The sequence below is a fragment of the Rossellomorea sp. GCM10028870 genome (assembly GCF_042666755.1).
Classification (GTDB): Bacteria; Bacillota; Bacilli; order Bacillales; family Bacillaceae_B; genus Rossellomorea.
In genome coordinates this window covers 1-57671 of sequence record NZ_JBHTGN010000003.1, presented here as the reverse complement: position 1 = coordinate 57671, position 57671 = coordinate 1, and the positions used below count along the sequence as shown (strand labels likewise).

The window sequence follows — 57671 nt, the reverse complement described above, 5'->3', positions numbered from 1 at the left end:
TTATCGGATATGCAATTAAAGCTCGCCATTTTGATCTTGTTAATGGTTGCTTTTTTTATGGTGTTTGCTGCCTTGAAGCTGATAGCGGAGACGATCAATGGTGTATCCATGCTGTTTTTCTCCATGGATTCGAATGGTTTATTGTATAACCGCGTTCGAACAGGCTCGATGATTTACTTTATCGGTGGCCTCGTATCTGTTTTGAGTCTGAAATCCTTCCTGGGACTTTTGATCATATTTACTTTAAGCTCCATCGTGTATTTTATTTATTTTGTTTATAAAATAAGTCCATCCCTCTCGAAAATGGGAATCATCGGAGTCGTCAGTTTACAGGTGTTCTCTTGGTCATCCTTATTCTTAACGATATTCTTTGTTTTTTTGAAATTATACAACGGGGTGATGGCGAGTTTGCCAGTGATGTCGAAGGTGAAATTTTAGTAACAAAAGAGTCTTCGGCACATGCTGAAGACTCTTTTGTTATTCCATGATTCTTTTCCAAATCTTATGACTTGGCCGCTGTTGCTCGATCTGACTCATGTTCCGGGGGATGTCGTGCCCGACCCATACTCCAGTAGTGAAGGTGTCTGTTAATCCCATCACCCAGTAGTCATGATAGTTATTGGTGGTTCCGGTTTTGATTCCCACATAAGGTTTTGAAACGTAAGCTGTCCTTCCGGTTCCCGAAGTAGCTGCTTCGCCCAGCATTTTTCTTATTTTGGATGTTGTATCTGCGGACCATACCTTCTTCTGATCATTCTTCCATTTATAAAGAATCTTACCGTTATTGTCTTTCACGTGAATAATGGCATGACTCTCCTGGTAATTCCCATCAATAAAAGATGTATAGGCATCGGTTAATTCCAAAGGGCTCATTCCATAAGTGAATCCTCCAACCGATGAAGCAAACGTTTTGTCCTCGTTTGAGACCTTTTTAAATGAAAAAGCAGATAGGGATTTAAAGGCTTCCTCTATTCCGACTCTTTCCAGCAATCGAAGTGCCGAACTGTTATAGGATTGCGCCAGCGATTGTTTTAACGTCACGTTACCAGGCTGAACCCCTCCATAGTTTATAGGGCAATAATCACCGATGCAGTACCGGTTCGCATTCACTTTATCTGTAATGGAAGCCTGGTATTTCTCAATATATGGCCCATATACAAGAAGTGGTTTTATCGCTGATCCTGGTTGCCTGAAGGCTTGAAATGCATGATGAAAATTGTATTTCTGATACTCCCTGCCGCCGGACAAGGCCACAATGTTCCTTGTCTTGTTGTCGATGGTGATAGTGGCTCCCTGTAGCTCTTTCTGTAAATTATCATTTAAGGCTTGAACACTTTTTTGTTGAAGAGCTGGATTTAAAGCAGTTTGAATCCGGACACCTGAGGAAATCACTTCCTGAAAACGTTCCTCAAGCTTCTGAGCGATCCTTTCCTTTTCTTCAGGAGATTCTGCATTTTCTAATTCCAATTTGTACCCCTCGTGCATGGAGATCAGTTCTTTTAATTCGTTTTCAACGTAAAAAGCGTAGTCAGGGTATAAGTCTTTTTTCTTACGAACGTTTAAGCTAATCGGAACTTTTTTTAGTTTTTCCGCCTGTTCTTTAGAAAGCTTGGACGTAGCCACTAGAATATCCAGGAGGCGCTCCTGACGAACTTTCGTTTGATCGAAATGATCGATGGGATCATATTTTCCCGGGTTATTGGGAATCGATGCAATGAACGCCATCTCTGCCTGATTGAGTTCCGTTACACTCTTCTGAAAGTAGTACTGTGACGCAGTTTCAATCCCATAAACACCATTACTGAAGTAAATGACATTCAGATAAAGCTCTAAAATTTCATCTTTTGATAATGATTTTTCAATTTCATGGGCATAAAATAACTCGGTCAATTTACGATTGTACGTTTTTTCCTGACCTAGATATAAATTTCTTGCGAGCTGCTGTGTAATCGTGCTCCCACCCTGTTGAATGTGGGTAAACACTAAATTTTTCACAACAGCCCGAAGAATCGCTCCGGCATCAAATCCAACGTGTTCATAAAAGTTCTGATCCTCTGACGCGACTAGAATTTCCTCCATAAAGGGAGGAATCTGTTCATCCGAAACATATAAACGATAGGGACGGTTCACCTCTGAAAAGACATGCCCGTTTTGGTCGAGGAGTAAGCTCGTCCGATTAAGGTCTATGGTATCTACACTTACAGCGAGTTCCAGTTCCTTTTGAAAGCTTTGTACTTTGTTTAATTCATCCGTCGTAAAAAATAATGTGGTAAAAAATATGAGCATAAAACTAATAACCGTTATATAACCTGCGAAAACTCTCATTTCTCACTCTACTTTTCTAGTAATCTTTCACATGGCTGGTTGTTTCAGAATGACGTATACTCCACCATAGTAATCCAAACGCGCCCAAGAATAAAGCACCTGTTACATAAAAAACGGAAGAAATACCAATATATCCTGACACAACCCCTCCGAAAGCAGGTCCAACCACGTTTCCAAGAAAACGAAAGCTTTGATTGTATCCAAGCACTTCCCCTTGCATGCTTATAGGGGCTTCCTGACGGATATAAGCCGTCACACAAGGAATCATCCCGCCAATCGCGATCCCAAACAAGAAACGGAACAGGACGAGTTGCCAAAGTTCAACAGCAAGTGCTTGAGGCACGATGAAAATAGATGCCAGAACAAGGAGAATCGATAAAACTTTTTCATAACCAATATCATCACCAAGCTGACCCCATCGTCTGGTCGCGAGTAAATTACCAAATCCGGTAGCAGAGAAAGCAATTCCCGCCAGAAATGCCAGATTCGTAGAAGAGGTAAGTTCGTCTACATAAAGGGCGAGAAGAGGCTGGATGCTAAAATTCGCAACCTGGATAAGGAATGACAGTAATAGAACCGTCACTAATAATTTGTGACTGAAAATATGGTGAAGCACTTCTTTACTTGAATACTGGTTTCGTTGATTCCGTTGCTCTTTGCTCCGTTGCTCATTAATGCCTATTAATACAACAGTTGCTGCTACGGCAATGGCAATGGAGGTGAAAATAAACGTGTAGGAAAAGCCCACATTATCGGCGAGGATCCCACCAATCACCGGACCGAATAACCCTCCTGACACGGTTCCCATTTGCAAGGTCCCCAATGTGCGACCTGCTTCTTCCTTGGGGGTCTGGGCGGAAATAAGGGCCATTGAGGTAGGGATGAAGCCTGTCACAGCCCCCATGACCATTCGAAGCAGAAAGAGTCCCCACACCGAATCCATAAAGCCCATTAGAAAAATGGACGCAGCGATTCCGTACCCTGTAATAAGGAGGATCGGCTTATACCCGAAACGGTCTCCGATCCGTCCCCATAATGGAGAAATAAAGAAAGCCGTTAAAAATGTAACCCCAAACACAAACCCTGACCAGCGCTGTACATATTCTTCACTGTACGTACCAAAGGTTTCGATATAAAGGGATAAAAACGGCAAGACCATTGTCGCGCTTGCCGCTACCAGGAAATTGGCCAAAAGCATAATCGTTAAATTCTTTTTTTTGATTGAAATGGTTAACACCTTCTATGTGATATTTATTTCGTATACCTAAATATTCATTTTATTAAAGATACAGTCTCCAGTCCAACGAAGAACATTTATTCACGGTGAAAACCGGGAATTAGTCATAATTTCTAGGTTCAACATGATATAATGTAAGAATAAGAAGTATGGGAAAGTGACGTGTGTACCATTATTTTTGCATTCTATTTATTATAGATAAATTGGGGTCTTATCCACATTTTGAGGAGGGAGTATTGTGGCGAAAGCGGATCAGCTTGTGTTCATAGATTTTGAGTTTTCTATGCCGGAACGACATAGAGTCCCCAAAGGTTTTTATCCAGAGATTATCGAAGCTGGTGTAGTGGTCGTTCAGAATGGGAAAGTGTCAGATACGTTTTCATCTTATGTGAAACCGACTGCGTTTCCCAAACTAACCAATCGCTGTAAACGGTTCTTATCGATCAATCAGCAAGAAGTCGATACGGGAATATCGTTTCATTGCTTGATCGACTATTTTAACGGTTTAAATGCAAGGGGAGTCGAGAAGGTAGTAACGTGGGGAAACATGGATATGAAGGTACTGAGGGATAATTGTTCCCAGACTGATATTCCATTTCCTTTCCAAGCTCAATTCGTCGACTTGTCCATGGAATATAAACGCTTCTTTGGTGATCAAAACCAAACGGGGCTATGGAAAGCAGTTCAGGAATACGGTAGAGAAGGAGTCGGAAAACATCATAAAGCATTAGATGATGCCCTCACCACCCACCATATCTACAATCTGGTCGAAAAAGACAAAAAATACCTCGATAAAGCTGAACCTACAACCATAGGGGACAGAATCGACCTCTCCAAATTTTACAATCAGCTTGCATGATGAAATGAGGGACGGACCTTACTAAGGTCCGTCCCTCATGGGTTAAAATGTCAGACTGTACATAAGTTCATATTCTCTCTGAATGGACTGGAGTGTTTCCAGGCTCTTTTGGGCGTGAGGGGAAGAATCTGCTTCCAGCTCATTTTTAAGAGTAAGGTAGGCAGCCACTAATGATTCATTATAGTCTACTATGTTCCCATCAAAGGGCTTGACCATTTTCTCCGGCATGTTTGCCTGCTCACGGTGGGCAAGGGCTTTTCTCTCGTGAAACAGTGGAACATCCACCTCCTGAGGATTATGCAGGTCCCCTTGTCGAGGGTGTTTTAACACTGAGAGAATCTTCACCACATAGGCACCTGGCCGCTCTCCGGTCACCTCGCCGATATACTTCCCGGTTTTATAAAAAGCTGTGACATAATCACCAATTTGTATGTTTTTCATAAAAAATCCTCCTCTAATACTTCAAACTCTATTATAATGAAAGCGGAATGAATTGAGAAATAACTACTATAAAGGTAACATGTGGAGGTACATATATGAAGCGTCTGATGATTGTAATCCTATTTTTACTAGGTTTAGTACTTGCTTCTTGTGGACAAACAGAGAAGGAAGATACCGCTAAAGAAGAAACACAACAAACAGAGGAAAGTAAGAATACTGCGGAAGAATCCAAAGGAGATGACACAATGACATTCCCTCAGCTTACAACAGAAGTTGCTGAAAACGAGAAATTAGTAGAAATGAAAACCTCAATGGGAACGATTAAAATAAAGCTATTCCCCGAGCAGGCACCTAAAACAGTTGAAAACTTTATTACTCATAGTAAAAACGGCTATTATGACGGACTGAAATTCCATCGCGTGATCAAAGACTTCATGATCCAGGGGGGAGACCCGAATGGAAATGGAACGGGTGGAGAAAGTATTTATGGTGAATCCTTTGAAGATGAGTTCTCACCTGAATTGTTCAACCTTCGTGGCGCCCTTTCCATGGCCAATGCAGGTCCTGATTCGAATGGAAGTCAATTCTTCATCGTGCAGAAGGATGACATCGATCCACAGTTTGAAGAGCAAATGAAATCAGCAGGATTCCCATCAGAAATCATTGACGCTTACATGAAGAATGGTGGAACGCCTTGGCTTGATCAAAAGCACACCGTGTTCGGTCAAGTGGTTGAAGGAATGGACATCGTTGATGAAATTGCCAACGTAGAAGTTGGTGCGAACGACCTTCCAAAAGAAGAAGTTGTGATCGAAAGCATTAAGGTTGTAAAATAGGAATGAGAGAGCTGTGAACCCTTTTGGAGGTTCAGGGCTCTTTTTTTTATAGCGTGGAGGATCTGAAGGTTCAGGATATGCAGGAATATACAAGTATTTCCTCGGAAATTGTCGAGGCTTGTTCCCGGGGCTGTTCAATAAATCGTTAAAAACGGACCGAATTCAAGTTGGTTTGTCCTTTACAGTGTTGGTATAATAAAAGAAGAGTTTGTTTTTTGAAAGGAGCTTACGATGCTTTCTTCTTATGTATTAAATTTATTTCTTTACTTTCCTGAAGATAAGTCGGAATATATCCCGGCAAGCATTACAATGGCCATCTTCTTAATAGCTGCCTTATTGACGTTCCGTTTAATTATAAAGGTTTCAAAACGTGAAGAATTGAAAACGAAGAAGATGGAAGAGGAAGCGGGGCAGCGTAAAAGGGAATCAGAATAAAAAGAATGAAACACGCTTAAATATAGGCGTGTTTTTTTGTTGTGTTGATTCACCCCGATTTTCTTCTAATACCGTCTCCAACCTGCAGCTTCTTTTCGGGCAAAAAAGGAATACTTTTTCCCTCAAACGTCAACAATGGAGGAAGAGTATGCAGATTTGGAGGAAGAGCGATATGACAAAATTATCACTATTATATATGATCTTGATGAGTGTTTTACTTGGGGCATGTGCCATTGAAAACCCCAAAAAGGTCGAAGTGGAAATGAAAAATGAGAACGGGGATTCACTTGGAAAAGCCACCCTGCAAGAGAAATCAGACGGAGTGGAAGTCGGCTTGGATCTTGAAGGCCTGCCACCGGGTGAGCATGGGATTCATATCCACGAAAAAGGAGTATGTAAACGTCCGGATTTTGTATCTGCAGGGAATCACTTCAATCCGGATGACACCAAACATGGACTTCTTCATCCTGAAGGGGCCCATGGAGGAGACCTGCCTAATATCATCGTGGATGATGACGGGACAACAAAGGCAAAGCTGATGGCAGGGGGGGTCACCTTGACAAAAGGGAAGACATCTCTATTTACAAAAGAAGGTACTTCTTTGATCATTGATGAAAATAAGGATGATGGCATGACGCAGCCTTCTGGTGATTCCGGTAAACGTATTGCCTGCGGGGAAATTGTGAGCGATAAAAAGAAGTAGAGTGTGTGCGGATTTGCAGCACAGTGTACCAGGTACAAATAGTTCGAATTGTACCAGGTACAAATGATTCGAGTTGTACCAGGTACAAATAATTCGAATTGCACCTGGTACAATTAGAATTTGAAAAGTAAAAAAAACGTGCAAAAGTTGAAATTAACACCCTCTACCCCAACCGATTTCATTCCAGATGGTCACTCAATTCAATGCTTGAACCAATTTATTAACCCAACACTCATTGGTTTGTCCTTATTCTAATCAACACACTAAGATATTTGTGTAATAACATCTTTAAGATTCCAGCTGATGAAAAGGGATACCAATCGATCAAAGCGATGACCTCCCCTCTTTAATACAAAAAACGGGAAGAGTTGCCGGCAACTCTTCCCGTTTTTAACATCAGCTTAAAGCTTTTCGCAATCTTTCCAACCCATCCATCAGCGTCCCTCGTGGACAGGCAATATTCATTCGTACAAAGCCTTCCCCGCCAGGACCGTATTTCGTTCCGGGTTCCAATGCGAGTTTTCCTTTATCCAATAGACGTTCCTTCAGTTCTTCATCTGATAGATTCATCTTTGTGCAATCAATCCAGAGCAGGTACGTTCCTTCTGCGTCCACCACTTGAAGATTGGGTAAATGCTTCCCAATGAACTCCTTCGTGACTTTCACATTTTCCTGCAGGTACGCAAGTATTTCTCCCAGCCATGCCCCACCAAAGCGATAAGCTGCGTCCATTCCAACAATCCCAAACGTATTGAGAGTGAAAAAGCCCTGTTTTTTATGAATGGCGGCGATCTTTTCCCGGAGATCGGGATTGGGAGTGATCATGGCTGAAGCCTGTAATCCAGCGAGATTAAAGGTTTTACTTGGTGCGATGCACGTGATCGTTATATCCCGGAACGAGTCATTCAGAGATGCTAATGGAATATGCTTGTGCGTGTCGTATACCAGATCTGAGTGAATTTCATCCGAGACGATCACGACATTGTACTGATGGCATAATTCAGCCATTTTCGTAAGCTCTTCTTTTTTCCATACACGTCCGCTCGGGTTGTGTGGATTGCATAGTAAGAACAGTTTTGCGCCTGTTTTCAGTGATTCTTCAAAGGCATGATAGTCAATGGAATAGCTGCCGTCTTTATACTCTAATTGAGCATTGACAATTTCCCGGTCATTGTCCTCCACCAAGCTGAAAAACGGTGTATAGACGGGGGACTGAATGAGTACTTTGTCACCGGGTACAGTGAGGGCTTGAATAATGGTTGAAATGGCCGGCACGACTCCTGGACTGTACTGCAGCCACGTCTTCTCGATGTCCCAGCCGTGACGATTTTGTACCCAGTCTTTAATGCTTGATGCCGTTTCATCCCCTACAAAGGTATAGCCAAAGATTCCGTGCTTCAATCGTTCCTGCAGGGCATCCAATACATCTTGTGGAGGAAGGAAATCCATATCTGCCACCCACATGGGCAAAACATCGTCTTTTCCAAATACCGTTTTCGTCAGATCCCACTTTACGGAGGATGAACCTTTTCGGTTGATGATTTCTTCGAATTTACTCACAAATTTGTCCCCTTTCTAAATATGTAATGATTAATATAATCATATGATGTAATCGAAAAAGATGAAAATTATTTGTTTATCCTTATTGCGGATCTTGTTCGATTTAACTTGTAACATAAAAAAGGGACTTCTCCCTACGTTTCAGAAATGAGCGCTTGGGAAAGTCCTTTTTTGTATAGTGGTTGTGTCTGAGTATCGTCGGAAAACTCTGCCGCATTTGCAGATACAAATTGATGAATGTATTCCAATACTTCCTCAGGCTTCTCTTCAGGAACGAGATGACCGGTTTCCTCTAGGACCACCAGCCTTGAGTTCGGGATATCCTGTTTCAACTTATGCCCCGTGGATAGGGGTACCACTCTGTCATGTTCTCCCCAAACAAGGAGGCATGGTGTTTGGATGTTACGTAAGTCGTTCCCTGATAAATCTCCTTCACGGTCTCGAATCATCCTTGTTAAGGCCTTGAAAATATCATCCTCCAGAAAAGGTTTCAAATATCCAAACATCATTTCATCATCAATCATTTTTGAATCATGTACCACATTTTCAAGATTATTCCTTACACCTGATCGAGTAAGCCACAGCTTTACATACAGATGGAAAAAGGGGATGTGACTCAGCATCGTGACAGGCCACTTCATTTTCTTGAGATAGCCGGAACTGCATAGGAGAACGCCTTTTTCGACTAATGAAGGTGCTTTTTTCATCACGTTCAAAGCGATTTGACCACCCATTGAATGACCAGTTAAATGGACATTCCTTACATTCAAGTGATCCAATAAGGCGATGACCGTGTTGGCCAAGTTGTCGTAAGAATAGATAAATCGGTTGTTTTTCTCGCTATTCCCAAAGGGAGGAAGATCGATGGAAATGACATTATAATTTTCTTTCAAAAGAGGTGTAAGCCGTCTAAAGCTAAAGGTTGACGATAGAAATCCATGAAGAAGGACGAAGGTTTCCGAGGCTGTAGGATGCTGATGATGTTCAAAGTAAACATTGGCACCATTCACTTGAACCACTTTTGCAAAATCTTGTTCTTGCATACTTCGTCACTCCTCTCTACTGGCTTACAGGTATTTTACCCGTATTTACTCATTTAACACCTCTATTTGAAAGTTGTAACATATTCAATTGTAATTATAGATGGAATGGGGAAAATAGCCTTAAAGTGATGAACCCTCTTTTCATAATAGTGACTTCTGATATAATAAAACCATTTAGTGGTGATGAGGAGGAAGAAGAATGCAACTAAGAGAAATGGAACTGGATTTAGTTAGGATTTTACAGAAGGATGCCAGGATTTCCACCGAGAATTTAGGGAAAATGCTTCAAGTATCAACAGATGAAATAGAGGAAGCGATTGAGAAGCTTGAAAAAGACAATGTTCTGGTCAGATACAGTACCGTTGTGGATTGGTCCAAGGTAGAAGGACATGAAGGGGTTACGGCGATGATCGATGTAAAAGTCGCTCCAAAAAGAGGAGTAGGATTTGATGAAGTGGCTCACCGTATTTATCGTTACAAAGAAGTGAAGAGCGTCTATCTAATGTCGGGGGCGTATGACCTTTCTGTGACGGTGGAGGGCCGATCCATGCACGAAGTGGCTACCTTTGTGTCTGAGAAGCTATCGACTCTTGATTCTGTATTATCTACAACAACTCACTTTCAATTAAAGAAATACAAACATGATGGAACCATTTTTGGTGATCATGGTGAAGATAAACGAATTGTGGTGTCACCATGACAACAAAGACCTCTTACATATCTCAATCAGTGAAAAACTTAAAGCCTTCCGGTATCCGGAAATTCTTTGATTTGGCTGCAAATATGGAAGGCGTCATTTCGTTAGGGGTTGGGGAACCAGATTTCATTACCTCATGGACGGTTCGAGAAGCCGCGATTCTGTCCTTGGAGCAAGGCTATACCTCATATACAGCAAACGCAGGCTTACTTGAGCTCCGGGAAAAGATTGCTGCGTATATGAAAGATGGATACTCCGTCGACTATGATCCGAAAAACGAGATCATTGTGACGGTCGGTGCCTCTCAAGCCCTTGATATCAGTATGCGGGCAATCATTGATCAGGGAGATGAAGTGATTGTAGTGGAGCCAAGCTTCGTTTCCTACGTACCACTTGTTCAATTGGCAGGGGGAGTACCTGTAACGGTTGAAACCAAGCCGGAAAATGACTTCAAAGTCACAGCCGAAGAACTTGAAGCAGCCATCTCCCCGAGAACGAAAGCCGTCTTACTCTGTTCGCCAAATAATCCAACAGGGACGGTCCTTGAAAGAGAGAACCTGGAGGAATTGGCAGAGGTGATTCGTAAGCATGATTTGGTGGTCCTTTCAGATGAAATTTACTCTGAGCTGGCCTATGATCATCACCACGTGTCCATTGCATCTTTAAAGGACATGAGAAAACGTACCATTGTGATCAATGGATTTTCTAAAGGGTTTGCCATGACGGGCTGGAGGCTGGGTTATATTTGTGCACCTGAAGAGATCGCTTCGTCATTACTTAAAATTCATCAATACGCCATGATGTGTGCGTCTACACCTGCCCAACATGCCGCGGTGGAGGCACTGGAGAAAGGGATGGATGATGTGATGGAAATGAAGCGAAGCTATCGCCATCGACGCCACTATTTTGTGGACTCTTTAAATGAACTGGGATTAACCTGTCACACCCCGGGAGGAGCTTTCTATGCCTTTCCATCCGTTAAGAAAACAGGAATGTCTTCAGAGGAATTCGCAGAAAAGCTTCTTATGGAAGAAAAAGTTGCGGTTGTACCTGGTAATGTATTCGGAAAAGGCGGAGAAGGATATATTCGTTGTTCTTATGCTTCAAGTATGGAGCAGCTGCAGGAAGCTGTGAAACGGATGAAGAGATTTGTTGAGAATCATAGTTAGAAAATGAAGGGTGCCAGGCACAAAGAAACACATTTGTGCCTGGCACCTATTTAATTTGGGCAAAAAAAAATAGGACGATGAAATATCGTCCAACAAATGAAAACAAAAGGGGGAATACTTAGAAAGCTTATTTTCAGTATGACCCCTTTTTCAATTATTTATACATCATTTTATAAAAAGTTTTTAAGGCTGGCTCTTTTCGTATTTCAACTCATATAACATTTGCATCACACGCAGGAAATCATCTTCAGAGAATTCCTTTGCCTTGCGGAGGATCAACTTCGTTCGTTTGGGACCCAATTCTTTGATCAGCTGCTCCATTTCAACATCAACTCCGGTCGGATGATGATCCTTGACTTCCCGTTCAAGCAGCTCGGAAGCTGGTATATCAAGAACGGTTGAAAGCTTTAGAATTGTTTGTGTATCAGGGATTTGCAGATCGGATTCATACTTTTCAATCGTCTTCGTGCCTAATCTGGCCCTTAAAGCAAGCTCCTGTTGAGATAATTTGCGCTCTTCGCGTACACGTCTTAAATTCTCACCAAAGTGTGACATGCTAAAGTCCCTCCCCATAGAATATCTTCCTTATATCTATAGTTTATCACCATTTGGAAAAAAATAGCCCGCCTTCTAGTGAACAAAATGTTAAAAATAAAAGGTCCGTCTTTAGGGACGGACCTCTCATTTAAGATATGAAAACAAGTAGAATGGCTACGGGTACGATGTAGCGCAATAGAAAGATCCAGCAGTTGAACAGGGCCGGTGATATAGACGAACCGGATTGGACTTCGCTCCATACATCTTCTCTCTTTAATCGGTAGGAAACGAATATACTGATCAGTAATGCCCCTATCGGCAATCCGAAATTGCTCGTTATATAATCGGCAAAGTCAAAGAAGTTCTTTCCTTGAATGAGAAAATCATCGAATACACCAAATGAAAGGGCACTTGGAATACCTGCAAAAAACACAAGGATTCCGATTAACCATGTAAATGGCTTTCGTTTCGATTGATTTCCTTTTGACAGTGCAGCCACTCCGATTTCAAGTATGGAGAATGCGGAAGTCAAGGTTGCAAACAATAATAAAATGAGAAATACAGTTAAGAAAATGCCGCCGAAAGCAATTTCATTAAAGACGGCTGGCAGGACAACAAAAGCAATTCCAGGTCCTTCATCCGGTTGGAAACCAAGGGCGTACACAGCAGGGAAGATGACCAATCCTGCCAATAATGAGATAAAGATATTTAACCCGGATACGCTGATGGCGGACCGTGGCATACTATCCTCTTTTGAAAGATAAGATGCATACGTCACCATGACAGAGAGTCCGACAGTAAGGGCAAAGAATGCCTGTCCTAGCGCAAGTAACATCGTTTCCCCATTCAAATAGCTCCAGTCCGGCAATAACAGGAAGCGGACACCTTCCATTGCGCCTTCCAAGGTAAGGGACCTGATGACTAAAATAATAAATAAGATAAATAAAGCCGGCATCATATAACGACTTGCACGTTCAATCCCTTTTTGAATCCCGCCTTGTACCACAAGTATTGTGATCACAATAAAGATGAATTGTGCAATCAGCACCTCCTTAGGATTTGCAATGATGCTTTCGAATAAGGTTCCATACTCCTCTTGGGTTTTCCCAATTAAAGAGCCTGTAACACTTCTGGCCAAGTAAGAAAGGATCCATCCGCCCACAACACTGTAAAACGATAATATGATAAAAGAAACAACCGTTCCTAAATATCCGATCCAGTGCCAATAGGAATGAGGAGCCAACTTTTTATAGGAAGTGACAGCGTCGGCTCCAGCCCGTCTTCCGATGACAAACTCTGCCAAAAGAATGGGAGCACCGATCAAAACGGTGAAAAGGATAAAGAGTAAGAAGAAGACACCCCCTCCATTTGCACCAGCCATATACGGGAATTTCCAAATGGCACCCAGCCCTATAGCAGAACCGGCTGCCGCCAGAATGAAACCAATCTTGGAAGTCCATTGTTCTTTTTTGGCCATACCTAAGATCCTCCTTTCAAAAAAATAAGATTTTTCAATCGTACTATGTTTTACACCCTCTGTACACCGGATTTTTAAATTTTCAATATATAAGAAATATGGGGGTGAATACCATTAAATGAGTGATAGCGAACAATTTGGCAACATGTATTTCCATTTATTATGTGTGAAAACGTTTGTAAACATTACAATTAACCTAATTTCTAGAAAACTAGTCAAAAACATGATGAATGGGCTGGAAATTTCTCTAAAATGTAGTATACTAATTGTAACAAAACGTTCACAAATTATTCTTTTTTTCGCCATAATTGAAAGCGTTTACTATCGGATTGGAGGGATTTACTATGGATGTATTTCTTGTATATCTATTTATCGCAACGGCTACTCCGCTATTTCTTTGGATAGAACATCGTAAGTGGGCGGTTCTTCATATCCCATTTGTTATAGCCTTATGGGCAGTGTTTATTTATTACGTAGCCGTTCCGGAACTTGGAGGATGGGGACATGTGACGTTGTGGAGCCTATTTGTTGCAAACCTTGCATTCGCCCATATTGCAGCCTTCATGCTGTATGCCTTGCCATTTATCCAAAAGCAACGAAAGAAGAAATCAATCACTGCAAAGAATTAGTCTGATCCAATTTGAATTGGGTTAGGCTTTTTTTTTGTCTATTTTAAAAGAATAAATTAATGGTAAATAAATGAAACAAAATCCACTTTGTTATCGTTACATAAATGAAAGCATCATAGAAAAAGGGGGGGAATTCGAGTGGAAAATGAGCACTTGATCGAACGTGCGAAAAAAGGTGATCTGCAGGCATATTGCCATTTAATCACATATTATTCTCCCATCGTGGAACGGTTTGCCTATCAGATGGGGAATTCCATCGCTGATATACCAGACATCACTCAGGAAGTATTCATTCGTGTGTACAGATTTTTAGACGGGTTCTCTTATGCGAAGTTTACAACCTGGCTTTATAAAATCACTTTAAATGTGTCGAGGGACTTTAAACGAAAAGAAAATCAGCATAATAATCGAGTGAGAAAAATCGGGAATGAACCTTCAGGAGACGTCATTACTCCTCAAGAACGTATCCTGAGACAGGAAGAGGATCGCATGCTGCACGAATGCATCCAAATGCTGGATGATAAATATCAAATACCGATCATCCTTTACTATTTTCATGAAAAGAAGTATGAAGAAATGGCTGAAATACTGTCAATCAATTTATCTACTGTCAAAACAAGACTTTTAAGAGGGAAAAACCTCTTGAAAAAAGAACTGGAAGAGGCTGAAAAAAGGGAGGGGAGATTGAATGGATGACAAGATGCTTGAAAAACGCATGGAATTATTGAATCAATCGTATAAGAAAATTCCGGATCAGACCAATCCCTCAGACATCATACAAGCCATAAAACAAGAAGGGAAATCCCAAAAGAAGCGAACACTTATTCATTGGCCATACGTCGCAAGTTTCATTGGTGTCCTTCTGATCGGTGCGGTTCTCATCCTGCAGCTTACGATGGATGTACCGGGAAGACAGAATGGGAATCAAGCTGATTTTTCCGGTGAGTCAGACCAACGACTTCAAAGGGAGATAGAAGATGCGAAAGCTCAATATGATGTAAGTAAAACTCAAGCAATGGAGCGGCTCGGGTTTACGGAAGGCATATTTAATTCGACTGTGATCGCACGGGATGCAGGGAGGCAACTCACATATATCGAGTCCATTCCAAAGCGGGACTTCTCAAATGAAAGAAAAGTGGAGTGGGTCCAGAGAGCGAGTGACGAGTTGACTCAGATATTGGCTACTCCTGATGTGATGATGAAAAATCTGAAAGCTCCTTTAACGAAGGAAGAAGCAGAAGTATGGGTTGATGATTTTATTAAAAAGGAACAAGATATCCTCCCGCTATATGAGGACGAGTTGAATAAGTATGGTGAATATTGGAAGGCTTATGTTGAGAACGGAGAATTCAATATGAAGGAGTTCAACCATATGAATAACGACTATCCCCCCAAACTATGGTTATTGCGGGATGGAATATTCAATAATGCAGTTAAGCTATCGTATAACAGTGAGACGGACCGGCTTGAAACTACATTGGATGTGGAGTACTTCAGGATGATCACAAGTCGTGAAGCCTTACCGGAAGGGTATGAATTGTATATGATTACCCGTTTTGATCCAGTCATTAAAGCAGGTGAATTTACAGGGACATGGAAAGAAGCAGCTGATCGTTTGATGGACTACGAAAAGATGTTAAAGGAATTGCCGGAAAATTCAAGGTTCAGGGTGGAAGTGAAGCACGAATACGATCTTCTCTATCAAAACTTTACAGATGGAAACGTGTATCAGCCCATCTTTGATGAAAGTGATGAAATGAAATCACAAGTTGAAGAAACCTACCGATATATACTGAAAGAGTATCCAGAGTACACAACATCCCTTCATCTGAAAGAAGTATACGAAGAGTTAAGACGTGTAAATTTCGTTAAGCCAGATCGTTGGGTTCAGGCGACACCGGTCATTTTGTCTTCAGAGACAGAAGAACTATATAAAGAGCGCTAAGTTACACTGTTTTAATAATTTTAAAAATTGGGAAGCATAACTAGTGAGAAAGCAATTATAGGTGAATAAATCAATGAAAATGGGGTTAGTTGCAGAGGTCTTATAGAATAAACTTTTGCCGAATCACGGATTCTATGATATAATCTACAATTGCGTGTAAAGACGAAAAATAATATATATACTAGGAGTGTTACCATGACTACAAAATTCGAAACAGGAACTGTTGTAACAGGTAAAGTTACAGGCATTCAACCATACGGTGCGTTCGTTGCACTTGACGAAGAAACACAAGGATTAGTTCATATCTCTGAAATCACTCACGGCTTTGTTAAAGACGTTAGCGAGCACCTTTCAGTAGGCGACGAAGTAAAGGTTAAAGTATTATCAGTGGACGAAAAAGCTGGTAAAATCAGCCTTTCTATCCGTGCTACAGAAGAAGCTCCTGCAGCACCACAAGCAAAACCTGCAGCAGCGAAAAAACCTCGCCGTCAAGGTCAAGGAAGTGTAAAGCAAGCAAATGAAGAAACAACACCAGCTGGCTTCAACACTCTTAAAGACAAGCTTGAAGAGTGGATCGAACAATCAGAACGTGAAGATCTAATCAAGAAATAATACAATTTTTAAGTAGACTGCCTTTCTTGGAGGGCGGTCTTTTTTATAGATTTGTTTTATATCCCTGGAGGTACCGGAATATCCTTTGAAAAAGAGGGATATTGCTCTTTTTTAGAGAATTGATAGATATAAATAGAAAAAATTGATGGGGAGAGGGAGAATATGAAAGAGGAAATAGGGAATCTTTTAGCTGGAAATCAATGCACTCATGTCCTTTATGCCTATCAGGATCGAAATAAATATTTAGAAAACGCCGTAGCCTATATTCTTGAGGGGATCGAAACTGGGGATTCCGTCGTTCTGATTGAGAACGAAAGGAATCTGAATGTGTTGCTCAAACGGTTAAAAACCCAATTAACAAGCAGCCAATTGGAGAGGATTCAGGTTATCAGTAACTTTGATTTTTATCAATCTAGTGGAAGTTACCATCCTCCAGCCATTTATGAACAATTAACAAAAGCCATTACCCCCTACTTAGAGAACGATATTTCTTTTCGCTCTTGGACAAATGTGGAGTGGGGCACATTAGAAGAGCCAACGTCCATTATTGAATGGTTTGAAACAGAAACGGATCGCGTTGTACACGAGTACAATCTGACCGTTGTCTGTGCGTATGATTCAAAGAAAATGCCAGATCAACTGGAAGACGCTTTAAAGAAAAATCATGGATATTTAATGTCGGATGAGAATATTCTGAACTCGAAAGTATATAGTAAAGCCAATTAGTCAGTAAATATATCGTTGATTCTCTTGATGAGAATCAACTTATTTTTTTTGAAGAAGGTTTGGCCGTTCGTGGAATAATCCATCATAAATTAACGAAAAATAATGAATTTTTGAACAATACACTTGTCCGTACCTCCTTAATGGCCTATAATGAGAAATGAAAGCGCTTAATTTAACGAAAATACATATATACAGGAGGATCTTAGATGCTTTATAATAATCCGAACACTGAAGGGTCACTGGTACAATTTAAAGACAAGTATGAGAACTTTATTGGTGGAGAATATGTGCCGCCAGCAAGTGGAGAATACTTTGAAAATGTATCACCTGTTACGGGGAAAGTTTTCACGAAAATTGCCCGTTCAAACAAAGAGGATATCGAAAAGGCATTAGATGCAGCACATGCAGCGAAAGACGCCTGGGGCAAAACTTCTGTTACGGAAAGATCCATCATCTTAAATAAAATCGCAGATCGTATGGAAGAAAATTTAGAAATGCTTGCTGTAGCCGAAACGTGGGATAATGGTAAGCCGGTTCGTGAAACATTAGCGGCAGACTTACCCCTTGCGATTGACCACTTCCGTTATTTCGCCGGATGTATCAGAGGCCAGGAAGGATCTCTTGGTGAGATCGATAATGATACGGTTTCATATCATTTCCATGAGCCAATCGGGGTTGTAGCCCAAATCATTCCTTGGAACTTCCCGATTCTGATGGGTGTATGGAAGATTGCCCCTGCCCTGGCTGCAGGTAACTGTGTCGTATTGAAGCCGGCTGAGCAGACACCTGCTTCCATCATGGTTCTGGTTGAACTGATTGAAGATTTGCTGCCTAAAGGTGTACTGAATGTTGTTCAAGGGTTTGGAGTGGAAGCAGGGAAACCCCTTGCGCAAAGTAAGCGTGTTGGTAAGGTAGCCTTCACAGGTGAAACGACAACTGGCCGACTGATCATGCAATATGCATCTCAAAACATTATCCCTGTTACGTTAGAACTTGGTGGAAAATCACCTAATATCTTCTTTGAAGATGTAATGGATCAGGATGATGATTTCCTTGATAAAGCAGTCGAAGGTTTCGTGATGTTTGCACTTAATCAAGGAGAAGTGTGTACATGTCCTTCAAGGGCGCTGATCCAGGAATCGATCTACGATAAGTTCATGGAGCGTGCAATCGAACGCGTGAAACAAATCAAGCAGGGGAACCCGTTGGATTCAGATACAATGCTGGGTGCTCAAGCTTCTCAAGAGCAATTGGATAAGATTCTATCTTATATTGAGATTGGGAAAGAAGAAGGAGCGGAATTGCTCATCGGTGGTGAGCAAAATACACTGGATGGAGATCAGGAGGCAGGTTTCTATGTGAAGCCGACGGTCTTCAAAGGCAACAACAAAATGCGTATTTTCCAGGAAGAAATCTTTGGCCCTGTTGTTTCCGTTACAACGTTCAAAACGAAAGAAGAAGCCCTTGAAATCGCCAATGATACTCTTTACGGACTTGGAGCAGGTGTATGGACACGTGATATGAACACGGCTTACCGTTTCGGTAGAGAGGTTCAAGCAGGACGCGTATGGACGAACTGCTATCACCAATACCCGGCACATGCGGCATTCGGTGGATACAAAATGTCCGGTATCGGTCGTGAAAATCATAAAATGATGCTATCACACTATCAACAAACGAAGAATTTACTAGTTAGCTATAGCCCTAAAGCGTTAGGATTCTTCTAAAATGGAACAGCGACTAGAGGCAACTGAACAAGCCCTTCAGCTGATTGAAACGTTAAAAGGCAAGCATGGGGCCCTCCTGTTTCATCAGTCTGGAGGATGTTGTGATGGCAGTTCTCCTATGTGTTTAAGTCAAGATGATCTGATCATTGGTGACAGTGATGTATTAGTAGGTACTGTAGCCGACTGTCCTTTTTATATGAACGAACAACAATATGAGTATTGGAAGCATTTCCGGATCATATTGGATGTAAAGGAAGGAAGGGGAGGAGTGTTCTCTTTGGAATCAATGGAAGGCGTACGCTTTATTACGGATTCCAAACTGATCAAAGCATAAATGTGAATCTTATGGTTCTACCCTTCTACTCTCAATAATAATTTCTAGAGACAACTTTTTTATAGGTTGTCTCTTTTTTATTGTCTTTAGAGCGATTGATTGTGTGGGTATGCCTATCGTATGCTGACTTTACTAATTTTAACGATTACAATTTTAGAATGATTATAATTTGTAATTGACTTTCGTTCTCAAATAGTTAAAATAAAACTATAATTACTTAATAATTATTATAATCTAAAGGAGTGTCTGAAGTGGATAATAGAAAACTAACAACGAATCAAGGTGCCCCGATCGGCGATAACCAGAACTCATTGACAGCTGGGGAAAGAGGACCTGCGCTGCTTGAAGATTATCAACTAATTGAGAAGCTGGCTCATTTCGATCGTGAGCGAGTTCCTGAAAGAGTCGTTCACGCCAGAGGAGCGGGAGCGCATGGTGTATTCATTACAAAAAACAGCATGAAAAAATATACGAAAGCTGCACTTTTTCAGGAAACTGGCAAAGAAACACCTGTATTTGCCCGTTTTTCCACCGTCGTCCATGGCCAGCATTCACCGGAGACCCTGCGCGATCCCCGTGGATTTGCCGTCAAATTCTATACTGAAGAAGGGAACTGGGATTTTGTGGGGAACAACCTGCCTGTTTTTTTCATTCGTGATGCCATGAAGTTTCCGGATATGGTCCATTCTTTAAAACCTAATCCACAAACGAATATCCAAGAACCTGAGAGATATTGGGATTTCATGTCATTAACTCCTGAATCAACCAACATGCTGCTGCATCTCTACACAGATGAAGGGATTCCTGCTAATTATAGACAAATGCGAGGGTCAAGTGTGCATGCATATAAATGGGTGAATGCTGCCGGGAATACTGTTTATGTGAAGCTAAGCTGGAAACCAAAGCAAGGCATTGAAAATTTAACAACAGAAAAAGCAGCTGAAGTTCAAGGGAAAGATTTTAATCATGCAAGCCGTGATCTATATGAATCGATTGAAAAAGGGGATTTCCCGGAATGGGACCTGTATGTGCAGGTGCTGGACCCAATGGATATGGATGCCTTTGATTTCGATCCTCTTGACGCAACGAAGGATTGGTCAGAAGGTGACATTCCATCTCATTTTGTCGGAACCATGATTTTAAATAGAAATCCTGAAAATATTTTTGCTGAGACAGAATCAGTGGGTTTTAACCCAGGAGTGCTAGTAAACGGGATGCTTCCGTCAGAAGACAAGTTGCTGCAAGGAAGACTATTCTCTTATTCAGATACACAACGTTACCGAATCGGTGCAAACTACCTGCAGCTCCCGATCAACTGCCCATTTGCTCAAGTGGCCAATAATCAGAGGGACGGACAAATGTCGTTCAAGCAGCAAACGAGTCCGATAAATTATGAGCCGAACAGCTTTAATGATACGCCGAAAGAAGTGTCAGGGTATACAGAGGTTCATCAGCCGATGGCAGGAGAAACAGGAAGACAGAAGATCCAGAAAACGGACGATTTTGGTCAGGCCGGTCACATTTACAGAAGCTATCCCGAAGAAGTGAAGAAGCAAGTCGTAAAGAATATTTCAAGTGAATTATCAGGAATCAACGAAAGAATTGCCCTGCGTGCAGTGTGCAATTTCTTCCGGGCGGATGAGGGGCTTGGGAAGGATTTGGCGAAGAGTATCGGGTTGGATCTGACGCCATATTTGCAGCATGTGAAATAAAAATGGATGAGTACTGGTCTTTTTATCGGTGAAGGTGTGCTGATGAAAGGGCTGGTGCTCTTTTTTCTATTGTTGGGGAGATGTAAGCAACGCGACAAACAGCATCACCGCGCCACCAAAAAAGCCACTCCCCTAAAAGGAAAGTGGCCACATACCAACATTAAAACGCATTCCGCTCAATCCCATACTTCCGTATCCGATACTGCAGATTCTGCCTGCTCATACCAAGGGATTTCGCTGTTTTAGTGATATTAAAGTCATGGTATTTCAACGCTTTTTGAATATAATAGGTTTCAGCTTCTTCCATGAAAATTTCCAACGGCTTGATTTCGGTTCCAGATTGGTAAAGAAACTCCGATTCATCCTGACTATTTTCTCCTGTCGAAGTATGATGAATCCTCTGCCTGAATCCGAATGGAAGATGATTGAAGCCAATCTCTTCTTCAAACCCCACCAAGCTAAATGCTCCTTCAATGACATGCTCAAGCTCCCTCACATTGCCTGGCCAGTCATACTGGTGGAAAATTTCACTCACTTCATCCGAAATCCCTTTAATACCCATAGCGAAATGGTGGTTGAACTGGTCAATGAAATAGTTCACAATCTCCGGTAAATCTTCTTTTCTCGAGCGGAGAGAGGGGATAAAGATTGAAACAATGCTCAGCCTGTAATAGAGGTCCTTTAATAACCGCCCTTCTGCAATTGCGTCGATGGGATCCTCGTTCACAGTCGCCATCACCCGCACATCATATGGAAGGTCCGTCCCTTGGGAAAAGAAGTTTAGCAGCTTCTCTTGAAGGGAAAGGGGTAATGAGTTAATTTCGTCCAGTAGCAGTGTGCCTCCCTGTGCTTGTTGGAAGAGGGAGGGGCGGTGTTCTTCCGGATTGCTGTCCTTTCGCTCCTCGTGAAACAGGATTTCTTCTAGCTTATCATCATGTAGTGACGAGCAATTCTGGGTGATGAAAGGGCGATTGGCACGGGCGCTGTCGTTGTGGATGCTTTGTGCAAAAAGCTCCTTTCCGGTACCGATTTCACCACATATCAACACAGGGGAAGACGTCCTTGTCGCCCGCTTTCCGGTTTCGACGGCGTCCTGCAGTCGGTGATGTTTACCGATGATGCTGTCAAAGGTAAATAAACTGCTCGGACGCTTATTTATATGATCTCTCATCACCTTTTCGAGTTTCGTGATGTCTCTGGCAATTTCAATCGCCCCAATTAGCACTTCATCGTGAAAGATCGGAAAGGTGTCGTTCATCGTCGTGATTTCGATTCCGTTCATATTAAAATAAGTTTGTTTCACATTAAGGGTTGGTTCCTTTGTGTTCAGAACTTTAAGAAGGGTACTTTCTTCTTCAGAGTGAAATTGGAAAACATCCAGCAAATTTTTATCCAGGACGTCTTCAATTTCCATCCCTTCGATTTCGCGCATTTTTCGATTGTAGATGATGGTTCTTCCGGTAGAATCGATGACATGTATGCCTGATTCGAGATGTTCAGCGACTTTTTCGTACATATACAAACGTTTTTCTGATTCCAGCATGCTGTCTCTCTCCTCTTCTTTTTCATTAGGTCTTACTGCAAAACGTATCGTCTATCAAGCATCTATTTGCGCAAATTTTCCTTCCGTCCGTTACTGAATTGATGACTGTTAAGCAATTATATTGGCAAAAAGAGCGGATTTATAAAAAATTTTAAAAAACTCTTGAAAAATGCAACTATCTTTTGCATTATTATAAGTGTAAGGGTTTTCTAAATGCAAACTTTTTTTGCATATCTGTTAACTAACCTCGTCATAAGCCTTTAAAAATAGAATGTTTTAAACAAGGAGGAACTTTCATGGCAGTAAGTACTCATTCGATTATCGAACAAACGGAAAAGTATGGTGCGAAAAATTATCATCCCCTACCAATCGTTATTTCAGAAGCAGAGGGTGTATGGGTTAAGGATCCTGAAGGGAATAAGTATATGGATATGCTTAGCGCCTATTCAGCTGTAAATCAGGGACATCGTCATCCAAAGATCATACAGGCATTAAAAGATCAAGCAGATCGTGTGACATTGACTTCACGTGCTTTCCACAACGATCAATTGGCTCCTTGGTACGAGAAGATTTGTAAGATGACCGGTAAAGACATGGCTCTTCCAATGAACACTGGTGCTGAAGCAGTGGAAACAGCGATCAAGACAGCTCGCCGCTGGGCATATGATGTGAAGGGTGTAGCCGAAAACAGTGCGGAAATCATCGCATGTAACGGGAACTTCCACGGAAGAACGATGACAGCTGTTTCCCTCTCTTCAGAAGAAGAATACAAGCGTGGCTTCGGTCCGATGCTTCCGGGAATCAACTTGATTCCTTACGGTGACTTGGAAGCATTGAAATCCGCCATTACACCAAATACAGCAGCTTTCCTAATCGAACCTATCCAAGGAGAAGCAGGGATTGTATTCCCTCCTAAAGGCTTCATGAAAGCAGCATATGAATTATGTAAAGAAAACAACGTCCTATTCATTGCAGATGAAATTCAGGCAGGTCTAGCACGCTCTGGTAAAATGTTTGCGTGTGAGTGGGAAGATGTTGACCCTGATATGTACATCCTTGGAAAAGCACTTGGTGGTGGGGTATTCCCGATTTCTTGTGTTGTTGCCAATGAAGAAGTGTTAGGTGTATTCAACCCAGGCTCCCATGGTTCTACTTTTGGAGGAAATCCAATGGCATGTGCGGTTTCTGTAGCATCCCTGGATGTACTGATCGATGAGAATCTGGCAGAGCGTTCTCTTCAAATGGGAGAATACTTTATGAGTAAACTTCGTGAGATAGATAATCCTATGATTAAGGAAGTTCGTGGTAGTGGTTTATTTATTGGAGTGGAACTTAACGAACCAGCCCGTAAATACTGTGAACAGCTGAAAGAAGAAGGACTGCTTTGTAAAGAGACACATGATACAGTCATTCGTTTTGCTCCACCACTTGTCATCTCACAAGAAGACCTGGATTGGGCAATCGAAAGAATCAAAAAAGTATTATCTTAATCCCAAGGGTGAATAACCATTTAGCAAGAAGATTTTTTTCTTAGACTGAGCGTAATAAGGCGTGAAAATAAAAATTATTTCTTTACCAAGTCAATGGTTTAAGATACGGTAATATGTTACAATTACAACGTTTCAGATCACATAATAAAGAGGCGAATGTTTACAATGGGAGAAAACCTTAATCTGTTTACTTCTACACAGCATGTCATCAATGATGCTTTATCTAAGCTAGGATATACGGAAGAAATGTATGAACTTCTGAAAGAGCCGATTCGTATGTTGACCGTTCGAATCCCGGTTCGAATGGACGATGGCAGTATCAAGGTATTCACTGGCTACCGTGCACAACATAACGATGCAGTCGGACCTACCAAGGGCGGGGTACGATTCCATCCTGAAGTAGATGAAGAGGAAGTAAAGGCCTTATCCATGTGGATGAGCTTGAAATGCGGAATTGTTGATTTACCATACGGTGGAGGAAAAGGCGGGATCATCTGTGATCCAAGAACGATGTCTTTCACTGAACTTGAAAAGCTAAGCCGCGGTTATGTTCGTGCCATCAGTCAGATTGTGGGTCCTACAAAGGATATTCCAGCACCTGATGTGTACACAAACTCACAAATCATGGCTTGGATGATGGATGAATACAGCCGTCTTCGTGAAAATGACTCACCAGGATTCATTACAGGAAAACCGATTGTTCTTGGTGGTTCCCAAGGTCGTGAAAAGGCAACGGCTCAAGGTGTTACAATCTGTATTGACCAAGCTGCAAAGAAACGTGGCATCGACATCAAAGGTGCACGCGTCGTGATCCAAGGTTTTGGAAATGCAGGAAGTTTCTTGGCGAAGTTCATGCACGATGCGGGTGCGAAGGTCATCGCCATTTCTGATGCCCATGGTGCCCTTCATGACCCGGCAGGTTTGGATATTGATTATCTATTAGATCGTCGCGATAGCTTCGGTACAGTAACGACTCTATTTGAAAACACGATTTCAAATAAAGAATTATTGGAGCTTGAGTGTGACATCCTTGTTCCAGCAGCGATTTCAAACCAAATCACTGAAGAGAATGTCTATGATATTAAAGCATCCATTGTGGTAGAAGCTGCAAACGGTCCGACTACCTTTGAAGCAACTCGAATTCTTTCTGAAAGAGGAATCCTGCTTGTACCGGACGTACTTGCAAGTGCGGGTGGAGTTACGGTTTCATACTTCGAATGGGTTCAGAACAACCAAGGGTATTATTGGACGGAAGAAGAAGTAAACGAGAAGCTTCATGCTAAACTTGTCGAAGCTTTCAACAATGTATACGAAACATCTCAGAATCGTCGAGTGAATATGCGACTCGCCGCATACATGGTCGGCGCACGCAAAATGGCTGAAGCCTCCAGATTCAGAGGTTGGGTGTAACGATCGCATAAAATAAAGAACGTGTTCTCAATTTATTGGGGATGCGTTTTTTTTTTTCGGTTTGTAAAGGAATTTTCTATTTGTATCGAAATGATTAGAGAGCATCGATTCTGGGTAAAATCATTAAAATTGACAATAAGCATAAGTCGTCGTACGATAATAATGTTCTTATGTTTAAACTATTAAACATTAAAGATTCGGAGGGATTCATGTGTCAACTGAAATGATTATCGAGGAAGCTTCTCTTGAAACGGTTGAATCAGCACTTCAAAAGCATAAGCGATTTTTCAAGTCAGGGGTTACCCGGCCAATTCAATATAGAAAAGACTTGTTAGAGAAATTCTCAGCAGTCATAAAAAATCATGAAGCAGAAATCATCGATGCATTGAAAAGAGATTTAAATAAATCAGAGATGGAAACGTATGCGACAGAAATCGGCATCCTGCTTGAAGAAATTCGATTTGTTCTGAAGAATATAGACGAATGGGCAGAACCTAAAAAGGTCAAAACGGCGAAAACACATATTGGCTCTAAAGCCTATACCGTGCCGGAGCCTTACGGGGTTACCCTGATCATCGCACCATGGAATTACCCAATCCAGCTTGCACTAGCCCCTGTCATTGGAGCGATTGCAGCGGGGAATACAGCCATTATTAAACCGTCAGAATTAACTCCTACTACATCGGCATTATTAGCGGAAATGATCAATACTCATTTTGACCCAAGACAGCTTTTCGTGATTGAAGGTGGAGTGGAAACGACGCAGCATCTTCTAAAACAGCCATTTGATTATATTTTCTTTACGGGAAGCGTTCCCGTTGGAAAAGTGGTGATGGAAGCAGCGGCAAAACAGTTGATACCTGTCACTCTTGAATTGGGTGGGAAAAGCCCGTGTATCGTGGATGAAACGGCGGATATCCCTCTGGCTGCGAAGCGCATCGCCTTCGGTAAAGTGACAAATGCCGGGCAAACGTGTATTGCACCTGATTACTTATTTGTTCATAAAAGCAAGCTAGATGAATTTATCACTGAATTTAAGACAACGGTTATTGAGTTTTATGGAACAGAACCATTAAAGAGTGAAAAATTTGGTCGGATTGTCAATGAGCGTCATTTCAATCGTTTAACAAGCTACCTGGAAGATGGAGAAATCCTCTTAGGGGGAAATGTAGATGCTGGGAGCTTAAAAATTGAACCCACTTTAATGAAGCCGAGAGATTTTACTGTACCGGTGATGCAGGATGAAATATTCGGCCCTATTTTCCCAGTCATAGAATATGAGGAGCTTGATGAAGTCATTGAATTTGTGACAGAGCGACCGAAACCCCTGGCTCTATATTTGTTCACGAGCAATCCAGTCACCGAAGAGCGAATTAACGGATCAATTTCCTACGGCGGCGGTTGTGTGAATGATACACTCATGCACATCGTTACACCATATCTTCCTTTCGGAGGAGTAGGTGAGAGTGGGATTGGGAATTATCACGGGGAATCAAGCTTCTCAACTTTCTCACATTATAAAAGCATCTTAAAGCAGACGACGAAGTTCGACTTAAGCTTCCGTTATCCAAGTGGAAGATTTGGCATGCAGATCATTAAGAAGTTACTGAAATAAGAAAGGTGACCCAAAGAATGGGTCACCTTTTTGAACTGTTAAGCGAAGGATCAAAGTGTAATCCTCGTTAATTTTGATGCTGTTTGAGCATCATTTATCTTGTTGGTTCAGTATGAGGTTCTCTTTCAAGCTCTTCCGTTGGTTTGAATAATAGTCCAAGGTTAATTAGACCAGCAATACCAACTAAGCCGTAAATGATACGGGATAGAGCGGCATCTTGACCACCAAAGATGGCTGCAACAAGATCGAATTGAAAGAAGCCTATAAGTCCCCAGTTCACAGCACCAATGATGGTAAGAACCAAAGCAATGCGTTGAATTGCACTCATGTTGTTTTCCTCCTTATTTGAATGGCTCATTTATAAGTTTCCCATTGCAATTATTCCTATTCAGATTGACTGCAACAAAATTTCCATGTGCAAGTTCTTTGCATTTTGGGGATGATATATTCGATAATAGGAAATGTGTTGAAGACATTTTGGGTAACGAAATAGTTCGGCCCTTATAAAATACAAGGAGGTAACAACAAATGAATGACTTTACTTTTTACAATCCAACCAAATTGATTTTTGGAAAAGGACAAGTAGAACAACTGAAAGAATTGGTACCTCAATACGGTAAAAAAGTGCTTGTCGTGTATGGTGGCGGAAGCATTAAGCGTAATGGGTTATACGATCAGGTAATGTCTGTATTGAAGGATATTGACAGCGAAGTATTCGAGCTTTCCGGAGTAGAACCGAATCCACGCCTTTCCACAGTCAGAAGAGGTGTAGAGATAAGTAAAGAAAATAATATTGAATTTATATTAGCTGTCGGCGGCGGAAGTGTCATCGACTGTACAAAAGCAATTGCTGCTGGTGCAAAATATGATGGAGATGCATGGGATCTTGTAACCAAGAAAGCTTTTGCGAAAGAAGCTCTTCCATTCGGTACCGTCCTGACTCTTGCAGCGACCGGTTCTGAAATGAATGCAGGATCTGTTATCACGAATTGGGAAACGAATGAGAAATATGGTTGGGGCAGCCCGGTGACGTTCCCGCAATTCTCTATCCTGGATCCGGAAAATACGTTCACAGTTCCGAAAGATCATACAATCTACGGTATGGTGGATATGATGAGTCACGTGTTTGAGCAGTATTTCAATAATGCAACCAACACACCACTTCAAGACCGTATGTGTGAATCCGTTCTGACTACGGTTATCGAAACAGCTCCGAAGTTGATCAATGATCTTGAAAACTATGAGCTTCGTGAGACGATTCTGTACTCTGGAACAATTGCCCTTAATGGAATGCTGCAAATGGGCTACAACGGTGACTGGGCAAGCCATAACATTGAACATGCCGTGTCAGCCGTATACGACATCCCACATGCAGGTGGACTCGCGATTCTATTCCCTAACTGGATGAAGCATAACCTGAAAGTGAATCCTGCACGATTTGCTCAACTGGCAGAACGAGTATTCAATGTCGATCCTGCCGGTAAGTCAGAAGAGGAAGTGGCACTGGAAGGAATCGAAAAGCTTCGTGAATTCTGGACGAGCATCGGTGCCCCGTCCCGCTTGGCAGACTATGATATCGACGACAGTCAACTTGAATTGATGGCAGACAAAGCGATGGTGAACGGCGAATTCGGTAACTTCAATAAACTGAATAAAGACGACGTTCTTGCGATTCTGAGAGCATCACTATAATAAGTATTGGGAGGGACGGACCTTGGTGAACAAGGTCCGTCCCTCTTCTTGCGTGAGAGTTGGAAAATATAGCTAATCGGCTGGATTTTTTGTGATTTCGGCTGGATTAAGGGGTGAAACGGCTGGATTCTGAACCATTTCGGCCGGATTTTTCAACAAAACGGCCGGATTCGATTCCGTTTCGGCCGGATTTAAGATTCTTACTCAAATTACTCCCTTATTTTTCATGCCGTTTGCATTCCATCCGTCTATTTTCACGATATAATCATTACTCTTCTGACCCAAACAACGCCTCATCGTTAATGATCACCCATTCACGTAAGGAACCGAATCCGATTTTACTGGTCTTAATGGGGAGGGACCGACCACGTGAAGGTCCGTCCCTCTTTTTGGTTTGCTGACCCATAATTAGGGAATTATAAGCTGGTGAGAACTGTTGTTAAAAAAAGTTTTTAATGCACACGCTTACATAAGGGGAGCTTTCTTGATTCTCGAGTCAGCTTTCGATAAAGTGAGATAGAAGAAAATATTTTAATCGGAGGATGGTTATGACACACATTCGTTTTGATTATTCAAAAGCGTTATCGTTTTTTGGAGAACACGAACTTACATACTTAAGTGATGCCGTAAAGGTTGCTCATCATTCTTTACATGAACAAACAGGTGCAGGAAACGACTTCCTGGGATGGATCGACCTCCCTGTAGATTACGACAAAGAAGAATTCTCCCGCATTCAGAAATCAGCAGAGAAAATTAAAAATGATTCTGATGTGCTTCTTGTAATCGGTATTGGTGGATCATACTTGGGAGCCCGTGCAGCGATTGAAATGCTGAACCACAGCTTCTACAATGCCCTGCCGAAAGAAAAGCGTTCAACTCCACAAGTATTATTCGTTGGACAAAACATCAGCTCCACGTATATGAGAGACTTAATGGATCTCCTTGATGGAAAAGATTTCTCCATCAATGTGATTTCGAAGTCCGGTACTACGACTGAACCAGCGATTGCTTTCCGTATCTTCCGTAAAATGCTGGAAGAAAAATACGGGGTGGAAGAGGCTCGCAAACGCATCTATGCGACAACGGATAAATCGAAGGGTGCCCTTAAAACACTGGCATCTGACGAAGGCTATGAAACATTTGTTGTTCCTGATGATATCGGAGGCCGCTATTCTGTTCTGACAGCAGTTGGGCTGCTTCCGATTGCTGTAAGCGGAGTGGAAATCGAGACAATGATGAACGGTGCTCGACAAGCTCGTGAAGATTTCGGCAAATCCGAGCTTACAGAAAACCCTGCTTATCAATATGCAGCGGTCCGTAACGCCCTATATAATAAAGGGAAAACAATTGAAATGCTCATTAACTATGAGCCTGGCTTACAATACTTTTCTGAATGGTGGAAGCAGCTGTTTGGAGAAAGTGAAGGGAAAGACCAAAAAGGAATTTATCCTTCTTCAGCTAACTTCTCTACGGATCTGCATTCTCTTGGACAATATGTTCAAGAAGGACGCCGTGACATTTTTGAAACGGTCATCAAGGTTTCAGAGCCTCGTCATGAGCTGAAAATCGAGAAGGCTGACAGTGATCTGGATGGTTTAAACTATTTAGCCGGTGAAACAGTGGATTTTGTAAACAACAAAGCGTTTGAAGGGACATTGCTTGCCCATACAGATGGTGGCGTACCAAATCTGATCGTGGAAATTCCTGCAATGGATGCATACACATTCGGATACCTGGTGTACTTCTTCGAGAAAGCATGTGCGATGAGTGGATACCTGCTGGGTGTAAATCCATTTGACCAGCCGGGCGTGGAAGCATATAAAGTGAATATGTTCGCCCTTCTTGGAAAACCAGGCTTTGAAGAGAAGAAAGCGGAGCTTGTGAAACGTCTTAAATAAGGAAAGAGCACTGAGGTAAATCTCAGTGCTCTTTTTACATTATTCTTTTACTTTAGGAGAAACTATCCCTAAAAGAAAGGGGATGGATCCACGTGATTGAGCTTTCATCTAGCATTGAAGGACAGCATTACCAACTGTATAAGCTTGAACAGCTATTAAAACCGCTTGGATATTCGATAGGTGGTAATTGGGATTATGATCACGGCTATTTCGATTATAAAATTGATGACGAAGTTGGCTACCAGTATTTGAGAGTACCGTTTACGTCTGTTGACGGTCAATTGGATTCAAGGGGGGCCACGGTTGAATTCGGTAAACCGTTCCTTCTCTCTCATAAATACCAGCGTGGCTTGGACGATTACGCATCAACCGGAACCTTCTCAGGCTCTGTCAATCAATTTTCCGAACCACAAGATCCCGATGCGAGCTTCCCGGAAGAATATATTGAAGTCGGGAAAGAACTTGTAAAAGAGCTGGAGAACGTTTTGTTCTCTAGTTAGAGATCACAAGCAGTTCATCATTTTCTTCAATCAAAGTCGTCAAAGGAGGATTCACAGTCGTGATTTCTCCTTTTTTTATGCCCAATAAGATAATATTGTTCTTCAGAAGATGTGCACTCAATGAATGAAAATTTTCATCGATGTATTCATCGGAAACAGGGATCAGCTTCAGATTATTTCCTTTAAGATGGTTCAAAAGCTTTAATATCGTCTTAGACATCCCTTGAGAAATGATACTGTTCATCATCACGTAGCTGGTTTGCATATTCGTTTGAATTACTTCATCGGCTCCAGCACGTTTGGCATTGGCCACTTGATCCTTCTGGAGAATTTCAACGACCGTATACAATTCAGGGTGATTCCCTTTAATGGCGAGAAGAGTCAGGACAGAATTCATGTCTGCCGTTTTCTCATCTTTATTTTGATCAGCGGTAATGATGGCGATCGATGCTTCATGGAGATTTACTTTTTTTAGAATCGCATCTGTAAAAGGGGTTCCCCTCACAAAATGAATACGGTTATTGCTATATGGATTCTTTTGAAGGGTTTCATCGACCAAGATGATATCACATTGGGACTGCAGGGAGGTTAGTTGGTTAATCACTTCACGCGTCCGTTCATTCCATCCTACGATTACAACATGTTCTTTCCCCTTGAACGCAGCTCTGCCTTCCAAATATGCATTTTGTGTCATCACCGTTTCTGCTGCAAGGGTGACAAAATAAGTAGAAAGAAAACCGGCACCTACTAAGATGAGAATAATGCCAATCAGTCTGCCTTCAAACGATGAGGGAACAAAATCCCCATACCCAACAGTGGAAGTCGTAATAATCGCCCACCAGATCCCATCGAATAGGGAAGGGAAGGTATCGGGCTCGATGAAATGAATAATCGTTCCAAACGAGAGCATCAGCGTAATCGCAATCATAAATATCCGAACAACTAAAGGCCAGCGCAAAAACCCCTGAAACATCTGCTGTACCATTCTACCAGCTCCTTTTCATCTGCACTGACCATTATTGCCCATTCAGGTTCTTCTAAAACTCACAAAGCCATTCTTTCTTTAACAAGCTGTACATGTAAGCATCATATTTATGGTCATCTTGAAGGATATATTCTCTGAGTAATCCTTCCTGTTTGAAACCAAGCTTTTCAATCACTCTTGCAGAAGCTTTATTATATGGGACGATCACTGCCCCTATACGATTCATTCCTTTATCTGTAAACAGATAGGTAAGTAAAGGGGAGAGTGCCTCTCCCATGATGCCCTTACCCCAGTGGCCGGGGCTCAAGTCATAACCTATTTCACAGCGTTTATAGGCTTTGGAAATGGCGTGGAATCCGCATGTACCGATCATTTTGTCACTAGTATTCTCCACAATCGCCCAGCGCATGGGACCGCCTGTTTCAAGGTGTTTTTCGTAGTTCTCTACCATACTGACAGCCACTTCTTTCGATTCAATCGGACTCATTCCAAAATAGCGGAGAACGTCCTCGGACGTGTATAGCTCATAAAGAAAATCTACATCTTTCATTGTGAGTTGTCTTAGTGTTAATTTCTCCGTTTCGAATACTGGATATTTTTCCATTATTTTCAACCCCTTTGTACATGAAAGTATATCACGGAAGTGCCGGATCGAGGATAATGAATGTTGATTGAGTACACTTCAAAAAGTATTGTGGCAAAAGTGAATGGGAAAGGGGCCGGATAAACTCTATGAAGGATGGTCGCTTTATTTTGCCAACAATATTCTTACTCAGCATGGATCTAGAAATCTATTAAGTATAAACGTTAGTTTGTATACAAAGTTTACTCTATTATATGGACAAACTTACATTCATTGTGACAGGTTATACATATGATATATTAAAAAATTTAATATATCGGAGGAATAGAATTGAATAATAGAACAATTAAGTGGAGTGGCTATACTTGGAATGTGAAAAATTCTTCAACTAACAAATGGGGTCCCGGACCGAATTATTTTTCAGGTAGTACCGAAAATGTATGGGTAGACAGTGCGGGAAGATTGCATTTGAAAATAACAAAACGAAACAATAAGTGGTACTGTGCTGAAGTATATAACACGCAAACCCTTGGTTATGGAACGTACCGATTTTTTGTGGATGGTCGCCCGGATCTATTGGATCCAAATATAACTTTGGGATTATTCACATATGATGGTACTTCTGCGGATGCTGCTGCGAATAATTATCGGGAAATTGACATTGAATTTGCGAAATGGGGAAATCCAAAAGGACCAAATTCTCAGTACGTGGTTCAGCCCTATACAAAGGCGGGGAATATGATTCAATTTCAAACGTCTCTAAGCGGAAACTATTCAACCCATAGTTTTTTATGGACTCCGACAACCATTAAATTTCTTTCCCTTCATGGACATTATTCAAAACTACCAAGTCCAATAGAATGGTATCGAATCAAGGAATGGACATATAGAGGAGGAGATATTCCTAATACCAAAAACGAAAAAGTAGACATTAACTTATGGTTATTTGGAGGAAGGGCTCCATTGAATCAAAAGGAAGCAGAAATTGTGATAACTAAGTTTCAGTTTATACCACTTGCTAACTAATCGTTTAGTGTGAGATCAAAGCTATAGCAAAAACAAGATAATAAAAATAAGATGGGGAAATCTTGTATACAAGATTTCCCCATCTTATTTCGGTATGGAGCATAGCGGGATCGAACCGCTGACCTTTTGGCTGCCAGCCAAACGCTCTCCCAGCTGAGCTAATGCCCCGTGATCGGTCAAGATTTATTATAAGAAATATACATAGCTTTCGTCAATCCTTTTTTATAATATTCTTCTTTTTAATCTATAAATATCCCAACAATTATAAAAAAAATAGCGACGAACCATTGTTCGCCGCTCTCAAAGACACGGACCAAACTTAATCACTCCATATCTTCATCCATTCATCTATTCAACAACTCTAACCCTTTCACTAGTGCCAGAGCTTCTTCATCGGCAATCACCGTTACATGATCATGCTGATTCAGAATAGAAGCAGGGAAGTCCTCTGAGATTTTGCCTTCAACTAACTTTTTCATCGCCGCTTGTTTAGCCTCGCCTGAAACCAGTAAGAGAATTTCTTTACTCTTCATGATCGATGAGATTCCCATGGTAATAGCATGTGTCGGAACGTCATCGATTGAATCAAAGTAACGGGCATTAGCCTCACGTGTAGACTCTGCAAGCTCAACAATGTGAGTGTTGGATTCAAACGATGTACCTGGTTCATTGAACCCGATGTGTCCGTTGCTTCCGATCCCTAGTATTTGAAGGTCGATCCCCCCGTGGGAGCGGATTTTTTCATCATACGCTTCGCATTCTTTTGCGGGATCGGCTGCTTTTCCTGAAGGGATATGGGTGTTTTCTGAATCTATATCAATGTGTTTAAATAGGTTATCATTCATGTAATGGTAGTAGCTGTTAGGGTGTTTACCTGATAGGCCGATGTATTCGTCCAGGTTGAAGGACGATACATATTGATAAGACGTTCCGTTTTGTTGATGATCATGAATCAGCACCTCGTAAAGCCCTTGTGGTGTTCCGCCTGTGGCTAAACCCAGTGTTACGTTTTTACTTTTTTTTACCTTGGATAATAGATAGTCTGCAGCGACTTGACTCATCTCCTGGTAGTCTTTCACTTCAATTAGTTTCATGAGTATCATCCTCTCGAATATAGGCTATTTTTCCTTTACATATCGTTGTGTATACGTCTTTGTTTTCGTCTAATATGACGATGTCTGCATCTTTCAGGGGAGCAAGGCTTCCTTTTCGATCAAAGACATTTAATTGTCTGGCCGGATTTTCAGCGGTCATTTTGATCGCACTTCTCATATCACCCGTAGTAAATTCCTGGATATTCGTAAATGCGTCTTTCATCTTCAATACGCTTCCCGCTAAAGTGTCTTCGTCCAATAAAGCTTTCCCGTCCTTAACCGTCACCATCTGTCCGCCAAGGTCATACTGACCATTTTTCAAGCATTTGGCTCTCATGGAATCAGTGATGAGGATCAGTCGCTCATCTGTAATCTGATTGAATGCCAATTGAATCACTTCTGGTCGAACGTGAATTCCATCTGAAATCAATTCCACCATTAATTCCTGTCGTAAGAAGGAAGCACCGACAATCCCGGGCTCACGATGATGAAGTCCTGACATTTGATTGAACAAGTGGGTCACATGGGACAAGCCGGCATCGATGGCTTTACCGACCTGATCAAATGTTGCATTGGAATGGCCTACTGAAGAGATAATCCCATTCTCTTTTAAATAACGGATCAATTCATGGTCATCATCAAGTTCGGGAGCGAGAGTGACTAATTTTATATGGTTTTGAGATAGGGCCTGCCAGTGTTTAAATATGTCAACACTTGGCTTTTGGATTCGATTGAGAGGTTGTGCTCCTGCTTTGTCCGGATTGATGAACGGTCCTTCTAAATGAATGCCGAGAATTTCTGCCTGACCATCACTTTGATGCTTTGACATATAGTCTGCGGTTGCCTTCAATGCTTTTTCGATTGCATCGGATCCTTCTGTCATGGTTGTTGCAAGGAAGCTGGTTGTTCCTTCTTTCGGAAGTGTCCCGGTCATCGTATCAAGAGCTTCTCGCTTTGCATCCATTGTGTCTGCGCCATTTACTCCATGAATATGAATATCTATCATTCCTGGGATAACACTATACCCATGGGGAAGAGAAATCACTTTATACTCTTCTGAATCGGTTAACTGGGAACGTTCACCCATTTCGGTGATCTTTCCATTCTCTATTTTGATAAATCCTTTTTCATAAACTGTATCTTCTGCATAGATGTTACCATCCAGGATAAGTAGTTTTTTTGTATTTGAGGTCACTGAAATCACTCCTTGAATACTTTACAATTCTACAATACCACCAGAAAGTATAGATGTCTATACCAGTTAGAGTTATAATAAATGTTTTACAATTCAGACTGGTGGGGAACTTTTCTAACTTACTGAACAATAAGTTCCAATCGTTAAATTGGTATAGACATCTATTCCTTTTTAATGATATGATGTGTTTTGCTTAAACGCTTTCACTTGAAACAAAAGGAGAGGATAGTATGTTAGGTTTCTTGCAAAGAATCGGTAAATCGCTCATGCTTCCAATCGCGGTTCTGCCTGCAGCTGCATTATTGCTGCGCTTAGGTCAGGATGATTTATTGGGAATCGCGTTCATGTCTGAAGCAGGAGATGCCATATTTAAAAATTTAGCTTTAATCTTTGCCATCGGGGTGGCAATCGGATTTTCGAAAGATGGTAATGGTACGGCTGGTCTGGCGGGTGCCATCGGTTATTTGGTGTTAACGGGCGGTTTAAAAGCCCTTGACCCTGATGCCAATATGGCGATTTTCGGTGGAATCATTTCCGGGGTCGTGGCAGGTTTATTATATAACCGTTTTAATGATATTAAACTTCCGGCCTGGCTTGGCTTCTTCGGAGGCAGACGTTTCGTTCCGATTGTAACTGCTGCGTCAATGGTTATACTCGCAGGTGTTTTTGGAATCGTTTGGCCTCCGATTCAGAGCGGGATCAATTCCATCGGTGAATGGATCATCGGTGCAGGTGCAACGGGAGTAGGTGTGTTTGGCCTGTTGAATCGTCTCTTGATTCCAGTCGGGCTGCATCACGTGTTAAATACACTTGTATGGTTTGAATTTGGAACATTTAAAGACGCAGCAGGAGAAATCGTGAAGGGGGACATCCCGCGTTTCTTTGCGAAGGATCCAACAGCTGGAACGTTCCAAACCGGATTCTTCCCGATCATGATGTTCGGTCTTCCGGCAGCTTGCCTGGCAATGATTGTGACTGCCAAAAAACATCTGCGTGCAAATGTATCTGGTATGTTAATCGGATTAGCAGTTACTTCATTCTTAACAGGGATCACTGAGCCGATTGAATTCAGTTTCATGTTCTTATCTCCTGTTCTTTATGGAATTCATGCGGTTTTAACGGCAAGTTCAATGGTCATCACATACCTACTTGGGATCCATCACGGTTTTGGTTTCTCAGCAGGTGCCTTCGATTACATCTTGAATTTCAATATCGGTCAAAAACCTTGGCTGTTATTAGGGGTAGGCATTCTTTATGGAATCATCTATTTCCTCCTATTCACCTTCTTGATCAAGAAGTTTAATTTGAAAACTCCGGGTCGTGAAGATGATGAAGATGTGGTAGTAGCAGATGAGAATTCAGGTGGAAATAGTAAATATGAAATAATGGCTGAACATTTCCTGAAGGATCTTGGCGGGAAAGAAAACCTGGCAGTGATCGATAACTGTGCCACACGATTACGATTACAGATCAATGACGCCGCACTTGTAGATGAAAAAGCGTTAAAAGCACACGGGGCTAAAGGTGTGATGAAGGTAAACAACAAAAACCTTCAAGTCATTGTCGGGACTGATGTGGAATTTGTTGCCGATGAGTTAAGAAAGTTAAAATAAATGGAGAGAGCAGACGGGTTTGTCGTTTTTGACAAAATCGTCTGCCACTTTCATATAGACCTCGGATAATTGTCTGTTATAAACAGGGTGTATATACTAAAATAAAAGATAAATCGTTTAATTCGAAAGGAGAAGCGTTCGTGGTTAATAAAAATTCTCCTCTTCCTTTGTATTATCAGTTAGAAGAGCACCTTAAACATTTAATACAGTCTGAAGAGCTAAAACCAGGGGATGCCCTGCCTTCTGAGAGGGAGCTTGCTGAAGCATTTAAAATCAGCAGAATGACCGTGAGACAGGCGATCACCAATCTTGTGAATAAGAATGTGTTATATCGAGAAAAAGGGCGGGGAACATTCGTCTCCTACCGGAAGATTGAACAAAGCCTTCAAGGGTTAACAAGCTTTAGCGAAGACATGAAGAGTCGCGGTTTAGAGCCAGGAAATAAATTATTGCATTTCGAAATTTCTCCGGCAGGGGAGGATATACAGGAACTTCTTTCATTAGAGGAAGAAGAGCTTGTGTATACTATGAAGCGAATTCGCCTTGCAAACGGCGAACCGATGGCCCTGGAAACGAGTCATATCCCAGTCAAGCTTCTTCCTGGATTGAATCAGGAAATACTGGAAAAATCCCTGTATCATTATATTGAAGGTGAGCTAAACCTTCACATCAGCCATGCCACTCAATCAGTGGAAGCGGCGATTGTGACCGAAGCGGATACGAAGCATCTGAAGGTCAAGAGCGGTGAGCCGGTGCTGCTCATCCAACGCGATTCATTCCTGGAGGACGGCACTCCTTTTGAATTGGTGCGATCTATATATCGAGCTGATAAATATAAGTTTAAAATTAACTTGGACAGACTGTAAAAAAGAGTAGGAGCCTTATTTATAAAGGGCACCTACTCTTTTTATCTATAATCCTTTCGTTAACAAGGGAATACGCTTATGATACTTCTCAATTAACACCTTGTTATGATCATCTGCACCATCCACGTTTCCGCTGATGAAGATAGGCGGCTCGTATCCTTCTTCCACCATGTTTTCTATGGCACCAGCCATAACGCTATTCAAAATCGCCGCCCCGACGACGGTTGAAGAGGGAGAGAATGGAACAGCCACTCGTTCATCGGTCAGTATTGCATCCCCGACGATAGAGTGATTGTTAATGGCAAGATCCACTACTTCACTAAGAAATTTTCCGCTGGGATGTCTGGATGTTTCTTTCTCCACGTAGTCAAAGGAACTGATGGATACAACATAAGCACCCTTTTCCTTCGCGTGAAGGGCAACATCGATTGGAACGGGATTTTTTCCGGAAGTGGAGAGAACAACCACCACATCATGGGGCTGAATATCTTGTGCATTCATGAATTCACTCGCATACCCTTTCGCTCGTTCTAAATGAGAAGATCGCACGGCTCCTTCATGAAGCATGAGTGGCTCTATCAAAATCGGATTGATCGGAACGAGTCCACCTGCTCTATAGAATACCTCTTCAGAGAGGATGTGGGAGTGACCACATCCGAAGAGCTGGATGATGCCATCTTGTTGAATGGAAGAAGAAATCTTCCCGGCAAGCACAGACATTTTGTCAGCTTCAATGGTTTGCACAACATGTAACTTTTCCTGGATTTTTTCAAAGTATGTAGAAATCATTATTTTTCCCGCTTTCATTTTTTCTATCAGCATATCATATTCCTCATGAAAATTTTTAGTCTACACACTTTACATGTTATCTTTACGCTAAATCGTGGTAACATAAGGAGTAATGAACTGTACGGAGGACATATATGCGTATTTTTAGAATTTTAAACAACAATGCTGTTGTAGTGGTGGACGGGCCGCAGGAGAAAATTGTGATGGGGAGCGGGATTGCTTTTCAAAAGAAGCGAAATGATATTATTCCCAAGAATAAAATTGAAAAGATCTTTGTCCTTCATGAACAATCCTCGGAGAAATTCCAGCAGCTACTGGCTACCTTGCCGGAGGAACATATTGAGATCGCTGAAAACATCATCAGCTATGCAGAGGGACATTTAAATGCCCCTCTTAGCGATCATATCCATATAGCCCTGACGGATCACCTGTCATTTGCACTTGAGAGACTGCAGCAAGGAATCCCCATCCAAAATAAGCTCTTGAACGAAATCAAGCTGCTTTACAAAAAGGAATATGAAGTTGGGCTATGGGCTAAAGAAGAGATAAGGGAGAAACTCGGGATCGAAATCCCTGATGATGAAGCGGCTCATATTGCCCTTCATATTCATACGGCGAAGATGGATGCCCCTTCCATGAGTGAAACGTTGAAGCATGCAACGATCCTGAGGGATTTTGTCGATCAGGTAGAATCGATTCTTTCCATAGAAGTAGAAGAGTCGAGCATCAACTATCAACGATTGATCACCCATCTCCGTTTTGCGCTAAATCGGATTGAGCAGGGAGACCAGTTTGATCCCATCGATGAAGACATGCTTGAACTCATTCAGATGAAATACCTAAGGGCTTATGAGTGCTCAAAGGAAATCACAAAATATCTTCAGGAAGAATACAACATTGACTTCCCTCCTTCAGAGGTTGCGTATATCGCGCTGCACATAGAGCGCCTCTTAAAGTAAAAGTAAATGGTTGACGGTACCGTTTTCATATTGTAGAATGAACTCATCAATTTCATACAGTAGGATTGTTACTGATCATGCAGGCAAGACCTAGAATCTTTAAGACGATAATGGTAAGCGTCTCTCTTTGACCTACCTCTATTCTCTTAAGGGTACTAGGTCTTTTTTTATTGATATTTTCAAAGAAACAGGAGGGATTCATGATGAACTATCGTGAAGTGGCAGAACAGCTTGTCCCGTTATTGGGCGGAAAGAATAATGTTGTAAGCGCTACTCATTGTGCGACGCGTCTGCGTCTCGTGATTGACGACGAAAGTCAGATAGAAAAGAGCGCCATCGAGGAATTGGATGGTGTGAAGGGGGCATTCTCAAGCTCCGGTCAGTTCCAGATCATATTCGGGACAGGGAATGTAAACAAAGTATTTGAACATTTCGGCCCTCTTGTTGGAGCATCAGTTGAAGATAGGTCACCAACGGGGGAGTCTCACAGCGATGCAGCCAAACGGAAGATGAACCCATTTGCCCGTTTTGCACGTACATTGTCAAACATATTTGTACCCATCATCCCTGCAATCGTAGCGGCTGGTATGTTAATGGGGCTCCTTGGTCTGATGAGAACGTATAAATGGGTAGATCCTGAAAGCGGTCTATTCGTGATGCTGGACATGTTCTCTTCTGCTGCCTTCATCATTTTACCGATCTTGATCGGGATGAGTGCAGCGAAAGAATTTGGCGCGAATGGTTACTTAGGTGCTGTCATCGGGGGGATCATGACCCACCCGGCATTACTGAATCCTTGGGGTCTTGCCGATGCCCAGCCGGACACTCTTGATTTCTTCGGATTTGGCGTTGAAATGCTCGGGTACCAAGGGACGGTTATTCCAGTACTATTAACCGTTTACTTAATGGCAAAGATTGAAAAAGGCTTACGCAAAATTGTACCGAATACCGTTGATTTATTGGTGACACCGTTCTTGACGATCATCTTCACAGGATTTACAGCCCTGCTTGTCGTTGGACCACTTGGAAGAGTTCTCGGTAACGGAATCACAACGGTTCTGGATGTTGTCTACAACACGGCCGGCCCAATTGCTGGATTGATCTTCGGGGGATTGTATTCAACAATTGTATTAACCGGTGTTCATCACAGCTTCCATGCCATCGAGGCTGAGCTGTTATCAAACATCGGCGGAAACTATTTGCTGCCAATTTGGGCAATGGCAAACGTTGCACAAGGTGGGGCAACACTCGCCGTCTTCTTTAAAACGAAAAACAAGAAAACGAAAGAAATTGCTGTACCGGCAGCCGTTTCTGCTTTTCTGGGAATTACAGAACCGGCGATCTTCGGGGTCAACTTAAAGCATCGTCGCCCATTTATTGGAGCGGCCATCGGTGGAGCACTTGGGGGAGCATACGTGGTATTCACTCAAGTGATGGCCAACGGAATTGGACTGACGGGTATTCCGATGTTTGCGATCGCTCAAGACCCTCTTAATTATGGAATCGGATTTGTCATCGCAGTAGCGGGTGCCTTTGTTGCAACCTTGTTACTGGGGTGGAAGGAAGAGGCAAAATAGAAATCTTTATCCTTACTAGTCACCTGACTAGTAAGGATTTGCTATATTTAAAGTAGAAGCGAATGGAACGAGGAGGAACTCGATATGAAACAGGGAATTATCTCACTGGGAGAAGCACTGATAGACTTCATCCCTTTAGATGAACAAAATACTACCTATCAAAAAAGTCCCGGAGGAGCTCCCGCCAATGTGGCTGTTGGACTTGCTAGATTAGGCGCGAGATCTACCTTTTTAGGGAAAGTGGGAGCTGATGTATTAGGGAGGTTCCTGCAAGAGACTCTTCAGGAATATGGTGTTCGGACCAATCAAATGCTTTTAACTCCTGATGTCCGTTCGGGAGTGGTATTTGTAACCAATGGAGAAGACGGAGAGCGCAGCTTTGACTTTTACATTGATCCGAGTGCCGACCGATTCCTCCAAGTAAATGATATAGACGAAGAGGATTTCGTTTCCCATAAAATCCTTCACTTTGGTTCCATCTCCATGATCAGCTCTCCGGCGAAAAAAGCGACGCAACATGCTGTGAAAGTGGCGAAAGAGAATGGTTTACTGGTTTCGTATGATCCCAATTTACGATTAGGATTATGGGATTCTGAGGAAAATGCCCGAGAAACGATTAAGAGCATGTTATCTGAAGCGGATGTTTTGAAAATTTCTGAGGAAGAACTCGAATTTATTACTGGTGAAAGAGAGATTGAAGCAGGGGTAGCGAAACTAAAATCATACAATATTCCTTTCTTGATTATCACGATGGGGGCAGAAGGAAGCATTGTGTATGTAGGAGATGCTCGACAGTACGTACCTGCCATGAAGGTGAAAGCAGTGGATACAACCGGGGCCGGGGATGCGTTTGTATCCGGGATTCTCTATTCTCTACATGAATACAAAGGGAATATTGAATCCTTATCAATAGAAGAAGCAGCCCGCATGGCCCGGTTTGCAGCCATATCCGGTGCACTTGCTGCCTCAACAAAAGGGGCGATGACGGCTCTACCTACTTTAGAAGAAGTAAACCATCATCTAAGGAAAGGTGAGATACGATGACCAAAGATGAACAGCTTCGACAAGAAGTATATGAAGAAATGGAAAAGCATAAGGGTATTGTAGAGCAGGATCCCTACCGCCTTCATTATCACCTCATGCCACCTGTGGGACTATTGAATGACCCGAATGGATTTATCCAATTCAAAGGGGTCTATCACTTATATTACCAGTGGATGCCCTTTAAAACAGGACATGGTGCGAAGTTCTGGGGGCATTACTCGTCAAGGGACTTAGTGAACTGGACGCATGAAGACATCGCCCTCACGCCTGCAGAATGGTATGAGAAAAATGGTTGTTATTCCGGAAGTGCCATCGAGCATGACGGGAAAATCTATGCGTACTATACAGGGAACGTGAAGGACAAGGAAGGGAATCGGGAATCCTATCAGTGCTTAGCACTCTCGGAAGACAGTATTCATTTTGACAAAAAAGGTCCCGTCGTTCACTTGCCGGAAGGATTTACCGCCCATTTCCGCGATCCAAAAGTGTGGGAACAGGATGGAGCATTTTTTATGGTTGTAGGTGCACAGACGACAGAGTTAAAAGGAGCAGTCGCTATGTTGCAATCGCATGATCTAATTGATTGGGAGTATCGGAGCGTCCTTGCAGGTGGAGGCGTGGGCAAACTTGCTGACTTCGGTTATATGTTTGAATGTCCCGATTTGTTCAGGTTAGAAGATCAGGACATCCTAATTTTCTCGCCGCAGGGAATAGAAGCTTCCGGAATGAAGTATCAAAATGTGTATCAGGCAGGCTATGTTGCCGGACATTTTGATTCAGCTGCAGGAAGGTTTGAACATGGCGATTTCGAAGAATTGGATCGCGGCTTCGACTTCTATGCACCACAAACGACAATCGATGACAAGGGCCGCCGTATTCTATTTGCCTGGATGAGTGTACCAGATCAAAATGAACAGGATCATCCCACCATTGAACATAAATGGCTTCATACAATGACCTTGCCTCGTGAGCTGAAGCTTGTGAACGGTAAGGTGAGACAGGTTCCTCTTGTAGAATTGCGGGATTTAAGAGCCGGAGAAGCTATAGAACACGAGGTTGAATTGGATAAAGAATGCCGCGAACTCAGTGGCGTAAACGGAAAAGCGTTTGAATTGGAGATCGAGGATTTGTCCTTATCTGAAGGGTGGTTTGATCTTTCCATTGGAGATGGAGGCAGACTCGTTTATTCTATCGGGGAACAGATGGTGACTCTTGAGCGCAAAAGCTATGTAAATGGAGTGGTAGAGAAGCGGCAATGTAAAGTGGAGAAATTGAATTCATTAAGAGTGTTTGTCGACACTTCTTCCATTGAAGTATTTATAAATGGAGGAGAAGAAACGTTTACAGCCCGGTTCTATCCATCACCAAACACTGATGCTGTAGTATTCGGAGCTTCAAACCAGGCTGGTTTTACCATTAGAAAATGGGATCTGGACCATGTAAACTTGAAATAGACTGCCGATTCGGTAGTCTATTTTCTTTTTCATACTAAAAGATAGATGTTATAGTAAGATAATATAAATCAGATTTCCTGAAAGGATTTTTCATTATGACTTATAAAATGATTGTACTGGACTTAGATGATACATTATTACGAGATGACCAAACGATTTCGGGTCGTACAAAAGATGCTTTACTTCAAGCGCAGGAAGCTGGAGTGAAAGTTGTCCTGGCATCCGGCCGCCCCACGTTTGGGATGAAGTGGGTTGCAAAAGAACTGAAGCTGGACCGATACGGAAGCTATATTCTTTCTTTCAATGGATCGAAAATAATAGATTGCAAGACAAACGAAGAGAAATACAGTCGAACTCTATCAGCCGAAACCGCTCATCGCTTATATGATTTGAGTAAACGGGAAGATGTAGGGATTCTGACTTATGCTGATGATGCGATTGTCGTAGAAGAAACAAGTGAATATGCTTCTATTGAAAGTGAATTGACAGGGCTGCCTGTAAAGGTGGTTCCGAACTTTAAAGAAGCAATTAAGGAGCCTGTTGTGAAGGCACTCATGTTAAAAGAAGCCGATCGATTGGTGGAAGTCGAGAAAAAACTTCAAACCGAACTGGAAGGTGAACTGAGTGTGATGCGCTCCAAACCATTCTTCTTGGAGTTTACACAGCTTGGAGTGACAAAAGGAGCAAGCCTCGACTATCTGATCAAGCCGATGGGCATTAAAGCGGAAGAGGTCATTGCCATAGGGGACAGCTACAACGATCTTGCCATGATCGAATTTGCAGGGCTGGGTGTCGCCATGGGCAACGCTCCTCAGGATATAAAAGCAAAAGCGGACTACGTTGCGGCCTCTAATATGGAGGACGGAGTAGCGGAAGTCGTTGAAAAATTTGTGTTGAATAAACTTTCGAGAGTGTAAAGAAGAAACGACCGAAGTCCTTTTAGGGGATTTCGGTCATTTTTTTTAAGGAGTATAGGGAATTGTGAAAAAACAGGAAAATAATGTATAATATGCACCGTCCTATGATACTATTAAAACTAATCATTCCTACAGGGGGACAATCCATTGAGAGTAATCGGTGGTATTTTACTCAAATTCTTCTTATCAATCATAGGCATTATTTTAATAGGCGGACTGCCCGTGCTCCTTTCAGGAATAGGTCATCGTGAATTGAGGTTGCAGGCATATGTGCAATCTGTTAAAGATATCATTTATGCCTTGTTTCATCCGGGGGATTTAACCTATATCATTATCGGAGGGCAGCTGGAACGCGATTTATTTCCTTATATATGGGACCCGATTTCCTATTCGTTACTCGTTTTGTTTTCTGCTTTTCTTCTGGCATGCTTCTTAAGTATTCTCCTCACGATCCTCACCATGTTGTTTTCTCAAAGAAACAGAGACCGAATCAAGTTCACCCTTTATTTGATCGAATCGATGCCGGATGTTCTGGTTATTTTGCTTTCGCAGTTATTTGTACTCTCCCTGTATAAGCAAACGGGCATCCTGTTTTTTGAAATTGCATCAGTCGCCACTGAACGCGCATTTCTATTACCTGTGCTCGTATTGGCGATTTTACCTACAGTTCAGCTGTTCAGGATTTCGATTCTTTCATTTGAAAGTGAAGAAAGCAAAGACTATGTGACCCTGGCTCGATCCATTGGACTGGGGAAACTGGTGATATTGACGTTTCATATTTTAAGAAACGCTGTCGTTTCCGTGTTCTTTCAATCAAAGAAGACCGTCTGGTTTATGCTCTCCAATTTATTTGTGCTGGAGCTCCTATTTAATATAACGGGGATAACTCGTTTCTTAATGTCGACTCTGCAGCCGAAAATGTTTACAATCGCCATTCTTTCTATATTCATTCCTCTGTTTGTCTTTTACACGTTGGGAGAAATGGTCCTTTCTAAAAAAGCCAATAAGGGGGAGGAAATATAATATGAAGAAAAATGTTTGGAAGAACCCGCTCTTTCTTATTGGATTTACATTTATCGCATTCATGCTTACCTCCAGTTTTGTCTATTCAATTATGTGGGGGAATGAAGTGCGGAGATTGTATTTTATTTCTGTTGAGGGTGTTGTAGTGGAATCTTCTCCAATTTCACCAAAATGGTCTTTCCCATTTGGAACGGACCCCCTGGGGCTTGACATGCTCGGAAAAATCATTATTGGTGCCAAGTATACAATTCTAACGGCATTAGTGATCGCCTTTTTACGTGTGTTTTTAGCGATCCCACTCGGGTTGGTACTTGGGACGTTTCTTGTGAAGTATAAGAAGTACGTTAATGGCTGGATTGATTCTTTCCATTACATCCCCTTGACGATCCTCGCGTATTTTTTGTTGGAACCGATCCTTTGGGAACCGTTTGAAGGTTTTCCTAATTCGATTGTGGAACGTTTCATCCTTGAGATACTGATCTTGACCTTACTTATTGTGCCCATATTGTCAGCTCTGATTGGCAATGAAGTCTCTTTGCTTTATAAACAAGACTTTATCATGAGCGCGAAAACTCTGGGTGCAGGAAAGTGGCGAATCATCTTTAAACACATTCTGCCCGGGATGAAAGAGAAGCTTGTCATTTTGCTGGGTCAGCAATTCATGCAAGCTCTTATCATTTTTATTCATTTAGGATTATTAACCCTGTTCCTTGGTGGAACCGATGTAGACTATCAATTGATCAATGACCCTCCAAGATCCATCACCTATGAATGGTCGGGAATGATCGGGGACTCCTTCAGGTACCTTCAGGGAGCACCGTGGGTTCCACTGACACCGATTCTTTTCTTTTCGGCAACAATGTTATCGGTCTCGTTGATGATCGAAGGATATGTCCAATCCAAAAGCGGGCAATCCTACTATAGGAAGAAATTTAAATCAGCCTATCGTCCATTAACTAAGAAACCTGATCAACCGGGACAGGCTGAGTTTCAAAGGGTAAAAATGAAAAAGATTTGAGCATAATAGTATAGGAAGCAAGATGATTGATATGGTAAAAATTTCATCGTTTTTTGTGTTTGATTAAATGGATTCCGGGGAATAAGTTTACATTGAGTAAACAATCTTAAATCACTATTAACATTTTTAGTATATATATCCACAGGATTGGGAAAGTATGGGGCGTTCACGAATTGTTCAAAATGGACAAAGCCTTGACAGCTCAAGCTTTCCTGCCTTGTTTGTTACGGAATGTCGAATTTTCATGAAATATTTTTGTTACGATTCACAAGAAATTGTTATACACATGAAATTATTTTTTGTTATAATACTCGTTGTTGATTCAAATGAATTTACATTTGCTAAACAAATTCTTAATAAACTTTCAGTCATACATGTTCTAAATAAATACTAATAAAAAAGGTGATGAAGCATGAACTTCTTAAAAAGACAGTTTGATGATATGCGTACTGGGAAGTTATCGTTCTTCTTTACAGTCGTTATACTATTTTGGATTAAGACTTATGCCGTATATTTAGCTGAATTTAACCTGGGAATACAAAATGCGCTTCAGCATTTTCTTTTATTTTTTAACCCATTAAGTTCTGCCCTATTATTCTTTGCCTTCGCATTATTCTGGAAGGGCAAAGGGAGATATATTGCGTTTATCGTTATTAATTTGTTAATGTCCTTCGTTCTATACGCGAACGTCGTGTACTACCGATTCTTTAATGACTTTATTACAGTGCCTGTTATTTTACAGGCAAAAACGAATAACGGTCTTGGTGGCAGTGCACTTGAATTAATCAGTCCATTAGATATTCTGTATTTCCTGGATCTATTCATTATCATTGGATTGATGGTTCTTAAGAAAGTGAAGCCACAGGAGAAATTGCGTTTCCGTTCAGTGTTCGCGGTCATGACATCTGCAGTCCTTGTGTTCTTATTGAATTTAGGCTTAGCGAACATTGATCGTCCTGAATTATTGACTCGCAGTTTTGACCGTAACTATCTAGTGAAGTATCTTGGAACTCACAACTTTACGATTTATGATATTGTTCAAAACTCCAAAACGTCTGCTAAACGAGCTTTGGCCGACAGTAATGAAGTTTCAGAAGTTGAAAATTACGTAAAAGCAAATAAAGTAGAACCAAATCCTGAATACTTTGGTAAAGCAAAAGGGAAAAACGTTATCTACATCTCCATGGAATCACTGCAGACATTTATGATTGGCAGAGAGCTAAATGGAGAGGAAGTTACACCATTCTTGAACTCTTTGGTGGACAGTGAAGAAGCGATGTACTTCGATAACTTCTTCCATCAAACAGGTCAGGGGAAAACATCCGATTCTGAGTTTATTATTGAAAACTCACTATTCCCACTTCCTCAAGGTGCTGTATTCATGACACATGCTAACAACACGTATCAATCAGCTCCTTCGATTCTAAAGGGAGAAGGATATACTTCAGCGGTATTCCACGGTAACTATAAAACATTCTGGAACCGTTCTGAGATGTATCGTTCTATGGGCTATGACGAGTTCTTCGATGCAACGTATTACGATATGAGTAATCCAGAAGAACAGCTTCCATATGGTTTAAAGGATAAGCCGTTCTTTGAAGAATCAATTCCGATGCTGGAAAGTTTAAAACAACCGTTCTACACAAAATTCATTACATTATCCAATCACTTCCCGTTTGACCGCCATGAGGAAGATGCTAATTTCCCTCAGGGTGAAACAGGTAACGGTGTAGTAGATCGATATTTCCAAACGTCTCACTACATGGATCAAGTACTGGAAGACTTTGTGAATGATTTGAAAGAAAAAGGTTTATATGAAGATACGATGATCGTTCTTTATGGTGATCACTATGGAATTTCTGATAACCATAATAAGGCGATGTCCGAGGTATTAGGTAAAGAAGTGGATAACTATGAAAGTGCTCAGCTGCAACGAGTACCATTGTTGATTCTTAACTCTGGTGCAGAAGGTGGAGTTAACCATACGTACGGTGGACAGATTGATCTTCGCCCTACGATTATGCACCTTCTGGGAGTAGAGACAAAAGATTATCTAAGCTTTGGTCAGGACCTGCTTTCTGAAGAGCGCAAGCAAATCGTACCTTTCCGTAATGGAGATGTCATTACAGATAAGTACTCTGAAATTAAAGGAGTCTGCTACGATAACGAAACAGGTCAACCTGTAGAAGAAGGAAATAAGGCTTGTGAAGAAGCAAGTAAGGAAGCGAACAAACGTTTAGAGCTTTCCGATAAAGTGGTTTATGAAGATTTACTTCGCTTCTATAAACCTCAAGGATACAAACCGATAGATCGTTCAGATTATCAGTATAATAATCCTAATCCAAAAAGCTCAGAAGATCCTGAAGCTTCAAATGAAGAAAATCACGAATAAAATATGTAACTTTAAGCAAGCTCCATCCACCGATTTCGGTGAGGTGGAGCTTGTTTTTTTTGGAGGTTGGGTTGTTGGGGTTTTGAAGGGGGCGAATTCAACCGTTGAATGAATCGTTAGGGTTTGACAGGCAAATATCGGCATGGATTTGACAGACGAATAATGGCTCGAATTTAACAGTTGAATAATGGAAGAAATTCAACAGAAGAATAAATAAAGAAACGTTTGATTGATTTTGGTTGATTTATGATAGAAAATGATTACTTTTGATTAAAAATGATTGATTTTTGTAAACGTTCTCATTATAATGAGAGTAACAAGAAACGGAGAAAGTAGGAGAATGCTATGTTAACGGAGGAACGACATGGAATCATCTTAGATTTATTGAAGGAGAAAGATACGATAAAAATCCAAGAGATTGTGGATGTTACGAACGCTTCTGAGTCAACGATCCGCCGGGACTTAACACAGCTCGAGCAAGAGAAATTTCTGAAACGTATCCACGGTGGAGCTGCAAGGCTTCAAGGGAAATTGAAGGAATTGAGCGTTTCTGAAAAATCATCCAAAAGCTTTCATGAAAAGCAGTCCATCGGTCAGTATGCTGCTTCCCTCGTAGAAGAGGGGGATTGCATCTTTTTGGATGCAGGCACGACAACATTGAGTCTCATCGACCACCTTCCGCAGATGGATATTGTGGTTGTAACGAATGGGTTGACCCATGTGGATACACTCATCCAAAAAGGATTTAAAACGTATATGATCGGTGGATATGTAAAGCCTGTCACAAGAGCGATGGTCGGGAGTGGAGCGGTTGAATCCTTACGCCAGTATCGATTTGATAAAGCATTTATGGGTGCGAACGGGGTTCATGCTCAATATGGATTCACGACTCCGGACCCCGAGGAGGCTCAAGTAAAGCGAATGGCCATTGAATTATCAAGAGAAGCCATGTTCTTAACGGATGACTCCAAGTTTGGAGAAATTGCATTCAGCAAAATTGTGGATCTCGATAAAGCCATGATTATAACGAACGCACTGGATGACGAACATGACACAGCAATAATGAAACAAACTACGATAAAGGTTGTGACACCATGATCTATACCTTAACACTGAACCCTTCTGTGGATTACATTATGGAACTTGACTCCTTTCAAAAAGGAGGTCTAAACCGAAGTGAGAAAGAAAGTGCTTTTCCCGGAGGCAAAGGAATCAATGTCTCCCGAGTTTTACATGTACTGAATGTAGAAAGTGTTGCTCTTGGATTTGCAGGAGGATTTACCGGTGAGTATATTAAACAATTTTTAAATAAAGAAAAGATAAAAGCTGAATTTGTCGAAGTAGAAGAAGCTTCACGGATTAACGTGAAGGTTAAGTCTGATGATGAAACGGAAATCAACGGTAGTGGACCATCGATTAGCGAGGAACATATACAGCAGTTACTTCAGCGAATATCATCATTAACAGAAGAAGACATGATCGTTCTGGCGGGAAGCATACCTGGATCGGTGCCTAAATCATTTTACCAGGAGATTGCTGAACAATGTAAGGAACAAGGAACGAAAGTGATTATCGATGCCGAGAAAAACTTGATTCAGCCAGTTCTTTCCTTGAATCCCTTCTTGATCAAACCGAATCACCATGAGCTGGGTGAGATGTTTGATGTGAATATTGAGTCAGTTGATGATGCGGTTCACTACGGAAAGAAGTTGAAGGATTACGGAGTCGAAAACGTGATGGTTTCAATGGCGGAAAAAGGTGCCCTCTTACTGACCGGTAAAGAGGTATTGTATTCTTCCGTACCAAGTGGAAAGTTGCAAAGCTCGGTCGGTGCAGGAGATTCAACCGTTGCCGGATTCCTTGCGGGACTATCAAGGGGCTGGAGCATTGAGGACGCATTCCGCTTGGGAACCTCGGCTGGATCTGCCACGGCTTATTCAATCGGTCTTTGTTCATCGGATAAAGTGGAAAGCTTATTTGAAGAAATTCAGATTACGAAAAAATAGGGGGGAACAAACATGAGAATTACTGAATTACTAACGAAAGATACGATTCAGCTAAATATATCTTCTACATCAAAAACCGGAGTCATTGACGAATTGGTTTCCGTATTAGATAAAAGCGGGAAGCTAAAGGACCCTAAAGAATTTAAGCAAGCGATTCTTAATCGTGAAGCACAAAGTACAACAGGTATTGGGGAAGGCATCGCCATTCCTCACGCGAAAACATCGGCAGTCAAATCACCTGCCATTGCATTCGGCAAATCAGCACATGGAGTAGACTATGAATCTCTCGATGGGGCTCCTGCTCATTTGTTCTTCATGATTGCAGCAACAGAAGGGGCCAATCAAACACATCTAGAAGCGTTAAGCCGTCTTTCCTCTATGCTGATGGACTCCGATGTCCGCAAAGCGTTAGTGAATGCTTCATCAAAAGAAGAAGTTTTAGAGATTATTAATGTTCATGATCGAGAGGACGAGGAAGAGATTCCTGCTGAATCTTCCACAAACGTAGGGAAGGTCCTGGCTGTAACGGCATGTCCTACAGGGATTGCTCATACGTATATGGCAGCAGATGCGTTGAAAGCCAAAGCGAAAGAAATTGGTGTAAATCTAAAAGTAGAGACGAACGGATCCGGTGGAGCGAAGAACGTCTTAACTTCTGAAGAAATTGTAAACGCTGTAGCTATAATCGTAGCTGCCGATACGAAAGTGGAAATGAATCGTTTTAAAGGAAAGCACGTGATAGAAGTTCCTGTTGCAGAAGCGATTAGGCGTCCTGAAGAATTATTGAATCAGGCTATGAAACAAGATGCGCCTCTATATAAAGGTGGAGAGCGATCCGGTGAGACTCATGCTGGTCCTGAGAAAAAACAAAAGTCAGGCTTTTACAAGCATCTGATGAATGGTGTTTCCAACATGCTTCCATTCGTTGTAGGGGGAGGGATCTTGATTGCGATCTCGTTCTTATTCGGCATTCAGTCAGCGAATCCTGATTCTCCTGAGTATAATGAATTTGCAGCCATGCTAATGAAAATCGGCGGAGATAATGCCTTTTACTTAATGGTGCCTGTCTTAGCGGGATTCATTGCCATGAGTATAGCTGACCGGCCAGGATTTGCCCCTGGTATGATTGGCGGGTTGATTGCTGCAACGGGTCAAAGCGGGTTCTTAGGTGGAATTATTGCCGGTTTCTTAGCAGGTTATGTAGTTCTCGGAATCAAGCGTTTAACAAACAATTTCCCTCCTTCATTGGAAGGAATCAAACCTGTATTGATCTATCCGTTGCTGGGGATATTCATTACTGGATTCATCATGCTTCAGTTCCTTGTGGAGCCACTGAGTGCAGTGAATACGGGGATTCAAAACTGGTTGGATGGACTGGGAACAGGGAACCTGATTTTACTCGGACTGGTTCTTGGTGGAATGATGGCAGTCGACATGGGGGGTCCGATCAACAAAGCTGCCTTTACATTCGGCATTGCCATGATTGAAGGAGGAAACCTTGCTCCCCATGCCGCCATCATGGCGGGTGGAATGGTACCGCCACTGGGGTTGGCCATGGCAACGACAATATTCAAGAAGAAGTTCAATGATAATGAGCGAAAAGCGGGTATCGCGGCATACTTTATGGGAGCATCTTTTATTACAGAAGGAGCGATTCCGTTTGCTGCAGCCGATCCATTCCGGGTCATCCCTTCAATTGTGACTGGTTCTGCGGTTGCAGGAGCGTTAGCGATGTTCTTTGGGATTGGTTTACCTGCCCCCCACGGTGGATTATTTGTTTTCCCGGTAGTAGAAGGGAATCCGTTCTTATATCTGTTAGCAGTACTGATTGGCTCTGTTATTACAGCCGTGATGGTTGGGTTATTAAAGAAGCCGATTAAATGATTCATGAAAGAACCAGGTGAATTCCACCTGGTTTTTTTGATTTTTGCGTTTTAAAAGGTTCGTTCCAGGTAAAAAGTATAGGTAGATGATGGAGAGGGGAAAAGCTATGGAGATGATAGATTATCTGGAGATTCCAGATGAGTTTTACACTGCTCTTATTCGTATTATGTTAATCGTTCTACTGAGCGGCTTAATTGGTATAGAGAGGGAATTTAAAAATCACCCGGCTGGTTTACGCACTCATATTCTTGTGGGTGTCGGCTCCTGTTTATTGATGCTTGTTTCCCTATATGGATTCGAACCGTTTTTAGACGAACACCCTCAATTGGTTGGTTTTGACCCAAGTCGGATTCCCTCCTATGTTATTTCGGGTATCGGCTTTCTTGGTGCGGGTACGATTATGGTCCATGGAGGCGTGACGGTTAGAGGTTTAACCACTGCCGCCAGTATTTGGGTTGTTGCAGGCTTGGGGTTGGTAGTCGGCATTGGGATGTATTATTTAGCTATCTTTACAACACTGGTAATCGTCGTGACGTTATTTTTCTTGAACAACCTGGAAAGCTTTTATAAGGAGAAAGTGAAGCATAAGAAGCTCCTGCTCCTTAGTCTGACCGTGCAAAAGGGGAAAGGGAATATCACGTCTATAAATGACGCACTTCATGAGCATGGAATCGAGATCACTCAATACCAAATTGAAGAAGGAGATGAAATGGAGGGGGTGGAGGCCTTTAAATATTCCCTACTTATATTAACTCCAAGTGCCCTTCAGTTTAATGAAGTACTGGAAGTTGTCCAAGATTTAGAATGTGTAAAAAAGTTCCAGCTTCACAAAAAATAAAAAGGAACGAGGGTGTTCTTGTATCCTCATTCCTTAACGTTTATAAGCTTTCAATTTCCACATCTTTTATCCCTTCTATTTCTGAAATCGTATAGTATATGTCTACGGTCTTTTTTCTGAAGTCCACAATGATTTTCAATTCTAAAAGGTGCTGCTGATTCTTTAAGTCTTTGATGCGGATATTTTCAATAGAAATTTCTTCTGCTTTAATTCGTTCAATAATCGATTTGATCTCTTTTTTCTCCAATATCGTAGCACGCAAAGACAGCTCTTTTTCCCGCAATCGTTTCGGTCCTAAATACGTAATGATAATCGGCACCACTTCAACGGAGACAATCAAGAGGATCACACCAGCCGTAGCTTCCATATAGAAGCCTGCTCCAACAGCAATTCCAATTCCTGCCGCTCCCCAGATCATAGCTGCAGTCGTTAACCCGGAAATACTGTCATTCCCTCTTCGTAAAATGACACCGGCACCTAAGAAACCAATCCCTGAAACAATCTGAGCTGCCAGTCGCAAAGGATCCATCGTGATATTTACTTTATCCGATCCCTCCGAAATATAAGCAGACTCAATAGAGACAATCGTTAATAAACAGCTCACGATACATATAACGAGAGACGTCTTTAAACCTACAGGCTTTCTCTTTAACTCTCTCTCAAGCCCAATGATTAACCCTAATACCGCAGATACACCCAGCTTTATCATGAATGTCGTATCTAATAGCTCCATCAAGCCCCCTCCAGTTCTACGTTTATCTCTGAATATTCATGTAGTAATTTACCCCTGCTGATTATAAAATAGGAGCAACGAATACATATCAGGAGGTTTGTCATGTCAGACACAAAGGTTAATCCGTATCTATTACTCACAATCGGAGTCATCTCCGTATCAACCTCTGCCATCCTGGTGAAAGTATCGAGTGCACCAGCAGGTGTCCTGGCCTTTTACCGGTTGTTTTTCACAGTTTTATTAATGTCCCCTGTATTTTTCTTAAAGTATGTGAAGGAACTGAAAGTTATTACTCTGAGAGATTGGATGTTTTCAATTTTAGCCGGGGTCTTTCTGGCCTTTCACTTCATACTCTGGTTTGAATCCTTAAATTATACTTCGGTTGCAAGTTCTACGGTACTCGTCACATTGCAGCCATTATTCGCTTTTATCGGGGCTTACTTGTTCTTTCAGGAAAAATTAACAGGGAGAGCCATCATCTCGGCGGTTTTAGCTGTTAGTGGAAGTATCATCATAAGCTGGGGAGATTTTAAAATAAGCGGAAGCGCGCTATGGGGAGATATTTTAGCCTTAGTGGCGTGCGCTCTTGTAACAGGATACCTGTTATTCGGGCAGACGATAAGAAAGCGGCTATCCCTCATTACCTACACGTATTTGGTCTATGCGATCAGCTCAGTCGTTTTATTCTTATATGTCATGATGCGTTCCGAAAGCCTTGGGCCGTATCCGAAAGAGGATTGGGTATACTTTCTATTGCTTGCCATCATCCCGACACTATTAGGTCATTCATTATTCAACTGGTCCCTGAAATGGTTAAGCACCTCAACCATCTCTATGGCCATCCTATTTGAACCAATCGGAGCATCAATCCTTGCGTATTGGCTCTTAGCTGAAAAAGTGATGATGACTCAAGTGGTTGGAGGTCTTGTCATAATCATCGGCGTTACCTTCTTCTTAATAGAAGAAAGGAAATTAAAAAAGATGGTCCAAAAAGTCAACGAGGTGAAAAAGAATGAAGAACTTCCGCTTTAGAAAAGCAAACCTTCAAGACTCACCCGGGTTAGCATACGTACACGTCCATAGCTGGAGAACGACGTACAAAGGAATTGTTTCAGAAAACTATCTTCAGTCTTTATCAATAGAAGAAAGAGAACAAAAGTGGGTACAAATCCTTTCCGGATCTCATCATACGTATGTATGTGAATTGGATGATGGGCAAATCATCGGCTTTGTTTCATTTGGGAAAGAGCGTTCAGGGGAGTACGAAGGGGAGTTATATGCCATTTATCTTCTGGAAGAATATCAAGGTAAAGGCATCGGGAAAGAGCTCTTAGAAATTGCCTCTACAGGTCTTAAAAAACAAGGATACAACTCTATGTGGATCTGGGTGTTGAAAGAGAATCCATCCAAACATTTCTATTATGCCTTTAATCCTACACGCATTAAGGAAGAGGTATTAACGATTGGTGGTGAGTCTCACCAGGAAGAAGGTTTGCTGCTGAACCTGAATTAAAAAGGAGTAAAGAAGCGTTCATTACGCTCCTTTACTCCTTTATTAAATTGCTCAACACTAATCGTTAACAGAACCTTTACTCAAGAAAATACGTATGTAAAACCAGAAAACACAAACGCCATGACGACTGAAAAGATGAAAGTCATTCCTCTTACAGGTGTACTGCTTTCGCTTATCTTAAGAGCTTGTACATATGAATACGCAAACAGATACACAGCCATGATGAATGATAGAGATAATGCGACGTTAGAAAGCATGATTAATAGATCTCCTTTCAGGAATGCGTAGTAATAATGTATATGGAGGTTTACTGGTAAACAGAACAACAGAAGAGGTTGATTAAGTTTTTAAAGTTTTCCTTAAAAATATATTGCAATAACATTAACAGCATGTTATATTTATAAACGTCGCTGATGCAGCAAACACCATTACGAAAAAACAAATGAAAAAAGTTGTTGACGCGAGAGTAAAAGTTATGTTATATTAATAAAGTCGCTTCAGAGCGGAGTAGACAAGCCTTGAACCTTGAAAACTGAACAAAACAAGACAATACGTCAACGTTAATTCTAGATTTATTTTTAAAGAGCTATTCAAACTTTTATCGGAGAGTTTGATCCTGGCTCAGGACGAACGCTGGCGGCGTGCCTAATACATGCAAGTCGAGCGGATTGATGGGAGCTTGCTCCCATCAGTCAGCGGCGGACGGGTGAGTAACACGTGGGTAACCTGCCTGTAAGACTGGGATAACTCCGGGAAACCGGGGCTAATACCGGATAACTCATTTCCTCGCATGAGGAAATGTTGAAAGATGGCTTCTTGCTATCACTTACAGATGGACCCGCGGCGCATTAGCTAGTTGGTGAGGTAACGGCTCACCAAGGCAACGATGCGTAGCCGACCTGAGAGGGTGATCGGCCACACTGGGACTGAGACACGGCCCAGACTCCTACGGGAGGCAGCAGTAGGGAATCTTCCGCAATGGACGAAAGTCTGACGGAGCAACGCCGCGT

General features: G+C 41.8%; 54 protein-coding genes, 1 tRNA gene and 1 rRNA gene (1 of these 56 running past the window's edge). 39 read left to right on the top strand and 17 right to left on the bottom strand.

Translation table 11 applies throughout. The features are described from left to right. Positions 1–438: the 3' portion of a DUF5366 family protein gene (locus ACFQWC_RS14085; RefSeq protein WP_299743804.1), read on the top strand. The gene continues 138 nt to the left of window position 1, outside the view; the window shows 438 of its 576 coding nt (coding positions 139–576); its start codon lies beyond the left edge, outside the window; the stop codon is at positions 436–438. A gap of 39 nt (positions 439–477) precedes the next feature. Here the strand turns inward: ACFQWC_RS14085 and ACFQWC_RS14080 are convergent, their stop codons facing one another. Beyond that, positions 478–2325, bottom strand: a complete 1848-nt coding sequence (locus ACFQWC_RS14080; RefSeq protein ID WP_299743807.1) for a transglycosylase domain-containing protein — start codon at positions 2323–2325, stop codon at positions 478–480. Positions 2326–2341: 16 nt separating this feature from the next. Further along, positions 2342–3553 (bottom strand): MFS transporter, encoded by a 1212-nt coding sequence (locus ACFQWC_RS14075; RefSeq protein ID WP_377108504.1) that lies wholly within the window; start codon positions 3551–3553, stop codon positions 2342–2344. Between the two features lie 247 nt (positions 3554–3800). Between ACFQWC_RS14075 and kapD the strand changes: the two genes are divergently transcribed. Continuing rightward, a complete protein-coding gene (gene kapD / locus ACFQWC_RS14070) occupies positions 3801–4421 on the top strand; it encodes a 3'-5' exonuclease KapD (protein ID WP_299743810.1) in 621 nt (206 codons plus the stop codon). A 42-nt stretch (positions 4422–4463) separates the two neighbouring features. Here kapD and kapB read toward each other — a convergent pair whose 3' ends face one another. Continuing rightward, positions 4464–4862 carry a kinase-associated lipoprotein KapB gene (gene kapB / locus ACFQWC_RS14065; protein ID WP_299743813.1) on the bottom strand — a complete coding sequence of 133 codons (399 nt, stop codon included), beginning with the start codon at positions 4860–4862 and terminating at the stop codon, positions 4464–4466. A gap of 95 nt (positions 4863–4957) precedes the next feature. On the opposite strand from kapB, the gene ACFQWC_RS14060 reads away from it, so the two are divergent. The 3 genes from ACFQWC_RS14060 (at position 4958) to ACFQWC_RS14050 (ending at position 6836) form a co-directional block, all read left to right on the top strand. Next, positions 4958–5698, top strand: coding sequence for a peptidylprolyl isomerase (locus ACFQWC_RS14060; RefSeq protein WP_299743817.1), 741 nt, complete (start codon positions 4958–4960; stop codon positions 5696–5698). Between the two features lie 231 nt (positions 5699–5929). Further along, complete coding sequence (locus tag ACFQWC_RS14055; protein WP_299743820.1) at positions 5930–6133, top strand: hypothetical protein; 204 nt, start codon at positions 5930–5932, stop codon at positions 6131–6133. Positions 6134–6305: 172 nt separating this feature from the next. Beyond that, positions 6306–6836, top strand: coding sequence for a superoxide dismutase family protein (locus tag ACFQWC_RS14050; protein WP_299743823.1), 531 nt, complete (start codon positions 6306–6308; stop codon positions 6834–6836). Between the two features lie 396 nt (positions 6837–7232). Here ACFQWC_RS14050 and ACFQWC_RS14045 read toward each other — a convergent pair whose 3' ends face one another. Beyond that, complete coding sequence (locus tag ACFQWC_RS14045; RefSeq protein WP_299743826.1) at positions 7233–8396, bottom strand: MalY/PatB family protein; 1164 nt, start codon at positions 8394–8396, stop codon at positions 7233–7235. Between the two features lie 134 nt (positions 8397–8530). After that, entirely contained in the window at positions 8531–9439 is a 909-nt protein-coding gene (locus tag ACFQWC_RS14040; protein ID WP_299743829.1) for an alpha/beta fold hydrolase, read from the bottom strand. Positions 9440–9638: 199 nt separating this feature from the next. Here ACFQWC_RS14040 and ACFQWC_RS14035 point away from each other — a divergent pair, with 199 nt between their 5' ends. Together ACFQWC_RS14035 and ACFQWC_RS14030 are read left to right on the top strand one after the other, a co-directional pair. Next, positions 9639–10139, top strand: coding sequence for an Lrp/AsnC family transcriptional regulator (locus ACFQWC_RS14035; protein ID WP_299743832.1), 501 nt, complete (start codon positions 9639–9641; stop codon positions 10137–10139). After that, on the top strand, positions 10136–11305 hold the full coding sequence (locus tag ACFQWC_RS14030) for an aminotransferase (protein WP_299743835.1): 1170 nt from the start codon (positions 10136–10138) through the stop codon (positions 11303–11305). The genes ACFQWC_RS14035 and ACFQWC_RS14030 overlap by 4 nt, the downstream gene beginning before the upstream one ends. 183 nt (positions 11306–11488) lie before the next feature. Here the strand turns inward: ACFQWC_RS14030 and ACFQWC_RS14025 are convergent, their stop codons facing one another. After that, positions 11489–11860 (bottom strand): helix-turn-helix domain-containing protein, encoded by a 372-nt coding sequence (locus ACFQWC_RS14025; RefSeq protein ID WP_299743838.1) that lies wholly within the window; start codon positions 11858–11860, stop codon positions 11489–11491. Positions 11861–11990: 130 nt separating this feature from the next. After that, a complete protein-coding gene (locus ACFQWC_RS14020; protein ID WP_299743841.1) occupies positions 11991–13319 on the bottom strand; it encodes a sodium-dependent transporter in 1329 nt (442 codons plus the stop codon). A gap of 344 nt (positions 13320–13663) precedes the next feature. Between ACFQWC_RS14020 and ACFQWC_RS14015 the strand changes: the two genes are divergently transcribed. The 8 genes from ACFQWC_RS14015 to ACFQWC_RS13980 all read left to right on the top strand — a co-directional run bounded on the left by ACFQWC_RS14015 (position 13664) and on the right by ACFQWC_RS13980 (position 21004). After that, the gene (locus ACFQWC_RS14015; RefSeq protein ID WP_341356877.1) at positions 13664–13948 is read left to right on the top strand and encodes a spore morphogenesis/germination protein YwcE; all 285 of its coding nucleotides are present in this window, start codon (positions 13664–13666) and stop codon (positions 13946–13948) included. 138 nt (positions 13949–14086) lie between these two features. Next, complete coding sequence (locus tag ACFQWC_RS14010; RefSeq protein ID WP_377108055.1) at positions 14087–14644, top strand: RNA polymerase sigma factor; 558 nt, start codon at positions 14087–14089, stop codon at positions 14642–14644. Continuing rightward, entirely contained in the window at positions 14637–15893 is a 1257-nt protein-coding gene (locus ACFQWC_RS14005; protein WP_377108053.1) for a hypothetical protein, read from the top strand. The genes ACFQWC_RS14010 and ACFQWC_RS14005 overlap by 8 nt, the downstream gene beginning before the upstream one ends. Before the next feature lie 195 nt (positions 15894–16088). Next, the gene (gene yugI, locus ACFQWC_RS14000) at positions 16089–16505 is read left to right on the top strand and encodes a S1 domain-containing post-transcriptional regulator GSP13 (RefSeq protein WP_299743853.1); all 417 of its coding nucleotides are present in this window, start codon (positions 16089–16091) and stop codon (positions 16503–16505) included. 162 nt (positions 16506–16667) lie between these two features. Next, positions 16668–17231 carry an MEDS domain-containing protein gene (locus ACFQWC_RS13995; protein WP_299743856.1) on the top strand — a complete coding sequence of 188 codons (564 nt, stop codon included), beginning with the start codon at positions 16668–16670 and terminating at the stop codon, positions 17229–17231. Between the two features lie 206 nt (positions 17232–17437). Then, positions 17438–18958 carry an aldehyde dehydrogenase gene (gene adh / locus ACFQWC_RS13990; protein WP_299743859.1) on the top strand — a complete coding sequence of 507 codons (1521 nt, stop codon included), beginning with the start codon at positions 17438–17440 and terminating at the stop codon, positions 18956–18958. A gap of 1 nt (position 18959) precedes the next feature. After that, positions 18960–19292 carry a DUF779 domain-containing protein gene (locus tag ACFQWC_RS13985; RefSeq protein ID WP_341356874.1) on the top strand — a complete coding sequence of 111 codons (333 nt, stop codon included), beginning with the start codon at positions 18960–18962 and terminating at the stop codon, positions 19290–19292. A gap of 251 nt (positions 19293–19543) precedes the next feature. Then, complete coding sequence (locus tag ACFQWC_RS13980) at positions 19544–21004, top strand: catalase (RefSeq protein ID WP_377108050.1); 1461 nt, start codon at positions 19544–19546, stop codon at positions 21002–21004. A 160-nt stretch (positions 21005–21164) separates the two neighbouring features. Here ACFQWC_RS13980 and ACFQWC_RS13975 read toward each other — a convergent pair whose 3' ends face one another. Continuing rightward, positions 21165–22547 (bottom strand): sigma-54 interaction domain-containing protein, encoded by a 1383-nt coding sequence (locus ACFQWC_RS13975; RefSeq protein ID WP_377108048.1) that lies wholly within the window; start codon positions 22545–22547, stop codon positions 21165–21167. A gap of 296 nt (positions 22548–22843) precedes the next feature. On the opposite strand from ACFQWC_RS13975, the gene ACFQWC_RS13970 reads away from it, so the two are divergent. From ACFQWC_RS13970 to ACFQWC_RS13960, 3 genes are all read left to right on the top strand, one after another. Continuing rightward, complete coding sequence (locus tag ACFQWC_RS13970; protein WP_299743872.1) at positions 22844–24037, top strand: ornithine--oxo-acid transaminase; 1194 nt, start codon at positions 22844–22846, stop codon at positions 24035–24037. A 165-nt stretch (positions 24038–24202) separates the two neighbouring features. Further along, positions 24203–25447 carry a Glu/Leu/Phe/Val family dehydrogenase gene (locus ACFQWC_RS13965; protein WP_148970825.1) on the top strand — a complete coding sequence of 415 codons (1245 nt, stop codon included), beginning with the start codon at positions 24203–24205 and terminating at the stop codon, positions 25445–25447. A 223-nt stretch (positions 25448–25670) separates the two neighbouring features. Beyond that, positions 25671–27062: an aldehyde dehydrogenase gene (locus ACFQWC_RS13960; RefSeq protein WP_299744037.1), complete on the top strand. Its 1392-nt coding sequence runs from the start codon at positions 25671–25673 to the stop codon at positions 27060–27062. A gap of 94 nt (positions 27063–27156) precedes the next feature. Here ACFQWC_RS13960 and ACFQWC_RS13955 read toward each other — a convergent pair whose 3' ends face one another. Continuing rightward, positions 27157–27390: a DUF378 domain-containing protein gene (locus ACFQWC_RS13955; protein WP_044338099.1), complete on the bottom strand. Its 234-nt coding sequence runs from the start codon at positions 27388–27390 to the stop codon at positions 27157–27159. A 200-nt stretch (positions 27391–27590) separates the two neighbouring features. Between ACFQWC_RS13955 and ACFQWC_RS13950 the strand changes: the two genes are divergently transcribed. The 3 genes from ACFQWC_RS13950 (at position 27591) to ACFQWC_RS13940 (ending at position 31152) form a co-directional block, all read left to right on the top strand. Next, on the top strand, positions 27591–28754 hold the full coding sequence (locus ACFQWC_RS13950; RefSeq protein WP_341356871.1) for an iron-containing alcohol dehydrogenase: 1164 nt from the start codon (positions 27591–27593) through the stop codon (positions 28752–28754). Positions 28755–29302: 548 nt separating this feature from the next. Further along, complete coding sequence (locus tag ACFQWC_RS13945; protein ID WP_377108045.1) at positions 29303–30652, top strand: glucose-6-phosphate isomerase; 1350 nt, start codon at positions 29303–29305, stop codon at positions 30650–30652. A 92-nt stretch (positions 30653–30744) separates the two neighbouring features. Continuing rightward, complete coding sequence (locus ACFQWC_RS13940) at positions 30745–31152, top strand: YugN-like family protein (protein WP_044338095.1); 408 nt, start codon at positions 30745–30747, stop codon at positions 31150–31152. Here ACFQWC_RS13940 and ACFQWC_RS13935 read toward each other — a convergent pair. Beyond that, complete coding sequence (locus tag ACFQWC_RS13935) at positions 31145–32137, bottom strand: potassium channel family protein (RefSeq protein ID WP_377108043.1); 993 nt, start codon at positions 32135–32137, stop codon at positions 31145–31147. The genes ACFQWC_RS13940 and ACFQWC_RS13935 overlap by 8 nt on opposite strands. 52 nt (positions 32138–32189) lie before the next feature. Next, positions 32190–32741, bottom strand: coding sequence for a GNAT family N-acetyltransferase (locus tag ACFQWC_RS13930; protein ID WP_377108041.1), 552 nt, complete (start codon positions 32739–32741; stop codon positions 32190–32192). Between the two features lie 309 nt (positions 32742–33050). Between ACFQWC_RS13930 and ACFQWC_RS13925 the strand changes: the two genes are divergently transcribed. Then, on the top strand, positions 33051–33746 hold the full coding sequence (locus ACFQWC_RS13925; RefSeq protein ID WP_341356869.1) for a glycoside hydrolase family 16 protein: 696 nt from the start codon (positions 33051–33053) through the stop codon (positions 33744–33746). Positions 33747–33841: 95 nt separating this feature from the next. Here the strand turns inward: ACFQWC_RS13925 and ACFQWC_RS13920 are convergent. From ACFQWC_RS13920 to nagA, 3 genes are all read right to left on the bottom strand, one after another. Continuing rightward, a tRNA-Ala gene (locus ACFQWC_RS13920) sits at positions 33842–33914 on the bottom strand. A 176-nt stretch (positions 33915–34090) separates the two neighbouring features. Beyond that, positions 34091–34840: a glucosamine-6-phosphate deaminase gene (gene nagB, locus ACFQWC_RS13915; protein WP_299743910.1), complete on the bottom strand. Its 750-nt coding sequence runs from the start codon at positions 34838–34840 to the stop codon at positions 34091–34093. Further along, positions 34827–36035: an N-acetylglucosamine-6-phosphate deacetylase gene (gene nagA, locus ACFQWC_RS13910; protein ID WP_299743913.1), complete on the bottom strand. Its 1209-nt coding sequence runs from the start codon at positions 36033–36035 to the stop codon at positions 34827–34829. The genes nagB and nagA overlap by 14 nt, the downstream gene beginning before the upstream one ends. Positions 36036–36265: 230 nt before the next feature. Here nagA and nagE point away from each other — a divergent pair, with 230 nt between their 5' ends. After that, a complete protein-coding gene (gene nagE / locus ACFQWC_RS13905) occupies positions 36266–37648 on the top strand; it encodes an N-acetylglucosamine-specific PTS transporter subunit IIBC (protein ID WP_299743916.1) in 1383 nt (460 codons plus the stop codon). 140 nt (positions 37649–37788) lie between these two features. After that, positions 37789–38514: a GntR family transcriptional regulator gene (locus ACFQWC_RS13900; RefSeq protein WP_377108038.1), complete on the top strand. Its 726-nt coding sequence runs from the start codon at positions 37789–37791 to the stop codon at positions 38512–38514. Positions 38515–38559: 45 nt separating this feature from the next. Here ACFQWC_RS13900 and ACFQWC_RS13895 read toward each other — a convergent pair whose 3' ends face one another. Beyond that, positions 38560–39303, bottom strand: coding sequence for an SIS domain-containing protein (locus ACFQWC_RS13895; protein ID WP_299744040.1), 744 nt, complete (start codon positions 39301–39303; stop codon positions 38560–38562). Positions 39304–39437: 134 nt separating this feature from the next. On the opposite strand from ACFQWC_RS13895, the gene ACFQWC_RS13890 reads away from it, so the two are divergent. The 12 genes from ACFQWC_RS13890 to ACFQWC_RS13835 all read left to right on the top strand — a co-directional run bounded on the left by ACFQWC_RS13890 (position 39438) and on the right by ACFQWC_RS13835 (position 54415). After that, complete coding sequence (locus tag ACFQWC_RS13890) at positions 39438–40262, top strand: PRD domain-containing protein (RefSeq protein WP_299743922.1); 825 nt, start codon at positions 39438–39440, stop codon at positions 40260–40262. 203 nt (positions 40263–40465) lie between these two features. Then, positions 40466–41839, top strand: coding sequence for a sucrose-specific PTS transporter subunit IIBC (locus ACFQWC_RS13885; protein WP_377108035.1), 1374 nt, complete (start codon positions 40466–40468; stop codon positions 41837–41839). Positions 41840–41923: 84 nt separating this feature from the next. After that, entirely contained in the window at positions 41924–42883 is a 960-nt protein-coding gene (locus ACFQWC_RS13880; RefSeq protein WP_377108033.1) for an aminoimidazole riboside kinase, read from the top strand. Further along, positions 42880–44337 carry a glycoside hydrolase family 32 protein gene (locus tag ACFQWC_RS13875; RefSeq protein ID WP_299743927.1) on the top strand — a complete coding sequence of 486 codons (1458 nt, stop codon included), beginning with the start codon at positions 42880–42882 and terminating at the stop codon, positions 44335–44337. The genes ACFQWC_RS13880 and ACFQWC_RS13875 overlap by 4 nt, the downstream gene beginning before the upstream one ends. Before the next feature lie 95 nt (positions 44338–44432). Further along, on the top strand, positions 44433–45254 hold the full coding sequence (locus tag ACFQWC_RS13870) for a Cof-type HAD-IIB family hydrolase (RefSeq protein ID WP_299743929.1): 822 nt from the start codon (positions 44433–44435) through the stop codon (positions 45252–45254). A 147-nt stretch (positions 45255–45401) separates the two neighbouring features. Then, on the top strand, positions 45402–46277 hold the full coding sequence (locus ACFQWC_RS13865; protein ID WP_299743931.1) for an ABC transporter permease subunit: 876 nt from the start codon (positions 45402–45404) through the stop codon (positions 46275–46277). Position 46278: 1 nt separating this feature from the next. After that, on the top strand, positions 46279–47295 hold the full coding sequence (locus tag ACFQWC_RS13860; RefSeq protein WP_377108030.1) for an ABC transporter permease: 1017 nt from the start codon (positions 46279–46281) through the stop codon (positions 47293–47295). 412 nt (positions 47296–47707) lie between these two features. Then, the gene (gene ltaS, locus ACFQWC_RS13855) at positions 47708–49687 is read left to right on the top strand and encodes a lipoteichoic acid synthase (RefSeq protein WP_299743937.1); all 1980 of its coding nucleotides are present in this window, start codon (positions 47708–47710) and stop codon (positions 49685–49687) included. A 345-nt stretch (positions 49688–50032) separates the two neighbouring features. Continuing rightward, on the top strand, positions 50033–50785 hold the full coding sequence (locus ACFQWC_RS13850) for a DeoR/GlpR family DNA-binding transcription regulator (protein WP_299743940.1): 753 nt from the start codon (positions 50033–50035) through the stop codon (positions 50783–50785). Further along, positions 50782–51693, top strand: a complete 912-nt coding sequence (gene pfkB, locus ACFQWC_RS13845) for a 1-phosphofructokinase (RefSeq protein WP_299743943.1) — start codon at positions 50782–50784, stop codon at positions 51691–51693. The genes ACFQWC_RS13850 and pfkB overlap by 4 nt, the downstream gene beginning before the upstream one ends. Positions 51694–51705: 12 nt before the next feature. Continuing rightward, the gene (locus tag ACFQWC_RS13840) at positions 51706–53577 is read left to right on the top strand and encodes a PTS fructose transporter subunit IIABC (protein WP_299743946.1); all 1872 of its coding nucleotides are present in this window, start codon (positions 51706–51708) and stop codon (positions 53575–53577) included. 106 nt (positions 53578–53683) lie between these two features. Continuing rightward, on the top strand, positions 53684–54415 hold the full coding sequence (locus ACFQWC_RS13835) for an MgtC/SapB family protein (RefSeq protein WP_299743949.1): 732 nt from the start codon (positions 53684–53686) through the stop codon (positions 54413–54415). A gap of 40 nt (positions 54416–54455) precedes the next feature. On the opposite strand, the gene ACFQWC_RS13830 is transcribed toward ACFQWC_RS13835, so the two are convergent. Further along, positions 54456–55148 (bottom strand): MgtC/SapB family protein, encoded by a 693-nt coding sequence (locus ACFQWC_RS13830; protein WP_113968801.1) that lies wholly within the window; start codon positions 55146–55148, stop codon positions 54456–54458. 102 nt (positions 55149–55250) lie between these two features. Between ACFQWC_RS13830 and ACFQWC_RS13825 the strand changes: the two genes are divergently transcribed. Together ACFQWC_RS13825 and ACFQWC_RS13820 are read left to right on the top strand one after the other, a co-directional pair. Next, a complete protein-coding gene (locus ACFQWC_RS13825; RefSeq protein WP_377108026.1) occupies positions 55251–56180 on the top strand; it encodes a DMT family transporter in 930 nt (309 codons plus the stop codon). Continuing rightward, complete coding sequence (locus tag ACFQWC_RS13820) at positions 56161–56661, top strand: GNAT family N-acetyltransferase (RefSeq protein WP_377108024.1); 501 nt, start codon at positions 56161–56163, stop codon at positions 56659–56661. The genes ACFQWC_RS13825 and ACFQWC_RS13820 overlap by 20 nt, the downstream gene beginning before the upstream one ends. An 80-nt stretch (positions 56662–56741) precedes the next feature. On the opposite strand, the gene ACFQWC_RS13815 is transcribed toward ACFQWC_RS13820, so the two are convergent. Beyond that, positions 56742–56918, bottom strand: a complete 177-nt coding sequence (locus ACFQWC_RS13815; RefSeq protein ID WP_299743960.1) for a hypothetical protein — start codon at positions 56916–56918, stop codon at positions 56742–56744. A gap of 341 nt (positions 56919–57259) precedes the next feature. Between ACFQWC_RS13815 and ACFQWC_RS13810 the strand changes: the two genes are divergently transcribed. Continuing rightward, positions 57260–57671, top strand: a 16S ribosomal RNA gene (locus ACFQWC_RS13810); the annotation flags it as partial.

What these genes read in the sequence shown, in the direction of transcription:
- nagE (WP_299743916.1), top strand. Translation starts at nt 36,266, where the DNA reads ATGTTAGGTTTCTTGCAAAGAATCGGTAAATCGCTCATGCTTCCAATC.
- ACFQWC_RS14025 (WP_299743838.1), bottom strand. Translation starts at nt 11,860, where the DNA reads ATGTCACACTTTGGTGAGAATTTAAGACGTGTACGCGAAGAGCGCAAA.
- ACFQWC_RS13955 (WP_044338099.1), bottom strand. Translation starts at nt 27,390, where the DNA reads ATGAGTGCAATTCAACGCATTGCTTTGGTTCTTACCATCATTGGTGCT.
- ACFQWC_RS14005 (WP_377108053.1), top strand. Translation starts at nt 14,637, where the DNA reads ATGGATGACAAGATGCTTGAAAAACGCATGGAATTATTGAATCAATCG.
- ACFQWC_RS13960 (WP_299744037.1), top strand. Translation starts at nt 25,671, where the DNA reads ATGATTATCGAGGAAGCTTCTCTTGAAACGGTTGAATCAGCACTTCAA.
- kapB (WP_299743813.1), bottom strand. Translation starts at nt 4,862, where the DNA reads ATGAAAAACATACAAATTGGTGATTATGTCACAGCTTTTTATAAAACC.
- nagB (WP_299743910.1), bottom strand. Translation starts at nt 34,840, where the DNA reads ATGAAACTAATTGAAGTGAAAGACTACCAGGAGATGAGTCAAGTCGCT.
- ACFQWC_RS13995 (WP_299743856.1), top strand. Translation starts at nt 16,668, where the DNA reads ATGAAAGAGGAAATAGGGAATCTTTTAGCTGGAAATCAATGCACTCAT.
- ACFQWC_RS13930 (WP_377108041.1), bottom strand. Translation starts at nt 32,741, where the DNA reads ATGGAAAAATATCCAGTATTCGAAACGGAGAAATTAACACTAAGACAA.
- ACFQWC_RS14020 (WP_299743841.1), bottom strand. Translation starts at nt 13,319, where the DNA reads ATGGCCAAAAAAGAACAATGGACTTCCAAGATTGGTTTCATTCTGGCG.
- ACFQWC_RS13945 (WP_377108045.1), top strand. Translation starts at nt 29,303, where the DNA reads ATGACACACATTCGTTTTGATTATTCAAAAGCGTTATCGTTTTTTGGA.
- ACFQWC_RS13880 (WP_377108033.1), top strand. Translation starts at nt 41,924, where the DNA reads ATGAAACAGGGAATTATCTCACTGGGAGAAGCACTGATAGACTTCATC.
- ACFQWC_RS13840 (WP_299743946.1), top strand. Translation starts at nt 51,706, where the DNA reads ATGAGAATTACTGAATTACTAACGAAAGATACGATTCAGCTAAATATA.
- ACFQWC_RS14060 (WP_299743817.1), top strand. Translation starts at nt 4,958, where the DNA reads ATGAAGCGTCTGATGATTGTAATCCTATTTTTACTAGGTTTAGTACTT.
- ACFQWC_RS13860 (WP_377108030.1), top strand. Translation starts at nt 46,279, where the DNA reads ATGAAGAAAAATGTTTGGAAGAACCCGCTCTTTCTTATTGGATTTACA.
- ACFQWC_RS14035 (WP_299743832.1), top strand. Translation starts at nt 9,639, where the DNA reads ATGCAACTAAGAGAAATGGAACTGGATTTAGTTAGGATTTTACAGAAG.
- pfkB (WP_299743943.1), top strand. Translation starts at nt 50,782, where the DNA reads ATGATCTATACCTTAACACTGAACCCTTCTGTGGATTACATTATGGAA.
- ACFQWC_RS13870 (WP_299743929.1), top strand. Translation starts at nt 44,433, where the DNA reads ATGACTTATAAAATGATTGTACTGGACTTAGATGATACATTATTACGA.
- ACFQWC_RS13825 (WP_377108026.1), top strand. Translation starts at nt 55,251, where the DNA reads ATGTCAGACACAAAGGTTAATCCGTATCTATTACTCACAATCGGAGTC.
- ACFQWC_RS13830 (WP_113968801.1), bottom strand. Translation starts at nt 55,148, where the DNA reads ATGGAGCTATTAGATACGACATTCATGATAAAGCTGGGTGTATCTGCG.
- ACFQWC_RS13850 (WP_299743940.1), top strand. Translation starts at nt 50,033, where the DNA reads ATGTTAACGGAGGAACGACATGGAATCATCTTAGATTTATTGAAGGAG.
- ACFQWC_RS13875 (WP_299743927.1), top strand. Translation starts at nt 42,880, where the DNA reads ATGACCAAAGATGAACAGCTTCGACAAGAAGTATATGAAGAAATGGAA.
- ACFQWC_RS14040 (WP_299743829.1), bottom strand. Translation starts at nt 9,439, where the DNA reads ATGCAAGAACAAGATTTTGCAAAAGTGGTTCAAGTGAATGGTGCCAAT.
- ACFQWC_RS13815 (WP_299743960.1), bottom strand. Translation starts at nt 56,918, where the DNA reads ATGCTTTCTAACGTCGCATTATCTCTATCATTCATCATGGCTGTGTAT.
- ACFQWC_RS13895 (WP_299744040.1), bottom strand. Translation starts at nt 39,303, where the DNA reads ATGATTTCTACATACTTTGAAAAAATCCAGGAAAAGTTACATGTTGTG.
- ACFQWC_RS13950 (WP_341356871.1), top strand. Translation starts at nt 27,591, where the DNA reads ATGAATGACTTTACTTTTTACAATCCAACCAAATTGATTTTTGGAAAA.
- ACFQWC_RS14080 (WP_299743807.1), bottom strand. Translation starts at nt 2,325, where the DNA reads ATGAGAGTTTTCGCAGGTTATATAACGGTTATTAGTTTTATGCTCATA.
- adh (WP_299743859.1), top strand. Translation starts at nt 17,438, where the DNA reads ATGCTTTATAATAATCCGAACACTGAAGGGTCACTGGTACAATTTAAA.
- ACFQWC_RS14015 (WP_341356877.1), top strand. Translation starts at nt 13,664, where the DNA reads ATGGATGTATTTCTTGTATATCTATTTATCGCAACGGCTACTCCGCTA.
- ACFQWC_RS13965 (WP_148970825.1), top strand. Translation starts at nt 24,203, where the DNA reads ATGGGAGAAAACCTTAATCTGTTTACTTCTACACAGCATGTCATCAAT.
- ACFQWC_RS14050 (WP_299743823.1), top strand. Translation starts at nt 6,306, where the DNA reads ATGACAAAATTATCACTATTATATATGATCTTGATGAGTGTTTTACTT.
- ACFQWC_RS13885 (WP_377108035.1), top strand. Translation starts at nt 40,466, where the DNA reads ATGAACTATCGTGAAGTGGCAGAACAGCTTGTCCCGTTATTGGGCGGA.
- ACFQWC_RS13935 (WP_377108043.1), bottom strand. Translation starts at nt 32,137, where the DNA reads ATGGTACAGCAGATGTTTCAGGGGTTTTTGCGCTGGCCTTTAGTTGTT.
- ACFQWC_RS13970 (WP_299743872.1), top strand. Translation starts at nt 22,844, where the DNA reads ATGGCAGTAAGTACTCATTCGATTATCGAACAAACGGAAAAGTATGGT.
- ACFQWC_RS13985 (WP_341356874.1), top strand. Translation starts at nt 18,960, where the DNA reads ATGGAACAGCGACTAGAGGCAACTGAACAAGCCCTTCAGCTGATTGAA.
- ltaS (WP_299743937.1), top strand. Translation starts at nt 47,708, where the DNA reads ATGAACTTCTTAAAAAGACAGTTTGATGATATGCGTACTGGGAAGTTA.
- ACFQWC_RS13975 (WP_377108048.1), bottom strand. Translation starts at nt 22,547, where the DNA reads ATGCTGGAATCAGAAAAACGTTTGTATATGTACGAAAAAGTCGCTGAA.
- yugI (WP_299743853.1), top strand. Translation starts at nt 16,089, where the DNA reads ATGACTACAAAATTCGAAACAGGAACTGTTGTAACAGGTAAAGTTACA.
- ACFQWC_RS14055 (WP_299743820.1), top strand. Translation starts at nt 5,930, where the DNA reads ATGCTTTCTTCTTATGTATTAAATTTATTTCTTTACTTTCCTGAAGAT.
- ACFQWC_RS13890 (WP_299743922.1), top strand. Translation starts at nt 39,438, where the DNA reads ATGCGTATTTTTAGAATTTTAAACAACAATGCTGTTGTAGTGGTGGAC.
- ACFQWC_RS14030 (WP_299743835.1), top strand. Translation starts at nt 10,136, where the DNA reads ATGACAACAAAGACCTCTTACATATCTCAATCAGTGAAAAACTTAAAG.
- ACFQWC_RS13835 (WP_299743949.1), top strand. Translation starts at nt 53,684, where the DNA reads ATGGAGATGATAGATTATCTGGAGATTCCAGATGAGTTTTACACTGCT.
- ACFQWC_RS13820 (WP_377108024.1), top strand. Translation starts at nt 56,161, where the DNA reads ATGAAGAACTTCCGCTTTAGAAAAGCAAACCTTCAAGACTCACCCGGG.